Source organism: Arcticibacter pallidicorallinus, assembly GCF_003002875.1.
Taxonomy (GTDB): Bacteria; Bacteroidota; Bacteroidia; order Sphingobacteriales; family Sphingobacteriaceae; genus Arcticibacter; species Arcticibacter pallidicorallinus.
On record NZ_PVTH01000003.1, the window covers coordinates 115,344 to 173,014 of the forward strand.

Below are 57,671 nucleotides of genomic sequence, written 5' to 3' on the forward strand. Positions count from 1 at the left end.
ACCTACGTCCATTGCATTCGATAAAGTTGCTACGGATGGCTTTGGAGCGTAAACGCCGGTTTCCAGAAACTGAGGAACGGTATCGTTGATATTGGTCGCCGCAATGAATTGTTTTACAGGAAGTCCCAATTTCCATGCTAGCAGACCTGCACCTATGTTGCCGAAATTACCGCTTGGAACAGAGAATATAATATCGGTTTTACCTTGGCGCTTTAATTGCGCGTAGGCATTGAAGTAATAGAACGTCTGTGGGATGAGCCTCGCTATATTGATGGAATTTGCTGAAGTGAGGCGGAACTTCTCGTTCAGATCCTTGTCGGTAAAGGCCTGTTTAACCAGTGCCTGGCAATCATCAAAGGTGCCGTTTACTTCAACAGCGCGGATGTTCTGGCCGTTTGTGGTAAGTTGCAGCTCTTGTATAAGGCTTACTTTACCTTTCGGGTATAAGATGGTCACCTGTGTATTCTCAACGCCCAGGAAGCCTAAAGCAACTGCCCCGCCGGTATCACCGGAAGTTGCTACCAGCACATTAAGCATCTTCTCCCCCTCTTCCATAAAATAACCCATCACACGACTCATAAAGCGTGCTCCGAAGTCTTTGAACGCTAGGGAAGGACCGTGGAATAGTTCCAGAACATAAGTATCATCGTCGAGTTTTACCACCGGAGCCGGGAAGTTTATTGCATCTGCCACAATAGATTTCAGGTCATCTGCAGGTATAGCACCGTCGAGAATGTGGTTTGCTACAGTAAACGCAATCTGCTCGAGAGAACACATTTCGATATTCTCAAAAAACTCCGGATCTAAGGGCTTGATGGTATCGGGCATATAAAGACCCTTGTCCTGCGGCATACTGTTGAACACCGCCTCCTTGAAATCAACGGTAAGGTCAGGGTTATTTGTGCTATATAATTTCATTTCTCTTAATCTAAAATACGCGGGCCTTCACCATTGATGGGAGACACGTAGGTTTGACATCCTATTTGTAAGGCGTTTAAGTGCTTCTTTATTTCTGAGGTGATCTTATCGGCAGTTTCCTTGTCCCTGGCAAAAGAAAACACCGAAGGACCGGATCCGGAGATGCCAAAACTAACGGCACCAAGACCCATCGCTATTTCCCGTAACTTATAAAAATCAGGTATCAGAATAGAACGTACGGGCTCTACCAGCACATCGATCATACTCCGCCCAATCAGGTCGATATCTTTTGTGTACAATCCAGACACCAGACCCGCTACATTTCCCCATTGGATCACGGCGTCTTTAAGGAAGACCTTATCACGGATCATCCGCCTTGCGTCACGGGTAGGAACATCTACATCAGGAAAGACGATGGCGCAATACAAAGATTCGGGATAGGGCAGTTTGATCAGGTCCAGCGGCTCGTAGCTGCGGATCAGGATAAAACCTCCCAGGAGCGCAGGGGCCACGTTGTCGGCGTGTCCGGAGCCACAAGCCAGCTCTTCACCTTTCATAGCGAAGGGAACGAGATCCATGCGGCTCAAGGGTTCATCCAGCAGAGTGTTGATAGCATATAAACCGGCAACCGTACTTGCGGAACTTGATCCGAGTCCGCTTCCAATAGGCATTTTTTTATGAAGCTCTATCTCCACGCCTATGTCCGGCCGACCAATATGAGCGAGATAATCCTGTACGCTTGCACTAACCGTATTTTTCGAAGCCTCCATAGGAAGCCTTCCCTCGTCGCCTGTGATTTTGGTAATGACCACACCAGGTTCAGCTTTCCGGCGCATGATCACTTCATCACCAGGGGCATCGACAGCGAAGCCGAGCACATCAAAACCGCATACTACATTTGCTACGGTCGCAGGGGCAAAAACTTTGATAGAATCTTTCATTATGCTCCTACGTTAACGATGTCAGAAAATACTCCGGCGGCTGTTACCTCAGCACCTGCACCAGGGCCTTTTACAACCAGGGGACGGTCTTTGTAGCGGTCTGTGGTAAACGAAATGATATTGTCACTGCCCGAAAGCATATAGAAGGCGTGAGTGTCATCCACCATCTGTAAAGTAATAGCAACCTTGCCGTCTTCCAGCTTTCCGATATATCTGAGTACCTTCCCATTAGCTTCTGCCTCCTTCTTTATCTGCTCGAAGTAGTCATTATTCGCGAGAAGCTCTGCGTAGAATTCGTCAACTGACTGGGCGTCCAGACACGACTGCGGAAGGATATTCTGTATACGGATATCGCTTTGCTCGAGTTCATGTCCCGCGTCACGGGCGAGGATCAGCATTTTTCTCATGAAGTCCATGCCGCTGAGGTCATCACGCGGATCGGGCTCCGTGAAGCCTTTTTCCTGTGCTAGCTTCACGACGTCGTGGAAGCTGGTCTCACCCTTGAAATTGTTAAATATAAAGGATATAGTACCAGAGAGGATCGCTTCTATGCAGATTACCCTGTCTCCGCTCATCATTAGATCTTTCAAAGTCCGGATGATTGGCAGGCCAGCACCGACGTTCGTTTCATAGTAAAAGTCAACGCCGTGTTTATGCGCCAGATCCCTGAAATTACGGTACTGTGCATAATCAGAAGAGTTTCCGATCTTATTACAAGTCACGACGGAGATATTGGAGCTGAAAACTTCTGCATAGCGACTGATGGGAAGAGCGCTTGCCGTATTATCTACAAACACCGCATTGGGGAGGTTCATTTCCTTCATTCGGGATATAAACAGGTCAAGATCTGCATCTTCGCCAGACTCAAAAAGGATCTCCTGCAAATTCTCGAGGTTCAGGCCTTCTTCATTAAAAGCCATTTTGCGACTATTACTGATGCCGATCACTTTGATCAGTATGCCGTTTTGCTTCTGAAGAAAATCCCGGTGTTCACCTATTTGGCGGAACAAGGTTCTACCTATATTGCCGGTTCCCAGACAGAATACGTTAAGGGTCTTTTTAAGATCGGTATAGAACGCGTCATGAACAGCGTTTAAAGCTTTTGCCAGGTCATGACGTGATATGATCACGGATATGTTATACTCGGACGAACCCTGAGCAATAGCTCTCACGTTAACGCCGTTCCTTCCAAGAGCCTGGAAGAGCGTTCCGGAGATGCCGGGAGTTTCCTTCATGTTTTCACCGACGATCGCCAGTATGGAAAGTGATTCTTCGATTACCGGAAGGTCTATCTTTTTGGCTTCGAGTTCGAGTTCAAACTCACGCTCAATAAGCTTTCTGGCGTTCAGTGCATCTGAAGGCTTGACGGCAAATGTAATGCTATGCTCAGATGACGACTGAGTAATGAGGATAACGTTGATCTGCTCGCGTGCGAGCAAAGAAAACAATCTTCCGCTAAAACCTGCCTTGCCCACCATTCCGCTGCCCTGGAGGTTCAGCAGGCTGATTTCGTTGATGGAAGATATTCCTTTGATGTTGTGCTTCGCATCCCGGCAATCATGGCGGATAACTGTCCCGGGGAACTCCGGTTGAAAAGTATTACGAATAACGATAGGAATCTTCTTAAGAAAGGCTGGGATCATGGTTGGAGGGTAGATTACCTTCGCCCCAAAATAGGATAGCTCCATAGCCTCGGTATAAGATAACTCTTCCAGAGGGAAGGCTTTCTTTACCATACGCGGGTCTGCGGTCATCATGCCATTAACATCCGTCCAGATCTCGATAGCTTCGCAATGAAGTGCTGAACCGATCAATGCGGCTGTATAGTCACTTCCTCCACGTCCAAGAGTGGTTATCCTGCCTTCTTCGTTGCTGGCGATAAAGCCGGTAACGAAAATAAGTTTTGATGTGTGCTGTTGGTAAAAATCACGAATGAGCATTTCAGACAGCGACGTATTGACGTGTGCCTGTCCGAAGTTGCTATCTGTTCTGACCAGCTCAGTAGCATCAGCAAAAATTGCCTCTCCAAAGTGTTGCTCTGCAATTTTGCTTACCAGCAATGTGGAGCAGCGCTCACCGTAGCTTAAAACAAGGTCATTAATCCGTGGCGTGAGTTCGCGCAGGCTTGAAATACCTTGTAGGATGTCTTCCAGCTCATTGAAGTACAGCTTCAGTCTGGTGAACACCGGATTTTGACGCGGAACGTCAAGGAGCGCTTTAACGACATCAAAATGTCTGTTCTGAAGCTCGGCAAGGTATTGTGTAAAACTTTCGCCGGACGCGGCTTTACTGGCCATCGTAGAAAGAAGGTTTGTTACCCCTCCCATGGCAGAGAGTACAACGACGGGAGACCCGTTATCTGCTGTTTCCTGTTTAAGAATTTCGATTATGGCGCTTATACTTTTTTCTGAGCCTACGGAAGTACCGCCAAATTTAAGGACCTTCATTTATTCGTTTTTTTTATAAACAGAAGCGCCTTCCCCTTATCGGAGGAAGGCGCTTGTATGGTTTCTTTTATATGTTTAAGTTATACCATAACCGATCTTCCTCCAGGCCATATTAGCGTGATGGTAGTAGTCGTGATAAAAATGGTATAGATAAGTATATTCATTTTGTGTGTCTAAAATACGCAGTTAATATCAATAAAACCAAGAGACTGGCACTTTTTTTAACAAAAAATCAATTATAGACATAATTATGTTATAAGGAGCGACGGGTTTATATGCAATTCTTAAATTTACAGCTTTATGCAAGGATTAGTTATTAAGTCTACGGGAAGTTGGTATCAGGTTGCGACCGATATGGGAAGTATTGTAGACTGTCGTATCAAGGGAAAGTTCAGAACGAAGGATATACAGACTACCAACCCGATTGCGGTTGGCGACCGGGTAGATATTGAGATGGAACCGGAGCAGAACACCGGTATCATTAATAAGCTCCTTCCCCGAAAGAACTATATCATCCGAAAATCGGTGAATTTGTCAAAGCAGGCGCAAATTATTGCAGCAAACCTGGATCAGGCATTTCTGGTGGTTACGTTAGCCTCGCCGCGGACATCGCTCGGCTTCATCGATCGGTTCCTGGTGACGGCGGAGGCTTATGATATTCCGGCCAAGCTAATCTTCAATAAGCTCGACCTTTTCAGCGAAGAAGGTATGGAAATACTAGCTGAATACCAGCATATATACACCAGTATCGGGTATCCCTGCTATGAAGTCTCGGCTCTTGAAGGAACGAACCTTCACATTATAGAAGGACTGCTGAAAGATAAGGTCAGCCTTTTCTCAGGGCATTCGGGCGTTGGCAAATCGACACTAATCAATACATTGATACCTGGCATGAGCCTCAAAACAGGAGAGATATCAGATTGGAGTGACCAAGGTAAGCATACGACCACCTTTGCGGAGATGCATCCCATTCCGGGTGGTGGATATCTGATCGATTCTCCCGGAATACGAGAGCTGGGAGTTATTGACATTGACAAGGGAGAACTGGGACATTTCTTTCCGGAGATGCGCAACCGCATGAATGAATGCAGGTTTAACAATTGCCGGCATATCAATGAGCCCGGATGCTCGGTACTCGAAGCAGTCGAGAACAACGAGATAGAGCTTTCACGTTATGAAAGCTACCTGAGCATTTTTCACAACCACGACACCAGAAGCTAATGCGGGCAGTTATTCAACGTGTAACGGAAGCTTCATGTACAGTTGACGGAGCGATAACAGGTTCTGTTCAGCAAGGTCTGCTGGTATTATTGGGAGTGGAGGAAACTGATACTGCTGCAGACATCAGCTGGCTGGCTCAGAAGATAGTCAATATGCGTGTCTTCAGTGATGAAGAGGGCAAGATGAACCGATCACTGCTTGACATCAAAGGGTCTATATTGCTTATCTCGCAATTTACGTTGTTTGCGTCGACGAAGAAAGGAAATCGGCCGGGATTCACCCGTGCTGCAAAGCCTGAGATTGCAATCCCCTTATATGAAAAGATGAAGGCGGAACTTTCCGGACTGACCGGCACCCCAACAGCAGCAGGCATCTTTGGTGCCGATATGAAAATAAGTTTGGTGAATGATGGTCCGGTTACGATCGTAATGGATACACAAGATAGAGACAATCACTAAGAATATGAAGATTGAAGAAGCGCAGGCACTGGTCGACGACTGGATAAAGACGACCGGAATTCGTTATTTTAATGAGCTAACGAACACGGCGATCCTCATGGAAGAGGTCGGTGAAGTAGCGAGAATCATGTCGCGCCGCTATGGTGAGCAGTCATTCAAAGAATCGGATAAAGCGGTTGACCTGGGAGATGAGATGGCTGATGTTCTTTTTGTGCTGATCTGTCTGGCTAATCAAACGGGTATTAACCTTACGGAAGCATTGGAAAAGAACCTGCAAAAAAAAACGATCCGGGATGCGGATCGTCATAAAAACAATAGTAAGCTAATATAAGACTGAGCTTATTTGAGCTTTATCAGTTTATCTCCATCCAGCACCGGGATAGCAGTAGTGATATCGGTATTCAGGCAAAAGGAAATATCTGCTTCGATTCCAAGTTTCATTAAGCGCTCACTATGTGATGTCTTTTTCAGGTAGCCACGCAAGTCGTCCTTTGCCAGAAGGTACAGATCCTCGGCGGCAATGGATGAGTCGTCGGGAGTATATGCTGCGGGCCTTAGCTTGTTGACCATTGCACCAGCGAATATGGTATCTTCAAGATTGAACTTATTCTTCCATCCGGCACATACCAGAAGAACGTTCTGACTGGTGCTGGCCAGATAGTCGGCCAGAGCTGTAAGGTTGAAGAATGACCCTATAAGGATTTGCTTTGCACTACGGGAAAGCTGTATAGCATGCGTACCGTTTGTAGTGGTCAGCACTATCGTTTTGCCCTGTACTTTTTCAGCGACATACGAAAAGGGAGAGTTGCCAAAGTCAAAACCTTCCACTACCTTCCCATCGCGTTCAGCAGCGAGAAGACATCCACTGACCTGATAAGCAGCGCATTCCTCAACATGGGAAACCGGAATAATTGCATCAGCACCGTTTTCTATTCCATAACAGATGGATGAAGTTGCCCGGAAAATGTCTATTACCACAACGATACTGTTTTCAATATCGTATAAAGGGAGTAAAGCTGGAGTGAGGCAGACTTCTACATTCAATCTGCCTTGTTTATCGGATTCTTGAGTTTTCAATATTTTTATACAAAAGGGAATTTAATAACACGCGCCTTGACATTGGTATTACGGATGGCAATAAAAATTTCAGTCCCCGGTTCAGCAAAAGCGATGTCGACATAACCCATTCCTATCGCCTTTTGGAGTGTTGGCGACTGTGTACCTGAGGTAACCCGGCCAATTGCCTCCCCGCCTTCGTTGGTAATAGGATAATCGTGGCGCGGAATACCTCGCTCAATCATCTCAAAGCCTACAAGTTTTTTCTTAATGCCGGCTTTCTTCTGAGCTTCAAGCGCTTCGTAATTGATGAACTTGGTGGAGAACTTTGTGATCCAGCCAAGACCTGCTTCCAGAGGAGAGGTAGTGTCATCAATATCATTTCCATAGAGGCAGAAGCCCTTTTCAAGACGCAATGTATCGCGTGCACCCAGCCCGATAGGTTTGATATTGCTATCTTTTCCGGCTTCAAAAATAGCGTCCCAGATTTGAACTGCATGTTCATTGTCGAAATATAGCTCGAAGCCACCTGCTCCGGTGTAACCTGTTGCTGAGATCAGCACATTTTCCACACCGGCAAAGGTTCCCTTCTTAAAGGAATAATACTCCATGGAAGACAGGTCGACCTCGGTCAGCTGCTGCAAGACAGTAGTCGCCTTGGGACCCTGGACTGCAAGTAATGATGTACGGCCGGAAATATCCTTAATGTCTACATCAAACTCGTTGTGTTTCTGAATCCAACGAAGATCTTTGTCGATATTGGACGCATTTACAACAAGGAGGTATGTAATTTCGTCGATACGGTACACCAGAAGATCATCTACAATTCCCCCGTCCTCATTTGGAAGGTAACTGTATTGAACCTTTCCGTCGGTTAGTTTAGACGCATCGTTGGATGTAACACGCTGAATGAGGTCCAGGGCTCCCTTTCCTTTCAGGATAAACTCGCCCATGTGGCTGACATCAAACACGCCAACACCATTTCTTACAGCAGCATGTTCTGCATTGATCCCTTCATACTGAACGGGCATATTGAATCCGGCAAATGGAACTATTTTGGCTCCCAGAGCAATATGTTTTTCCAATAAGGCGATATCTTTCATAAAATTACAACTATATGAGGGGTTATTGAATGTGCAGAGACCTAGAATCAACTCGCATTTGACAAAAATAGAAATATGCTGACAACATTCAAGGACATTCCGCCTAAGAAAGGACTATACGAGCTCAACATCAGCATTCGAGGGCTGAAAAAGGTCCAATTGGGGGTCAGTTACGCGAAATGTTTTCCGATGGTAAGGTGAAAATCCATGCTTAAGCACGGCGTTCCGGTGCTTTATCGTTGGATAACCTTTATTAGAATGCCATTCGTACTCAGGATGGAGACCTGCGATCCGCTGCATAAATTCATCGCGATATGTTTTGGCCAGAATAGAGGCTGCTGCTATGGAGAAATATTTCCCGTCGCCCTTTACCACGCATGTATGAGGAAGTTCACAGTATTTTTTGAACCGGTTGCCGTCGACCAGCACATGTTCAGGGCGAATACTTAAGCTATCCAGTGCTTTGTGCATGGCGAGGAAAGATGCGTTGAGGATGTTGATACGGTCGATCTCTTCGTGATCGACTTCTGCCACCGCCCAGGCCAGCGCATTGTTTTCGATGAAGACTCTCAGTTCGTCTCTTTCTTCTGCCTTCAATTGCTTGGAGTCTGTGAGTATATTGTGCGAAAAATCCCTCGGCAAAATGACCGCGGCAGCAAATACCGGCCCTGCCAGGCATCCCCGCCCCGCCTCATCACATCCCGCTTCGACAAATACATCCTGATAATAAGGCAACAACATTTTCTAATGAATTTTTAATGTCAGCAAAGTTATATCATCTGAATTCATTTTTGCCATCTTAGACAACTGAATATCGATTAATACGCCCCGATTTATTATTTCTGGCCTTTCCTGACCATTTCTCAGCAGAATGGAGGACAATTCCTCTTCGGTGATAAAGATATCTTCTTCGAAGCTTTCGATCAAACCGTCGGTATAATTAAATATTAAGGTATTTTCAGAGATTTTCTGTTTCCCTATATTCACAAATGGCAGCTGATCAAAGACTCCTAATAAAGTTGTTCCGGACTTGAGGGACGACACCGTGCCATCGACAACAAGCAAAGGTGCATTATGCCCGGCATTAACATACTCCATATTCCTTGTCCGTATATTATACCGGCCCAGAAAAAGTGTAATGAATCGCTCTCCGTTGGTATTTTTAGTAACCACCTCGTTAAGCTTGCGAATAATAGTTGCCAAATCACGTTCAACAGAAGTCCAGGCACGGAGGCTAGCCTGCAGATTAGCCATAAGCAAAGCCGCAGAGATCCCTTTCCCTGAAACATCTGCTATACACCAGATGAATTCATCTTCGTCCAACCGGATAAAGTCGAAATAATCACCGCCAATACTCTGGTGAGGAAGATAGGTTGCGGAGATATCAAAGAATTCACTTTCGGGAAGAGTCAGAGGAACGAGCATATTCTGAACTTCGCCCGCCAGCTCGATATCTCTTTGAAGCCTTTCTCTGTGAACGCGTTCTCTAAAGAGCTTTTTATTCTCCAGACCGACGACTACGACGTTAATAAGCGTCTGAATAAAATTCAGCTCATGGCTGAGCAATTCAGGCACCGCGTTAAAATCGCCGATTAATACGAAGGCAAGCGTGCTGTTTTTATGTCTGACCGGTACGAAGTAGTTAAACCGTTGAAGAGAAGGATCGGTGAAGTCGTTGAGAGACGAAATGGTTTTAAGTGGGGCAAGGGTGGCACACATACTCTGGGTTTCAGCAAGGCTTTCTACTGGCACACCAAAGCGTGAAACACATGCGAACCGTTTGTCCTGCTTGACCATCATCATCATGCTTCCGACATTAAGATTAGTACGCAGAACCACTTCCAGCATTTCGTACAATACCGATGAGTCGCTATTCTTGTTGATGGCCAATGTAATTTCGAGCAACGAATTAAGCTCAGCCTGTCTTTTCAACAGCATTTGGACCAAATCTATGTCTGGCTGACGCTCGCTATGCCTTTCCTCTTTCACTGTGTAATCTGCAGATAATAACGTACTATCGTTTAACGAACTAATCTTCCTTTCCATATATACTTACCTGAGTTTCCTGCTATTCCAATATAAACGATGTAAACGATATGGATGACCGTAAGTAGTGGCAGATATATCATAAGCTCAGATCTTTTTGCGAAGGCTGTGACCGGATTAAGAAAAAACATTTCCGAAATATACTTCAGCGTTATTGCGACGAGAGCTAGAATCCAAAGATCTGCAAGGTACAATCCAGCCAGCACATTTGCAAAGATCGTGAGGTTAAAGAGCCATATAGCAACGCCCAGTGCCACAATTTTCTTATCCTTATACTTGGTACTTTTGGACGCCCATCTTTTTCGCTGACTGATAAATTCAGGCAGGTTTTCCTTGGCATCGGTATATACGATAGCATCGGTAGACTTACAAAACCCGATTCTATCCGGATAACGGGACGCGACTTTGTGAAGAAAAAGCTCGTCATCTCCCGATGCCAGCTCGTCAATACCTTTGAATCCACCCAGTTCCAGAAAAACGTCTTTACGATAGGCCAGATTAGCTCCGTTGCAGGTAGAGGGCATCTTGTTTCCGATAGAGGAAGCCCCTAAGCCGATAAGGTAAAGAAATTCCAGAGTTTGAAGCCTTTCGAAGAAACTTTTCTCCTGATGATATACCACTGGTGAGGAGATAAGCTTACTATCAGTTTCCTGATAGTAACTCACTACCGTTTTTATCCAATCTGCTTTCATCCGGCAATCTGCGTCTGTTGTAAAAATCAGCTCTCCGGATGCAAGATTGATGGCCTCGGCAATGGCCTTCTTTTTATACGAGTTTAACTTTTCTTTTTCGTTGAGACGGATGAGGCGGACACCTTTGTCTTTGTAGGAAAGAACGATATCAGATGTACGATCTGTAGAATGATCATCTACGATGATCAATTCGATAAGTTCCGGGGGATAGGATTGCGCCAGTATATCCTCGATCGTCAGTGCTATCTTGCTTTCTTCATTCCTTGCAGCAATCAGGATGCTCACCTTCGTTTTCAAAATACCTTCTACCGGCCGGAATACGGGAATAGAAGACCATCCTTTCCGAAGAAAAAATATCACTGATACATATATGCATGTCAGCGCCAGAGTCAGGGTTTTAATTACGAGCAGTACCAAAGAAATTAAGCTTAAATACGAAGACGGATCCCAGGATGGCCGGAATGATAAGGTTAACCAGCCAAATACAAGCGGTTGAGGCCATAATTGCGACTTCGTGATGAGTGATAAAACTAAAGAAATATGTTGCGGTCATTGCCCTGACACCAACGTCCAGAAGGTCGAGAGAAGGCAACGCTGATTGGATAAAGAACAAAATCAGAATCATCATGACCATGCTGAAAAATGGAATTTCAGGAATCAGCAATAGTATGACGACACAATATTGAGTGGTAAATACTGCAAATCTAGCCAGGGAATAATTGAAGACGACTATAAGGTCTCTCTTATTATAACGAGCTAATACCATTATAAACTTCTTAAATCGCTTTAGAAAGGATATGCTGGTTAACAAGCCTATCAGGAGACGAATGTTGAAATAGAACAATAAAAAGAACAGAGAAAATATCGTCGTCAGGAAGAAGAGCGCATACAACACCCACGTGCTGGCATCAGTAAAACGCCAGATAAACCAAAGAATAGCGAAAGAGCCCAGAACATTGGTAATCACCATTTGTCCGACTGCACCCACGCCCATAGCAATGGCACCAAAAACACGCTTCCGGGGCGAAAGAAAGAATATCCTTCCGCCGTATTCTCCAATCCGGTTAGGGGTGAAGATGGCCCATGTTAAACCGCAAAAAACTGACTCTATGGATTTCCACAGGCTTATCCGTTCGACCCTATCTACCAAATATTTCCATTTAAGCGATTCAAGGAACCAGTTTAACAACATGAGAATGAAAAGCACCGTCATAGCCGAGTAGACTTGCCAGCTTTGCAGTTTTGCAGTAAGCATCTGGAAATCGCGCAGGTTGCTGTTGTCGTTCAGCTTGTGGGTAATGAATACCGCCGCAAGGATCAGCACAGAAAACTTCAGGATGATGCTTATTGCTTTTTTGCCAGTTTGATTCAAAGCGATTTAATGTATGGTGCAATGTTACGGAAAAGTTGAGAACCATAGCCCAATTTGATCAATTGCGTCGGATAATTCCTTGATATTAGACGCCATTTCAAGATAGCGCCATAAAAGTTGTAATATTGCCGTTGTGATAATAAAGGAAAAGGCTAAGGAACGTCTGATCCTGGGAATTGACCCGGGAACGGCAATTATGGGATATGGCCTGGTGCAGGAAATAAAGGGAAATGTAGGGCTCGTCAGCCTGGGGGTTGTAAAAATGGATCATCTGGATGACCATCCCCTGAAGCTTAAGAGAATATTTGAGAAGACGGTTTCTTTGATAGACCAATATAAACCGGATTGTCTGGCTATTGAAGCACCGTTCTACGGTAAAAATGTTCAGGTTTTGCTTAAACTGGGGAGGGCGCAGGGGGTTGCAATCGCCGCCGCTCTATCGAGGGACATCCCTATCTTTGAGTACTCTCCACGTAAGATCAAACAGTCGATAACCGGTAACGGAAATGCGGGCAAGGAACAGGTTGCTTCCATGCTTCAACGCCTTTTAAAATTCACAGAAACTCCACAATATCTGGATGCAACAGATGGTCTTGCGGTAGCTGTATGCCATTCGTTCCAGCGCAATATGAGCGAACCGGGTAAAAAATCTTATTCAGGGTGGGAAGCGTTTGTCAAAGACAATCCGGCGAGAAAGAAATAACCCGCCGGAATATGTTAGCTAGTTTTGCAGCAGCGGCACTTATCCGGCGAATTCAGCCGCGATAGACTGAGCAGTATATTCCATTTCCTCTTTGGAAAAGCTAAGTTTGGCTGAAGCAAAGTTCATATCCCCCATGGAATTCATAGGTATGAGATGAACATGGGCGTGAGGTACCTCCAGCCCCATAACGGTGATACCGACACGCTCGCAGGGGATAACTTTCCTGATACTTAGTGCGACTTTCTTCGCGAATAGCATCAAGCCTGTATAAGCATCATCATCGAGGTCAAATATATAGTCTACCTCCTGCTTGGGGATAACCAACACATGCCCTCTTGTTAATGGGCTAATGTCGAGAAAAGCCAGACAATCCGCATCCTCGGCCACTTTATAAGCCGGGATTTCGCCTGATACTATTTTTGAGAATATCGATGACATAGCTATTTATCTGGAGATTTCGAGAACTTCAAATTCGATTTTTCCTGCCGGTACTGCGATCTCGACCGTATCTCCTACTGATTTTCCAAGAAGCCCTTTTGCGATAGGTGATTTGACAGATATTTTACCTGCTTTAAGATCCGCTTCGGTTTCAGATACCAACTGGTATTGCATTGTCGCACCGTTTTTTACATTCTTGATTTTCACGATCGAGAGAGCAAGTACTTTAGATGTGTCGAGCTTAGATTCGTCGATTAGGCGGGCATTCGCAAGTGCTTCCTGCAGCTTAGATATTTTTGCTTCGTGATGACCCTGGGCTTCTTTAGCCGCATCATATTCAGCATTTTCAGATAGATCACCCTTATCCCGTGCCTCTGCAATTGCTTTCGCAATTTGATTGCGTCCTTCAGTTTTCAAAAAGTGTAATTCTTCTTTCAACTTTTCTAATCCTTCTTTGGAATAATAAATTACCTCTGACATTATAAATTTTTGTTTAAAGACCTATAAAAAAGGACAAGACTACACCTGCATACGCTGATATAGTCTTGTCCGTGAATAGTACGAATATAATATTTACATTTCTATAAATGCAAATTTAGGCTCAAATGTTTCTTAACTGCTATTGAAAATTTACAAATCAGCTTGCTATGCTTCCAGCGATCATCTTGATCGACAGTTTTTTAACTTCAGCTACAACAGACGCTGCATCGTAACCACATTCTGCCCAAAGCTCATTCTGGTCGCCGTGATCAACGAAGCGATCAGGAATGCCCAGGCGTACGACAGTAGCGGAGTATCGATTGTCGGCCATGAACTCCAATACAGCAGTTCCCATACCTCCCTGAATACATCCGTCTTCAACAGTGATCACTTTTTTGAATTTGGAAAACACTTCATGCAGCATATCTTCATCGATCGGCTTTAGGAATCTCATGTCGTAATGAGCAGGATTAATACCCTCCGCTGACAGGAGATTAAGAGCCTTTGATACCTCATTTCCAATATGACCTATAGTAAGAATGGCTACGTCCACACCTTCTGCGACCTTTCTTCCTTTTCCTATTTTCAATGCTTTCATAGGAAGTTTCCAGTTTGGCATAACACCATTCCCTCTGGGGTAACGTATGGAGAATGGCCCCATACCATCCTGCTGAGCCGTGTACATCAGGTTCCTGAGTTCTTCCTCATCCATAGGAGCAGTAACGATCATGTTAGGAATACATCTCATGTATGCCAAATCGTAAGCGCCGTGGTGAGTCGCCCCGTCAGCACCGGCAAGCCCTGCCCTATCAAGGCAAAAAACCACATTGAGCTTTTGAATGGCAACGTCATGAATCACCTGATCATAGGCTCTTTGCATGAAGCTGGAATATATATTGCAAAAAGGAACCATCCCCTGCGAAGCAAGTCCTGCTGAGAAAGTCACAGCATGCTGTTCAGCGATGCCTACATCAAAAGCGCGGGCAGGCATAGCTTTCATCATGATGTTCATGGAACTGCCACTTGGCATTGCCGGAGTTACGCCCATAATCTTCGGATTTGCTTCAGCAAGCTCAACAATGGTGTGTCCGAATACGTCTTGATATTTTGGTGCCTGCGGCTTATCGCTGACCGACTTTTTGATTTCGCCGGTTATTTTATCGAATAAACCCGGGGCATGCCATTTGGTCTGATCCTTCTCCGCAAGGGCATAGCCTTTCCCTTTGACCGTTACGCAATGCAACAGTTTGGGACCGGGGATCTTGCTAAGATCCTTTATTACTTTTACAAGCTGCTTGACATCATGACCATCGACGGGGCCAAAATACCGGAAGTTAAGTGCTTCAAAAAAATTACTTTCTTTGAGAAGGGTGCCTTTTATACTCTTTTCAATCTTTTTGATAGCTTGATGAGCGTTAGGGCCGAGTTCTGAGATTTTCCCCAGAACATGGGAAATATCATCTCTAAACCTATTGTAAGGTCTGGATGTGGTTATGGTTGTAAGATATTCTTTTAATGCCCCCACATTGGGATCAATCGACATACAGTTGTCGTTCAGTATCACCAGCAGGTTGCTGTTCTCAATGCCTCCATGATTGAGCGCTTCGAAAGCAAGTCCGGCAGTCATTGCCCCGTCGCCTATCACGGCGACATGCTGGCGGTCTGTTTCGCCTTTTGCACGGGATGCAACTGCCATGCCGAGTGCAGCTGATATAGATGTAGAGGAATGGCCGACACCGAAAGTATCATATTCACTTTCACTTCTTTTGGGAAAGCCACTGATGCCATTATATAAGCGGTTGGTATGAAATCTCGATCTCCGTCCAGTTAATATCTTATGACCGTATGCCTGGTGCCCCACGTCCCAGACAAGCTGGTCGTACGGAGTATTCAAAGCATAATGAAGGGCTACAGTTAATTCAACGACGCCTAAGCTTGCTGCAAAGTGACCTCCATGGACGGAAACCACATCAATTATATACTGTCGTAATTCATGCGATAATTGCTCTAACTCAACTTCACTAAGTAGCTTTAAATCAGATGGATAGTTTATTTTATCTAATAATTCCCCAGCCTTTACTTTCATACAGTAGTAGCGTAAAAAAAAGTTTAAACGACAAAGTAACTCAATATTATTTATAAAATAATAGTTGGAACAGTTTTATTTATGATTTACAGACCGAATTAAATCTTTATTTTTGAAGCAGTTGTGATACATCAGGATACTTATGACATCAGGTTGCCGCAATTCGAGGGCCCCTTTGACCTCTTATTGTTTTTTATCGAGCGGGATGAGCTGGATATACATGAGATTGCTATAGCAAAAATCACTGACGACTTTCTGGCTTACATCCAGGAGATGACGGCACTGAACATCGAGCTTGCCAGCGAATTTATATTTATAGCTGCTACTTTGATGAGACTTAAGGCAAAAATGCTTTTACCCAGACCGGAGCAGGATGATGAGGGCAATGAGATTGATAACCGGGAAGACCTGGTGAGGAAGCTGATTGAATACAAGAAAATAAAGATGGCCTCAGAAGAGATGCGCCTTCTTGAAGATAAGCGCATGAGACTTCAAAAACGGGGAAACATAGGAGATGATCTTTTACGAATTGCCGGCGAGGCGGAACATGGTGAGGAGCTTTCTACTTTTAGTCTTTACACGCTTCTTCTAATGTATGAGAAAGTAAGAACGAGAAACAGTCAAAAAAGCGTTCAGGTCACACACACCGTTGTACAATATCCATATACTATTGAACAGCAGAAAACGGCCATCGCTGAACTGCTTCGACTAAATGCCCGGATGGACTTTTCAGACATGAAAAAACACTCCGAGAACCGGGTGCATTTCATATTTAACTTTCTGGCTGTATTGGAGATGTTGCAGCAGCAGCTCATTTCGATCCAGACAGGTATTGGGTTTAACAATTTCAGGCTGGAATCGAACAACCATCCTACACAATAGAATATACAAATCATCAAGTAAAATAATGAACAGAGACAACGTAGTTTTTAAACTCATTGAAGAAGAGCAAGAACGCCAGGAGAGTGGCATTGAACTTATTGCATCGGAGAACTTTGTCAGCAAACAGGTTATGGAAGCGGCTGGTTCTGTGCTTACAAACAAATATGCCGAAGGTTTGCCCGGAAAACGCTACTATGGTGGCTGTGAGATAGTAGATGAGATTGAAACTATTGCAATTGAGCGTGCCAAAAAGCTATTTAATGCAGAATGGGCGAACGTGCAGCCGCATTCAGGAGCTCAGGCTAACTCAGCTGTTTTCCTTGCCGTATTAAAGCCAGGAGATAAGATTTTGGGATTTGATCTTTCGCATGGAGGACACTTGACTCATGGATCGCCAGTAAATTCATCCGGAAAACTTTATACACCATTCTTTTACGGCGTAGATAAGGAGACGGGATTAATTGACTATAAGAAGCTTGAAGAAGTAGCTCTGGCAGAAAAACCAAAGCTAATCATCTGTGGTGCTTCCGCATATTCAAGGGAATGGGATTATAAGTTCATCCGCCAGGTTGCTGATAAAGTTGGAGCATTGGTACTCGCTGATATTTCCCATCCTGCAGGGCTGATCGCAAAAGGCTTGCTTGAGAATCCGCTTCCGCACTGTCACATCGTGACCACTACAACGCATAAGACCCTCAGAGGACCGCGTGGAGGTTTGATTTTACTTGGAAAAGATTTTGACAATCCTTTCGGTTTAAAGACCCCAAAGGGTGAGATCAGGAAAATGTCTTCCCTGTTGGATATGGCTGTTTTCCCCGGTACCCAGGGTGGTCCATTGGAGCATGTTATCGCAGCGAAGGCGATTGCCTTCGGGGAAGCACTTAGCGATGAGTATATGGAGTATATTAAACAGGTCAAGAAAAACGCAGAAGCAATGGCACAAGCCCTCGTATCTCGCGACTATCAGATCATCTCCGGTGGCACTGACAATCACCTGATGCTGATCGACCTGAGAAATAAGAACATTACCGGCAAAGTTGCGGAGGCCGCTTTACAGAAGGCTCATATCACCGTTAACAAAAACATGGTTCCTTTCGACGACAAGTCGCCCTTTGTCACCTCCGGTATACGGGTTGGTACAGCGGCTATTACAAGTCGCGGTGTCAAGGAAGAGCAAATGGAAGCAATCGTTGAATTGATCGATGCCGTACTGGCTGATCCTGAAAATGAGGAAAATCTAAAAAACATTAAGACTAAAGTCAAGGATATGATGGCGAATTTCCCATTATACAAATAATGCTTTGGGAAGGAGAATAATATTCTCCTTCCCTTTTACCTATAAACCTTTATCATGCTATCAACAAAAAAAGAAAAAAGCCCTTCTGCCGGACTTATCCTTGTCGTTGACGATAACGAGATAAACAGATACGTAACCAATAAAATATTAACACAGTGCGGATTTGAAGTCGATCTGGCTGAAGACGGACAGATTGCGGTCGACAAGGTTGCTACTAAGCAGTACGATCTGATTTTGATGGATCTCCATATGCCGATACTCGACGGCTTGAAAGCGACGGAAATAATCCGGTCATATAATCAAGGTGAATTTAGTGAACTTCCTATTGTAGCACTTACCTGTTCCATATCAAATAGGGATCTAGACCAGATCGGAAAAGCAGGATTGACTGACTATATACGAAAACCTTTTGTACCTGATCATTTAAAAGAAAAGGTGAGAAACCTCCTCGGCTTGCATTCAACATGTCCTGAATCTTAAAAAATTTTTCAAGAAGACATAAAAAAGAAAAAGCCGGAAACTATGGAAGTACCCGACTCTTTCATCTAAATTAACGCTCTCAGGTATTGTTACGGAAATGCGTATAGAAGGTTACAATTAATTTTAATATTTTTTATTCGGCGTAAGCAATCGCAAGAATACTGAGTTTTAAACCCGGCACCTCCAGAAGCGAAAGCGCGCAAGCTTCGAGAGTTGCTCCTGTTGTAATTACGTCATCTACCAGCAGGACGTGCTTATCTGTCAGATCCTCGAGGTTTGCCAGACGGAATACTTCGATCATATTTTCGAAGCGCTCAAACCTGCCCTTATGAGTTTGCGTAGCTGTAGACTTGAATCGATGCAAATATTTGTTGCCTAAAGGAATCTTCAGCGTCTTTGCCAGACCTTCAGCGATACACTGGCTCTGATTGTAGCCTCGCGATTTCAGCCTTGACGAATGAAGAGGCACGGGAATAACGAAATCAATCTCTGAAGCATAGTCGACTGCTTTAAGTTCCCGGCCATACATTTCGCCAAGCAGGTTACCGAGCAGCGGCCTGTTCTTATACTTGAGATGGTGAATAATATTCTGGACCTTACCCTGCTTATGGAAATACAGGTAAGCGCAAGCTTTCTGGACGGGAATGCGACCCCAGAACTGGCGTGCTACGGGGTTGTCAGCCTGAAGATGGAAGTTGCTATAAGGCAGATCATAAAGACAAGTGGTGCAGAGTTGATATTCCTGGGAAACGAGGTGATTACCACAAGCGCAGCAAAGATCAGGAAAGAACAACGATAAAAAATCCTCAGCGTACTTCTTAACCGTGCTCACCATCTCATCAACGCATTTACTTTTCTTTGATAGCTAGTTGACCACAAGCGGCATCTATGTCCTTTCCGCGACTTCTTCGTATATTGGTAATGACACCCTGCTTTCTAAGGTAATTGGCAAAAGCTTCTGTCTTGTCTTCTTCTGCGTTTTGGAAAGAGGCAAATGAAATCGGATTATATTCGATAATGTTAACTTTACAAGGCAGGTGTTTACAAAACTTGGCTAATTCTGCAGCATCTTCAAGGCCATCATTGAAGTTATCGAATAGGATATACTCGTAGGTAACAGGATTTTTTGTCTTTATGAAGTAGTATTTCAATGCCTCTGCAAGCGCTTTAAGCGTATTTTGCTCGTTAATCGGCATAATCTCGTTCCTCTTCACATCATTCGCAGCGTGAAGGGACAATGCCAGATTAAACTTTACCTGATCGTCCCCCAGTTTTTTGATCATTTTTGCGATACCCGCGGTAGAAACGGTAATCCGCTTTGGAGACATGTTAAGTCCGTCAGGCGCTGTTAACCTGTCGATCGAGCGCAAAACATTTGCATAGTTTAGCAAGGGCTCTCCCATACCCATGTACACGATATTTGAAAGGGGAATGCCATAGTTTAGCTTAGCCTGCTGATCGATTAAGACTACCTGATCATAGATTTCACCTGCATCCAGGTTTCTCTTACGTTCCATATAACCCGTTGCGCAGAATTTACACGTAAGACTGCAACCAACCTGAGAACTAACACAGGCCGTCATACGCTCAGGAGTCGGGATAAGGACACCCTCAATAATGTTATTGTCTGCTAACCTGAACGTATTTTTGATTGTTTTGTCGGAGCTATGTTGGGACTGATGAATATTAACCACATTGAGGCTAAACCTCTCGTTCAACTTTTCCCTCAAAGCTTTCGGAAGATTGGTCATTTCTTCAAAGCTTCTGGCTGACTTCATCCATAGCCATTCAGAAATCTGCTTGGCGCGGAACGCCGGCTCGCCCTCTGCAATAAGCACTTTCTTAAGATCCTCAACGGAAAGGTTCCGTATTTCTTTTTTTTCAACAATCGCGTTCACATCACAAAGTTACTTAATAATCTGAGGACCACTGTAATGATATGGTAAGGATTGCACACATTTGTGATGAAATTTTCTTAAAACGAGAACGTCCCCAATAAAATGCGTATAATTGTTTTCCAAATATTGCGATAGCTATGCCATTGATCAGCACGAAATTATACGTTTATACTGAAATATGAATACCTATTATTCCGCAGACTACATCCTACCCGCCTCCTCTTCTCCTATCAAAAATGGCTATATAGCGGTCGATGAATTTCAAGTAATTCAAGGAGTTTACACAGAATACGAGGCTGAGGTTAAGGGCATTCCGAAGGGAAAACGCCTCAAAGGCGTGATAGTACCGGGTTTTGTCAATACACATTGCCATTTGGAACTATCGTGGTTAAGAGGAAAAATTGAACGAAACAGAGGTCTGGTACCCTTTATTCAAGACGTGATCCGACTCAAACGATGTGAGCATGGAGATACTTCTGAAAGTATGTATGAGTCCGACCGGGAAATGCTTGAGAATGGAATTGTAGCAGTCGGGGACATATCCAATGCTATCGACTCAAAGCCAGTTAAGCTCAAGAGTGCAATAAAGTATCACACTTTTGTGGAAACTCTGGGATTTGATCCTAACCAGGCGAAAACGATTTTCGAGTCGGCTTGCACCTTGAAAAACGATTTCGCACCTCTTAAGGCTTCCATTGCACCTCATGCGCCATACTCAATATCTAAAGAATTGCTAAGATACATCAGTCGTGAGTGTGGTAACTCGGAGAGTCTTATGTCTATTCATAACCAGGAAAGTGAAGAGGAAAACACTCTCTTCAGATATAAGACAGGTCTTTTCCTGGACTTTTACCAAGGAATGAATATGGATACTGATTTTTTTAAGGCCCAGGCCAGAAGCTCAGTTCAGTCTATTTTTTCTCATCTCGGAAAAAAGCAAAAGATCCTGCTGGTGCATAATACTTATACGAGTTTGAAAGACATCTATTTCACGAAACGATCCGGCAGGGATATCTTTTGGTGTTTTTGTCCAAATGCAAACCTCTATATTGAAAACAGACTACCGAAAGTAGAGCTATTCCGGCAAAACGACCTGGTCATCACCCTCGGAACTGATAGCCTTGCCTCGAATGACGGGCTATGCATCTTATCCGAGCTAAAAACGCTCCACAAACATTTCCCCACTCTTCGACTGGATGAAACTATAAAATGGGCGACGCTAAACGGCGCGAAATTTTTGGACATGGACGAAGATTTTGGAAGTATCGAGGTTGGCAAAAAACCCGGCCTGAATCTAATCAGCAATGTCGAAGGATTGATGCTCACACCAGAGTCGACGGTAGAAAAACTGGTTTAGTTATTACTTTTCAATATATAAATCTTCTTTCATTTGCCTAAGTTTGCAAATGAAACATTTTACAATCACCGTATACGGTAAGGTTCAAGGTGTATCTTTCAGAGCGGCAACAAAGGCGATTGCAGATCAACTGTCCATTAAAGGGATAGTCAAAAATCAGCCAGATGGATCTGTTTATATAGAAGCAGAGGGCGATCAGTTCTCTGTCAATTACCTGCTTGACTGGTGTAAAGAGGGTCCCGATAATGCGGTCGTCGAGAAGGTGGACGTCTCTGAAGGAGAAATAAAGAACTATCTTAACTTTGAGATAGTTAAAAAACGTCGTATCTAAACCACAGGCAAGCTTGTCAAACATTAAAAAATTCGCAGGACAGACTGCTATCTATGGATTGAGTACCGTCATATCGCGGGTACTTGGTTTTCTTCTGACGCCCCTGTATGTAAAACTCTATCCGACCAAGTTATACGGTGTCTTCACCGTTATGTATGGTTGGGCCTCTATACTAAACGCCATGCTGGCCTTCGGTATGGAGACTACCTTCTTCCGGTATTTAAACAAATCAGGAAGCGACAAAGAGAAGGTTTACAGTAATACCTTTATAGTAATTTTATTTCTCGCATCAATCTTCGTGGGAATGGCGTTCCTGTTTTCAGGAAGCATCGCTCAATGGATGGTTACTGACTATACGACAAGCCTTACGGATTATGCTCAGTATATCAGGCTTTTTATTCTCATTCTCGCGGTTGATGCGCTAGCCGTCATTCCCTTTGCAAAATTGCGGGCTGAAGGAAGGCCTCTTAAATTTGGAATAATTAAAATAGCAAATATTCTCAGTTTCGTAGGACTTAACCTATTCCTTCTTTTGGCAGTACCTGCTATCATTAAGAACGACCTGATATTCGCAGACTTTTTTCAGGAGTGGTACAGACCTGGCTGGCTCGGCTATGTTTTCATTTCCAATCTCGTTGCCAGTGCTGTGACCCTGGTGCTCTTACTGCCCCAGATAATGGAGCTGAAGCTGAAAATTGACGGCCCTTTAATTTCGGATATGCTGAATTATAGCTTTCCGGTTCTGGTAGCAAATCTCTCGTTCATCATAAATGAGAACTCCGATAAGATTTTTTTAAAAGAACTGCTCCCCGAAAGCATAGCCGACCAGGAAGTGGGTATTTATGGTGCCTGTGCGAAGCTGGCAATTTTCCTCAGCATCTTTGTCCAAGCCTTCAGATTGGGAGCTGAGCCGTTCTTCTTTAGTCATGCAAAAAACAAAAATTCGGGAGATACCTATGCTACTATAATGAACTACTTCATTATAGCCATTTCGCTTATTTTTGTCGGCATAGCAGCGAATATCGAAATTCTGAAGCATTTCATCAGTGCGAAAGACCCCATTCAACGAGAACTCTACTGGTCAGGCCTCAAGATTATCCCTGTACTATTACTTGGCTATGTGAGCCTGGGCATATACATGAACCTATCCATCTGGTATAAGTTATCGGACCAGACAAGATACGGACTGTATATCTCGGGGATAGGGGCTTTAATGACCATTATTCTAAATATCATTTTCATTCCAAAGTACAGTTATGTAGCTTCTGCATGGATATCGTTTGCTGCGTATTCGACGATGATGGTTCTTTCTTATTTGCTTGGACAAAAACACTACCCAATTCCCTATAATGTAAAGAAAGCGACAGGTTACCTTCTGGCTTCCATTATCCTGGTGATCATATCCTACCATCTTTTTGACAGAAATCTCATTGCAGGTAATATCTTATTCACTTTATTTGCCCTTTCAATTCTTTATATAGAAAAAACGAACCTACGGAAGATATTATCCGGAAAATTTTAACTGATACTACACAATGAACATGAACGTTAAAGTAATAAATAAATCAAATAATGCACTTCCTGCATATGAAACGGCTCTTTCCGCAGGAATGGATATTCGGGCTTTCATTACAGAAGACATTATCCTGAAGCCTTTTCAGCGATTGCTTATTCCCAGCGGACTATTTATTGAACTTCCGAAGGGGTGCGAGGCTCAGATCCGCCCAAGAAGCGGGCTTGCACTCAAGCATGGCATTACTGTACTGAACTCTCCGGGAACTATCGATGCCGATTATCGAGGAGAGATTAAGATTCTATTGATCAATTTGTCCGACACGGATTTCCGTATTCAAAGCGGTGACCGTATAGCACAGATGATTATTGCTAAACATGAGCAGATATCATGGGAAGCTGCAGAAAGTTTAAACGAAACAAGCCGTGGCACAGGGGGCTACGGACATACAGGAATATAGTTACATGTTACGAAAAAGATTTCTTATTTCTCTCACACTTAGTTGCCTCGCCAATTCTGTCTTTGCCCAGAAGGAGAACATCAAAGACCGTAGTTTGTCAGGGGTTGACAGCATTGAAATAAGGAACACCTTTTTTTCTGGTCTTAGGGAAAAAACCTCAGGGAGAATTGACGAGGCGGAGCGTTCTTTTAAACGAACCGTAGAGCTTGACTCGCTAAACGGCGCTGCCCTTTATGAACTGAGCAATATATATAGGATCAAGCAGCAGATTGGACTGGCTGAGCAGTATGCAGTTAAAGCTGTTGCGGCAAATCCAGACAATAAGTGGTTCCTTTTACTCCTGACAGATATCTACAAGCAAACGCAAAAGCTGGACCAGCTTCCCGAAGTTTACGACCGACTTACCAAACTTGAGCCGGGTGCCGATGAGTATCTTCACGATAAGGCGAACGCATTAATACTTCTGGGTCGAACAAAAGAAGCAGAGCCGATTTATACTGAAATTGAATCAACTTTTGGACCTTCACCAAGACTGGAGACACTCAAGCAACGTCTGTTGATTAACGATCCCGATCCGGATAGAGGGATCTCAGTTCTTGAAGAGCTGATCAAGAAGAATCCGGCTGATATAAGAAACTATCTTGCGCTGACAGAATTATATCTTAAAACAGGTTTAAAGGAAAAAGCACTCAACAGACTGAAGGAAGCGAATAAGATAGAGCCGAAAAACCCTTATGTTATTCTCTTAATGGCCGATGTCTATCGCTCGGAGGGCAAAGATGCTGAAGCGTTCAAAGAGCTAAAGAAGGTTGTAGCAGATGATATGTTGGATTTTGACGTAAAAGCTCAGATCATCTTTTCCTACTTTCCGAAGATCAAAAATCCAGTCTCGTTATCTGAAGCTACCGAACTTGCGCTTCTTGCTACACGGAGACATCCGAAGGAGTCAAGGGCATTCGCTATTTATGGAGACCTGCTGGCTCAATCAAAAGATCTTAAAGGAGCGCGGGAAGCATATAAGCAGGCGTTATCAATTAGCGAAAAGGAGATCCGAATCTGGGAACAACTATTAGAGATCGAGATGTCAATGGGCGAATTCGAGAAGGTGCTGGAGGATGGTGAACAGGCATTAACACTATTCAAAGACCGCTCTTCGCTATATTTTTTCACCGGTATTGCCTACGCTCAGCTTGAAAACCACGAAAAGGCGATTGAGCGCTTTTCTCAGGCGACTAGCCTGGACACGGAAAATGCTGTCTATCAGTCGCAAGTTCAGGCCAGTCTGGGCAATTCATTAAATTCTTTAAAAAAGTATAAAGAGGCTGATGCTGCCTTTGATAAAGCGTTGACCCTTGACCCTGTAAATGCATACGCATTGAACAATTATGCCTATTATTTATCGTTAAGGAAAGAACACTTAGAAAAGGCAGCCAAGATGTCTTCGCAGGCTAATGAGTTGGACCCCGAAAATGCATCTTTCCAGGACACTTATGCATGGGTCTTATTTCAGCAAAAAAAATATGCGGACGCCCGGATATGGATTGAAAAAGCGATTAAAAACAATGCGGGCAGCGGAATTCAATTTGAGCATTTCGGAGATATTTTATTTCATCTGAAGGAAACTGACCTAGCGCTGGAAAACTGGACGAAAGCCAGAACATTAGGTGTTAAATCAGAAATATTAGATAAGAAGATAAATGAAAAAAAATACTTTGAATAAGATAGTACTTCTATGTTTAGCAGTACTATGCTTTTCTTGCAAAGCCAAAAAGGAAGCAGCAACAGTTGTAAATACAGTACCGGCTGAAGTAAGCAGTAAAGCAGAATCTATAAAAGCAATCACTGAAAATAATTTTGCATTTAAAACTCTTTCCGCGAAGGCGAAAATTGACTTCAAGCTTAATAATTCTTCCAATGGTGCAAATCTAAGCCTGAGAATACGGAAAGATGAGGTAATATGGATGTCAATTACTGCGATCGCAGGAATTGAGGTAGCCAGAGTTATGATTACCCCCGACAGCATTAAAATCTATAATCGTCTTCAAGGAGAATATCTGGCAAAGCCGTTTAACTTCATTTCTCAATATTCCAATCCAAAGATTGATTTTCAGACCCTACAAAATCTGATAATTGGTAATACTATAAAAGGTTCTGTATCGCCCGCGTCTGAAATCACCATAGGCAGCAACCAAACAGTTGTCAAGTCTTCTGAAGATGACATTGCTTACGAACTGCTTTTTAATGAATATTTTAAGCTGATTGAAAATCGCATGCAGGATATAAAAGGACAACAGCTCGTTGCAAACTATAGTGAATTTCAGGCCCTAAACGGCCGAAATCTCCCCTATTCTGTGAATCTGTTTTCGAAAGCAGGCAATAAAAACGTACGAATTAATATCAAGTACTCGAGCGTTTCTGCAAATGAACCGGTTGATTTTCCATTCAGTGTTCCCAAAAGGTTTACAGTAAAGGATTAATTAAATAGATTTGTGCACATGAGTCTTACCAAGATTTTTTTAGTCTTCGCTTTCGTTTTCGTTACTGGTTCTGTATTTGCGCAGAGCAGTGCTGAGCTCAAGCGCCGCAAGGAAGCACTTACCCGGGAAATTGAGATGCTGAGACGATCTCAGAATAAGGTGGTGAATAACAAGCGACTGTCGCTTAAGCAGATCAATGCACTGAATGCTCAGATAAGACTCAGGGAGGCTAAGATAAGTACTATTAATTCGGAAGTCAGACTGCTTGACAATCAGATTTCCGAGAATACTAACAATGTACGTTCGCTGCAAAGCCAATTGGTAAAATTAAAAAAAGAGTATGCAGCGATGATTTTGTTCGCGTTTAGAAATCAAAGTTCATATAGCAAGCTAATGTTCATATTTGCGTCCAGCGACTTTAATCAGGCTTACAAGAGACTCAAGTACCTCCAGCAGTTTGGGGATTACAGGCGTAAACAAGCAAGATATATACAGGAGACACAGAGGGAGTTGGGGCATAAAATTCAGCAACTGGATCACAACAAGAGAGAGAAAAGTTCATTGTTAGAAGACCAGGAAAAAGAGAAAATTACTCTCGGGAAAGAAAAGAGTAATCAATCGATACAGCTCAACAAACTAAGCAAAGAGGAAAAGCAGCTCCGCCAGGAGCTTACCCAAAAGCAGAGAGAATCAGCAAGATTGAACCGGGCGATACAAAATGCGATCAGTCGGGAAATTGAAGCCGAGCGTAAAAGAGCAGCGGCAGCAGCAGCAGCGGCAGCAAAAGCGGCAGCGGCGAAGGGAGACGATACCGAAGCAAAACCCGTTGCTAAGGGTTCGAAGGTCCTATCTGCTACTCCTGAGTCGGCAAAAATGACGTCTGACTTTACTGGAAATCGTGGAAGCTTGCCATGGCCAGTGGCGAACGGGACGATAGTGGAGCGATTTGGCAGACATTCAATTGGGAACGTTTCTACAGAAAATAACGGTGTAAATATTCAAACCAATGAGGGTGCCATCGTACGAGCAATCTTTGGCGGTACGGTAAGCAGTGTCATGAATATGGGCGCATCTACTGCAATTATCATCCGTCATGGAGAATATTTCACGGTCTATACTAACTTACGGTCGGTAAGCGTATCAAAAGGCCAGAAGGTGACAGTTAAACAACCGCTTGGTTCAGTCGCAACAGATCCGACAGATGGTAGCACCGAAGTACACCTCGAGATTTGGAAAGGAACTACCCCAATGAACCCGGAAGCTTGGTTAGCTAGATAACTCACAATAATTAATAAACAAATGGCGTTTATTTTTATTCTATATTTGTATAATTAATCAGGGGAAAATGTTGAATTCTATATTGTTATTCCTTAACATGGGTACGCCGGAGCTGATGTTGATTCTATTCGCAGTTTTGCTGTTATTTGGAGGCAAGAAGCTACCTGAATTAGCAAGAGGCCTTGGAAAGGGCATGAGAGAGTTCAAAGATGCCTCTGATGGTGTAAAGCGTGAGATACACCGAAATATTAACGCAGTCAATGACGACTTGAGCGTCGATCTAGATTCTAAGAAAACAACTGAATCAGAGCAGCAAACAGAAAAACCACATATAAATTCATAGTATGTTTAATACATTTTTATTAATCGGATTAGGTGCGCCAGAAATTATTCTAATTGTGGTTGCTATTCTGCTTCTTTTTGGCGGCAAAAAAATCCCGGAGCTTATGCGCGGTTTAGGGAAAGGCGTTAAAGAATTTAAAGACGCTAAAGACGGCGACGCTGATTCAGCCAGGGAAAATGAAAATAAGACTTACTAAGTTTTAGTACAGGATAACCTTTTTATTACTTAACCCCATATTCGGCATTATTTGCCTGATATGGGGTTTTTCGATTTAGGAGAATTATGTACCTTCACGGAATGGAACCGTATATTTCCTTAACTATCTTACATCAAAAGATTAAAGAGGGCAAATTCACTTTAACAACAGTAGTAGAACATTACCTGCAGCGAATTGACGCGGAATCTCACCTGAACGCATTTATCGAGGTATACAAAGACGAAGTACGGAATCTTGCTCCGGTCATAAATGCTAAGATTCTAAACGGCACAGCAGGTAGATTGGCAGGAATGGTTATCGGGATAAAAGATCTTATTTGCTATAAAGATCATGGTGTGTCAGCAGGATCCAGAATGCTTGAGAACTACGTTTCTATTTTTTCTGCTACTGTAGTAGAGCGTCTATTAGATGAAGATGCGATTATTATCGGTCGTCTGAACTGTGATGAGTTCGCCATGGGTGGTTCTAATGAAAACTCCTACTTTGGCCACGTAAAAAATTTCGCTGATAATACAAAGGTTTCCGGAGGTTCATCCGGAGGATCTGCGGTGGCTGTCCAGGCAGGATTATGTATGGCAGCACTAGGCACCGATACAGGAGGCTCTGTGAGGCAACCAGCTTCGTTCTGCGGTATTATCGGCCTTAAGCCGACATATGGACGAGTTTCCAGACACGGCATCGTAGCTTACGCCTCGTCATTCGACCAAGTAGGGCCTTTGACTAAATCGGTGGAGGACGCCGCCTTGATAATGGAGATTATTGCCGGGCATGATGATTTTGATAGTACTTCATCTACTTTTCCTGTACCTAAGTATAGCCAGGAGCTGTCATTCGAAGGAAAAAAGAGAATTGCTTATCTGCCTGAAACCTTGCTGTCGGAAGGCTTGGATCCCGAGGTTAAGTTATTAACTGAGACGATGATCAAAAGGCTGCAGGACGAAGGTCATTCAGTTGAGCCTATTTCTTTCCCATATCTGGATTATGTTGTGCCGACCTATTACATATTGACGACTGCAGAATCATCTTCTAATCTGGCACGTTATGATGGTGTCCATTATGGATTTAGAAGTCCGAATGCGGCCGATCTTGAATCGACATATAAAAAATCCCGGTCTGAGGGCTTTGGAGCCGAAGTTAAGCGCAGAATCATGTTGGGTACTTTCGTCCTGAGTGCAGGCCATTATGCGTCTTTTTATGGAAAAGCGCAAAAGGTAAGGCGTTTAATCAGAGAAAAAACTGAGGAGATTTTGAGGGATCATGATTTCATTCTTTTACCAACATCTCCCGGCCCTGCGTTCGGGCTGGGTGAGAAGACAGACGACCCTGTAGTGATGTATTTAGCTGATATTTTTACTGTGCAGGCATCCCTTGCAGGTATCCCCGCTATCTCGCTGCCTGTTAAGAATAACTCTAAGGGCCTTCCACTCGGCTTACAGCTGATAGGCAAGCGTTTTGGGGAAGCTGAGCTACTGTCGTTCTCCAAGTACGTTATGGATATGCATATGGCGGATCAAGAATAGCCGGCAGGCTATTGGGTCTTTAACAAAAGAATGATGAAGAGAAGAAAAGTGTTGACCGTATTGTTATTGATTTTCGGAACGTCTGGTGTATTTGGGAAACAGCGTAGCAATCCTTCACCTGACAGTTACCAGGTGGCTGCAGTTGCGGATTCCATAATCTTCAAACGTGCTCTCGAATCTATTCAAAACAGGGTTCCACTGACCTACAACGCGGAAGTTCAAAGATTTATAGATATTTATATTACCAGACAAAAAAGCCGAATATCACAGATGCTTGGCTTGTCGCAATACTATTTCCCGATTTACAAGAAAGTCTTCGAGAATCGGAATGTTCCTGAGGAATTGAAATACATATCTGTAATTGAATCTTCTTTGAATCCGCAGGCAGTATCCCATATGGGCGCTACCGGGCCTTGGCAGTTTCTTTATGAAGTAGGCAAACTCTATGGTTTGAAGATTTCAGACCTAGTAGACGAGCGTAAAGATCCATTCCTGGCGGCCAATGCTGCGGCTTCTCACCTACTTGAGTCTTACTATATGTATGATGACTGGCTCGTAGCAATTGCTTCCTACAACTGTGGAAGGAATAATATTAAATGGGCTATGGAGAAAGCCGGGGGGAAGGGTGACTATTGGTCAATCAGACAATATCTTCCGACGGAAACTCAGAATTACGTACCGGCTTATATAGCAACGGTCTATGTAATGAATCACTACTGGAAGCACAATATCGAACCGGGAACGACTGACTTGCCGTTTGAGACAGAAACTATTTCGGTAAGTTCTCCGGTCACCTTTAGTGCTATTGCTTCGGCAAGCAACTTAACGACAGAGGAAATCGCGAGATTGAATCCAGCATATTTACAAGGCGGAATCTACGGAAGTGAGGAATACCCTCAGAGGCTGGTGTTGCCTGCTAATCGAAAGCCCTATTTCGATTTGGTGAACGACGTTATGAATGGCCAAACAGTATCTGATGCCAGATTACAAGCTGCTAACAACATCTTTTATAAAACCAGAGGAGCCGGAGTGAAGGGTACCAGTCGTACCCGAAGCGGAGACCAGGTTATCATGTATCGGGTTCAGCGCGGCGACACGCTTTCTTCTATTGTTGCCCAGTTTAAAGGAGCAACAGAAGAAGAGATTATAGTAATTAACAAACTAAAAGACTCTTCTTCTGTAAAAACCGGAATGGTTCTCAAAATTATTGGTGGATAATCCGACCTACTTTCCCTGAGAAATCGTAATCTCTACACGTCTGTTTTTAGCCCGACCTTCAGGAGTGCTGTTCACAGCGACGGGCTTGGTATCACCTAACCCAGTAGTACTAACAGAAGCTTCAGAAAGCCCCATGCTGACGGCAAATGCCTTAACTGAAGCTGCTCTTTTTTCTGAAAGCCATTTATTATACTCCGGAGTTCCGGTTTTGTCTGTGTGACCCTCGATAAGAAGTTTTGCGGAGCCTTTTTCCTTTATAACCTTAACTAATTTCTGCAGCTTCTCTTTAGCGGGCTCAGTCAAGTACGACGAGTTTGTTGGGAAAAGAATTTCTGAAGCAAATGTTACCTTGACCCCACTCTGTACTCTGTCAACCTGTGTACCGGGCAGCTTATTCCGATAAGCGTCATATTCAGTATCATCTGTCACCTGTGCCTGGCTACTCGCCGGAGTCGATACAATAGCCTTTTTACTTTTACAAGAACCCAAGGCTCCTACAGCAGCCAGCGCCGCTATTACTAGAGTCTTTCTAACCATTTGTTTATATATTATTTATTTAAGAAGCTAAAACTAAAAGACGAGAACCATCTGTCGAAGTCAGCTGATTTTTCTGCGGGTAGTATATTCACTGCTTTAATAAGCCATTCGCCCGCACGGTTAAGCTTTACATACGCTTTACCTTCATCGTCGGTTACCTGAGACGATGCGAACAAGCTCCCGTTGAGCGTTCTGGTAGTAACCGAAACATAAGCTTTCTTCACTGGCGCCCCCTTGGATAATACCTGAACGGTAATATCCTCACCATATTTCATTTTATATGGGTTTTGCGATAAGACAATTTCAAAATCTCCATCTGCTTTAACTTCATAGGCACCTCCCGAAGGTTTGTCGGAAACAATAAGGGTCTTAAGCGAATAGTGATTATTTACAGAAAATAGCTGCTTCATACCGGCCTTGTCTGCTACATCAGCAAACCCTTCCTCTGCGAACTGGTTATTAAGAGAGGTTCTTGATTTTTGCTCGACACTATTGAAAAGCTCCGCCGAAATGAGGTTTAATCCTGAGCCTTTATACGGGATAATTAAGGTTGATCTGACGGCTCCTGCCGTGTCAATCAAACTCTCAGGCTTCGACCCCCGATAAATATTGGCGCTCTTTAATCTGGAGTTTTCAACCTTACGATCCTCACCGGTATCAAACTTATTGCCCCTATAAATTTCAACAACGAGATCTTCCTTTCCTTTTAAAGCAAACGTCTGAGGCCGAAGGTAGTACTCTTGAGCCAGGACTGTTCCAGACAAAAGAACAGTAAGAAACATAATATATAGTTGCTTCATATGGATTATTTAGAAAATCAAACTTACAAGTTTTTGAGGTGGTGTGAAACTTTCCTACATGCAAATGTACGATAACAACACAAATTGATTAGCGAAACCGTTTTCACACATAATTTTAAACGCTTTCCAGATAAGTTTGTTAGAGAGCTATGTTTAAGTCTCCCTATTTTAAGGTCAGGTATGTAACCTTCTTCTCATGTGTCGCTGTCATGAATATTGCCATTTCCTGCAATAACGGAGAAGTAAAAGATAAACATCCTCAGGCGAAGATGGGTATCGCCTCATCGGTGTTTCGGGATGATAGCAGCATTAACGGCTATGCTGATTCTATCAAGCTACATCTTTCCGAATTTGAGAAGAGAGAAAGCTTGGTTTTTAATAAAGATGAGTATTCTTTTTTTGTAACCAGATATTCAAGCAATGGCAACCCGGTTCTTTATGTTGAGCATGGTGAGGGAGAGATCGGATCGGTTAAGAAGTATTACTACGTTCATCGACGCCAACTGCTTTTGTTAACAGAAGACGTTTTCAACTCGTATGAGAGCCCTCGATACAGATCTCAGAGAGAATATTACAGAAACGATGTTCTCTTTCACGCAGAATCGAGGTCTGCTGATGATGCGGCGACATTCAACACGGCGAAATACGAAAAAGTCGAGAGTAAAAACGTAAACATTGGCGAAACTCTGGAACAGCTGGAAAGTGCAATAACGAACAAAGGTAACTTCGATCTAACATTCGAAGGAATAACAGAATACCCGAAAGCCAGGTACATTATACTTAGTAAGAGGGAGCTCAAATCCTATCGTGCCGTGATTCGGGTTGAAAACGAAGATGAGTTTATACAAGAACTTGTTACTAACGCCGATAAATATAAAGGTTCCACTTTAAGTATCAATTGGGAGATTATAGATGGAGAGGCAATTTACAAAGGTGCTGAGAGAAGATAATCAACCAGCTTCGAAGATCTCAGCCATAGGGTGAAACAGATAGAGGCGTCCGGTAGCGATTTCGATACATTTATACCGTTTACGCACTTTCTCCAGTTTTTTAAACCTCCTTCCGTTCCGAATGACAAATGTTGCATTGCACGGGATGTTCTCCATCAACATTGCACGAGCATTGCCAAGGCTGGGAGGATTATACGAATGTATTGCTCTAAATAAGCTAACGTCAGTACAGCTTGACGCAGATGGATTGATTAGATAGCTATAAATCTCTTTTTTTAGATCCTCAGGAAAAATATCCATTGTCAGAAATGGTTGCATCATCTTTCTGAAGTTGTTCTTCCATTCCTGCCCATGCGGCTTGACACTGCTTTTGTACTCATTCCATGTTTGCAAATGCGCAAACTCATGAACGGTAGTTATCAGAAATGCATATGGGTTGAGGTTATAGTTGACAGAGATGCGGTGATTAAGTCCTTTGTGAGGAGGTCTGTAGTCACCTAACTTCGTACTGCGTTTGCCTGCAACTTTAAAATCACAGCAGTATTCGTCAATCCATTGTGCAACTATTTTAGCAGCTGCTTCAGGGAGATAGTCAGATAATCTCTGCGCTTTGTTCACCGCTTTCTTCCCATTATTTTAGAACATTATAAACCACCAAACTTGAGATATAAGCAAGCAGCGTCATATAAGTGAACTGTATAAATGGCCATTTCCACGATTTTGTTTCCCTATAGACTATCGCAATTGTACTAATACACTGCATAGCAAATGCATAAAAAATCATTAAAGAAAAGGACGACGCAAGGGTAAACACCGGCAATCCTGTATCTGCATTTTTCGCATTTCGCATTTTCTCGGTAACAGAAGATATATGTGCTTCGTCGTCGCTTACACTATAAATAGTAGCCATTGTGCCGACAAAAACCTCCCTTGCTGCAAAAGAAGTAATTAGAGCAATACCGATTTTCCAGTCATAACCTAGAGGTATAATAGCAGGCTCAATGAACTTTCCAACCACCCCTGCATAAGAGGATTCTAATAACTCCGATGACTTATGCAATTCCAATTCCTCCGACGAGTATTCACTTATTATCTGAGGTGACTCGTATTTGTGTTCGACTTCTGCGCGTTTTCCCGGCGGACCATAATTAGACAAAGCCCAAAGTACGATGGATATAGCAATAATGACTTTACCAGCTTCAAACACAAAGGTCTTAACCTTCTCAAACATCGTTAGTAATACATTATCCCAGCGAGGCATTCTGTATACCGGCAACTCCATGATGAAATACCCTCTTTCCTTCGCCTTTAATATGTACTTAAAGGCCAAAGCAGCAAGAATGGCAGCAACAACACTTATAAGATACATTCCCATCAGCACAATTCCCTGCATATTTAGAAAGCCAGCTATCATTTTATCGGGAACTACTAAAGAAATCAATACGGTATAGACGGGAAGTCTTGCGGAGCAGCTTATCAGAGGAACGACCATGATCGTGATCATCCGGTCTTTCCAACTTTCTATATTTCGGGCGCTCATGATGGACGGAACGGCACAAGCAAGACTACCTATCATGGGTACGACCGACTTCCCATTCAACCCTACCTTTCGCATCACCTTATCCATCATGAAAGTGACCCTCGCCATATATCCCGTATCTTCAAGCACGGAGATAAAAGCAAACAAAATAGCTATTTGGGGAATAAACACCAGAACACCGCTTAGCCCGGCTATAATACCGTCGCTAAGTAAATCTGTGAGAACGCCTGCAGGCAAATTTTCATGTACAAGGGTAGTTAACCATACGAAAGCTGCTTCGATAAGCGACATTGGCACTTCAGACCAGGCAAATATGGCCTGGAATATTAAGAAGAGAATTAAAAAAAAGATTAAGAAACCCCATACTTTATGAGTGAGCACCGCGTCTATTCTACTAGTAACCGTCTTCTTGGTCTGCTTAGGACCTGCAATCACTGTATCTGCTAAAATCTCATTGATGAAATTATAACGTGCAATTGTTTCTCTAGCCTTCGATGTATCAGAATGAAACGAGAACTCGTTCTCCAGCTCTTCTACACGATCACTCTTATCTGTTGATAAAAACCGGAGGTCTTCATGTTGATGAGCGATTTGAAGAGCAGCATACGGTGACTCAATAAACAGCTCTTCTTTAATTTTGTCTATCAACCTCGGCGCGAGAGCAGAAACATCAATAGTATCTTTCTGCAACGGGTGATCTGAGGTGAACGCAATGGCTTGCTTTAATTTATCGACGTTAAAACTCTGTCGGGCACTTATTGGGATGATCTGAACACCTAGCTTCTCAGAAAGCCCATCTATATCTATGTTAATTCCTGACTTAGATGCCAAGTCCATCATATTAAGCGCAATGACGACTGGAATTTTGAGATCAGCAACTTGAGTATATAGCAACAAATTACGTTTCAAATTGGTTGCATCGACTACAACCACTACTACATCAGGAAAAGATGCATTCTGGCGATCGGCCAAAACTTCAAAAACAATGCTCTCGTCTTTACTTTTGGGATAAAGACTATATGTTCCGGGCAAGTCAATGATCTGTGCAACTCTTTTATCCGGAAGCTTGCATACACCGGTCTTTTTGTCTACAGTCACGCCCGGAAAATTACCGACCTTTTGGTTCAGGCCTGTAAGGACATTAAATAATGTAGATTTACCTGTATTTGGGTTACCAACTAGAGCTACCTTCAATTCGCTTATCACTTATATCTGATCCAATATTATTGTCGAAGCCTCTTGCATACGTAAGCTTAACTGATACCCGGAAACGGTTATAGCTATAGGATCTCCGAGAGGAGCAAAGCGATCCACCAAAATTAATTCACCGGGCAAACATCCCATTTCCATCAATTTTACAGACATTTCAAGATCTGTAAACTCTTTAACTACACCTGATTGGCCGGGTAACAACTGCGATAGCTTCATATCTATTTATAAGATGACCAAAAGTAGGGCTTATTTGAAATAAATCCAAATAACGCTTGTCACACAGGTCACCTTTTAATGTAAAAAAGCTATTTCGATTTGCTGAAGGTCGGGCAATTGCAGCTTTTTCTAAAGACTCCGCAGGAAGTGAATAGGAGGAACGACAAAGCAACCGTCACAAGTAGATTAAAAGACCTTAGCATATTTATCCCATCTTAAGCAGAAGTAGCTAAAAACAGCCATAGCTACTCCTAGAGCATCACAAAACAAATCCCACCAATCACCCGACCGGTAGGTGAAGACTTTCCATTGTAACAATTCTATAAGGGCTCCAAAGAACACTGAAAAAAGAACAATTTTCAGTATGGTTGTAAAACGGAGCGAGTGTTCAGCTCGTTGTTTGAGCTTTCCCCTTAGAATCAATAACGTCAAGACATAAAAAAGACCTGTATGTACCAGCTTGTCAAAACCTTCGAAGAACGTGGGTTGATCAGCCGTAATACTATCCATGTGCATATTGCAAAGGATTAATACCAGTATCAGCCACATAAGAGACAGATACTGATACCTGAGACTTCTAATCATTACAGACCTATCTGATCTTTGTACTCGTCGGCAGAAAGAAGGCTCTCTATTTCAATGGTTGATTTAATCTCTATCTTGACCATCCAGCCATCACCGTATGGGTCCTGATTTACCAACTCTGGTGCTGAATCCAGCTTTTCGTTTAGCTCGAGGATGGTACCTGTCAACGGCATAAACAGATCAGAGACTGTCTTAACAGCTTCAACGGTTCCAAATACTTCGTCTTTTGCGACTTCAGCACCAATAGTATTGATATCGATGTATACAATATCACCTAATTCGCGCTGAGCAAATTCCGTGATGCCGACTACCGCCTCATTACCATTTACCCTGATCCACTCGTGATCCTTGGTGTACTTTAATTCTGAAGGAAAATTCATGATGTTTTTTTTTCAAAAATAGCGATTGAAATGGCATTCTGACAATTACTGGACCGTAAACCTAAGATTTATTCCAAAATTACTGAAAGATGTATTAAAAGTCTGAGAAGTATAAGGTCTGGAAAGGCTTCCGTCGTAAAATATTCGGATATTCAACCTCTGATTTAAAAGATAGTCCATCGACGGCCTAAGCGCAACGTTTCTGGCGCCTGAATACACCTCTGCCCCATCAACATCGGCCCTGTAAATCACCGTTTTTCTGTCATTGACGGCAAAGTCCAGCTTGAAATTAACATCATTTTTAGTCTTTTTATTACTCATAAGACCGAAAGGAAACCGGAAATCGGCCGATCTGTAACCAAAGCCAAAGACGATTCCGTCATCCTGCTGCTGTGCCAATTGACTGTTAGCCAGGCTTAAACTTAAGCCTCGGGTCTTACGATACTCGAAGTTGGCCGACACATTATTTTTCAACCGGAAATCTATACCGATTAGTGGTACAAATTGCTCAAACAGCGTTACCTGTGAAAATTGGTAAATAGGCAAGTAATTCCCCTGGCCATCTTTAACGCTGACAAATCCATTCTGTTCCTGATACCGAATAAGCGATGAGAATCCGTTCACATTGTATGTGGAACGATAACTATGATTCAAGTTAAAGGACGCGAAACTTTCAAACAGATCATATTTAGTTAATCCGTTATAGGAGACCCGCCAGTTGGGAATAGGGATCTTAGGGAAGGTACGTAAGCTGACGGCTTCAGGAGACTTGCCTGTGTATGCAGCAATGAAGGAGGCAACTACTACGTCTTGTGAATTCTTACCGTAGCCTTCACTAAAACCATCTACTTTTGATCTTGAATTTGGATTTTCGGCACCTAATCTCTCCGATACTATCGCCCGATTTCTTTCAAACTTACGGAAGAGAGCAGCATTATCGATAGACGAGAAAGCAGTTCTTATCGAAGCGGATGAGATGCTGAAGTCTCCGGACGTGATCGGACTTTGGCTTTGAAAATCGTCAATTGCTAAGTTAAACCGAAAATTTGTTGAATAATTGAAGTTGGAACTTTTCGTTGCTGTGAGTTCAATCCTCAAATCCTTCAGGGGTTCGATGGTAGCTCTTATACTTATGTCTTCCTTCTTGCTTTTAACATATAATTGATTCAACAGTGTGTCTCTGCTGATCCAACCGTTTGTAACAGCTTTTGACCTGATGTCTTGCTGACTTCCAAACAAAAATCCCCAACCTGGTGCACTCTCGTCGAGATCATAACCGAAGACGTTTGTTCCCGGTGTGTAACCGGGTAAAAATGTGCCTTGGGTAAGTGTGTAAGCCCCTGTCATACTTTTGACTCCGGTAACCAGATTTTTAAGAAATGTCGAGAAGGACGCTTCATCTTTTGTGGATCTTCTGAAAGTACTGAACCTATTATAAAATCTTAGAAAATTCAGACTGGGGTTGAACTGGATGGTTCGCGAATTCTGAATACTGTTCCCAAGAGATATTTCAGGATCCCTCAGCGTATTAGTGGATTCTGTAGTCCAATTGAAACTTGTCCCATAACGTACAACTGCAGTAGTCCAATTCAGCGCGGAAATCTTACTTAATGGTAGATTATAGGTCAGGTTCAGATTGTGGTTGTAATCCGTGGTCCGTCCAAGTCGTTTCAAGTTTTCCCAAATAGTATCGCGAGCCATCCCATTTATGCGGCCCTGAGGTTCATCAATAATCGAATAATTTGTTGCGTTGATGTCGACCTGCATGGATCTCGTTAAATTCCAGCTGATGCCATATAACCTGCTCATCTGAAAGTTCTTGTTAAATGTAGAGAGAGGAATTACGTTTGCGGGATCATTGTTCCTTAAGCCATTTTCAGCATAAAGCCTGTCTACATCAATTCTGAAATTTAAGAGCGAGGGTAATAGATTAAAGTTGATATCTCTTAACAAAGAAAATTGGTTGGACTTTATAATCTTAGCAAATGGCATCACTGGCTGAGGTTTGCGGCTATAGTTGTAGGCCAGACTAGCGCGATAGGTTTTCTGTATCGTTCTTTCATTAATAAAGTCACGATGATTGTATTCATTGTAAGCATAAGACGCGCTCCAATTCTCAATATCCCATAACCTCAGCTTATCTGCCGGGTTCATCCTTATTTTCCTAACATTGCTGAAATTGATACCGCGTCGTCGGGTATAATCATCGACAATACGGTGCACAGAATCTCTTTGACTTTTCGACAGACCATTTAACGCTGTATTCAATTCGATATCCTGAGAACTTGGGTCATACTGTGGTATGCTAAGTTGAGACGACCAGTTCAAAAAGACGGGTATTTGCATCCCGGTTCGCTGAGGAAAAAGCTTCCCTAGTTCCAGTGAAGATGCGAGATCGAAGAAACTATCGTCTGATCTGTTACGTTCACTTGTACGCCTGTCAATCGAGCCAAAACCCACCGTGCTTTTGCTTCCAGAAATAGACACTTCAGCGAAGTCGGCGAGCCTGGCGTTCAGACGGGCCGTTGCTGCCCACCCACCCCGTTCATCGAATTCAGATAGTCGAAGTTCGTTAAACCACACCTGTGCTGATTTATCTAATCCATCATCTTGATTGCTATTACCCGAACGCCTCAAAGGATTTTTCACTCCCAGCATGTAGACCCTGACCTTGCTAAGATCCGGCTGGCCCACTACTCTGATGATTCGCAGCCCATCCGCATATTCGAAGGGAACATTAGCCGGCCATGGAACGTCGCCAAATTTTGCTCTATTTCGTGCAACCTTAGCGGCCTGCAATTTTTTAAATTCAAGATTAAGCTTATTATTTTCGGGCCAGATTGCATAAGCGTCATTCGTACCGGGCGCGGTTATATCCAACGGGATCTCGTACTCGTAATAGTTATCCTGGTTATCAGTTCCTATTCTGATAATGGCCGAGACTTCCTTATCGCGCAGCTGCTCGCCCTCCGCATGGATGAACATTTCGAGCTTTCCATAAGATCTGAAGTCGGTATAAGCTGTTTTAAATGCGGCCCTTGCATAGCCATCTCTGAGATCCTTTACTTGAATAGACAGCGATTGCTCATTTTGCTCTGCATCCCCCCGATAACTACTCAAATCCCTTTCCCGTATAATGCCAGGTGGTACGACGTAAGGAATGGGACTACGCTTTCCATTCTCTTCTATGTTGATAGTGCTGACTTCCATACTGGAATTATCCATTCCCGGACTTGCACCTAATGCAGGGTCTGCCAACACCTTCATCGAATTGTTTTCTGAGTTATACTTTCGCCATTCTCCGCGAACCAACTGTAATTTGGCCAGTCTGATAACGGCTGAATCTTGAAAATCAGTAAGGAACACCCGCATAAATCGAATCGACTTGAAGTCCTCAATGCCTCCTACACGCTGCTGATACTGGCTTATTGGAATTCTGAACTGATACCAGGAAGCCTGCTGTGTACTTCCGTTTGCCAGCTTGACGTTGGATGTCACCTTGTCGGCAATAAAATTCTGGCCGACTGCCATATCTCCCGGCCTTATTGACACTTTATACTGGTAGTATTCATCCGTCAGAGACATGTTGTTATCACGGTTTATATCTTCACCGTCGGGCAAAGAAGTGGATGCAGCGTTACTTAAGCCGGTCTCCGTTAGTGATTGATCTGCCGTCCTTGAATTTCCCTCGGTGTTATTATAACGTTCATAGCGTCTCAGAATTCCTGCATTGGAATTATCAAAAGCGGGATCTCTGTAAAACTGGAAGTTGTCCGATGAGGGGTCCCGTGCAAGTAACGTAGCTGCATCAACGCTTAGCCGCGAGCTAATCTGGTTGATAAAATCTGAAAAGTGACGACTTTCTCCCTCATCGGCCATGCCGTCTAAACCAACATCCTGCGCTTTTCTCGCTGCCGAGCTATTCTCAAATGCCTGGTTCACTGGCTGTAGCTTTGGTACTCTTCCCCATTTTGTTAGTTCCGTTTGATCGTCCGAACCGTTTGCCGGCAACCCGTTCTCTAGTGACTTTCTTCCATCTTTAAGTATGTCCTCAGATATATTCCCAAGATTAATGTACAAATCTCCGCCTTTAGAATTTGGCTTATTGATAAATGGATCTAGCATCCACAGTTCCAAATACTCCACATTTTGAGATTCGAAATCTGTAGACTCCAATTTTCTAAATACGCCACCCCATCTGCTCCTTGGACTTGTAAGCGTGCCATCTGCATTTACACCAGTCGTTGAATAATTATAAGAGCCACGTAACATGGGATAAAATGCGAGGTCTAGTGTTGGAAGAGCCTGCGGAATACCTGTTACAGACTGCTTTAAGGGAAAAACTTCCTGCTCAAATATCTGACGCACGTAGTGATCGGATAATTCATCCGCACTATTAGGAAGCCCCGCTGAGGCTAATGAGCTGCCTCTTCTGTAAAACACCGGATCGATGTTATAGAACGCCAATTGTGCCCTGTTAAATCCGTATGAGAGATCATTACTCAATTCTGCTTCGGGAAAGAGTTTTGGAGTACCGGATATCTGCCAGCCGATTGCGCTCTTGAGATCGATGACAGATCTTGTCCCTTCAAAATCGTCCAGATAACTAACGCCTCTGCTACCCGCAAAATCCAGCGCTCTAGAATGCCCCGGAATAAGTTTAGCATATTCCCCTGAAAAAGTAATAGTTGAAACCTCTCTCGTTTTAATAAATGGCAGTTTGTTAACCAGATGTGTAAGCCAGCGGGACTCTGAGGAGTAATTTGCATCGACTCCCCACATCGTGTTGGAGATAGGCTCCTCTCCAAAATTTACTTTGGCAGACAAGGGCTTTTCAGAAAGGCTCATAAAAGTTCCACCAACCTGGAGCTTGTCGTTAACCGTGTAGTCGAACCTGGAGCCAAAAAGAGACCGTTGCTGCAGCCCGAACAATTCGTTGCTCTCGAGCTTTATGCGAATAGGCTGGCCTGAATTCAACATTGCTTCGTTAAGAATGCGGACCCGGCCGATTGTATAATCAACCGTAAAATCGGTACCTTCAACAAGCGGCAATGTGCCCGCAACTACCTGCACAGAGCCCTCCGGCACATTCGTTGCGTTTAGCTGAAATTCAGAACTGACTTCAGATTGGTAAGTTCCTCTGATTATATACCGGTTGTATTTCTGGAAGAGCTGTTGTGCGTTAGTTCGCGTTGAATCATACAGAGCCTGAAACACGTACTTGTCTATCAGATTCTGCTCTGAAGGAGAAAATTTCGCTGCCAGATCCGAACCAAAAGGTTCAACTAAAGGGAACGTTATCCGCCCGTATTGCGGGTCGACAGTTAGCCCCTCCAAAAAATCAAATATCCCATCAAATCCTACGTCGTTGACTTGGTTTAATCGGTCAACATCGGTAAGCTGGAGCCAAAGCTTGCCATTGGTATTTTGTCCCTCTGTAATCTGAGGCTTCTCAACACCCGTATTCTCATCGAGACGATAGACATTTAGTTTAAAGTTTTCCTTACTGATCTGATAGGCACCAAGAGAGTATATGTTTTTCATCATGAGGTCCCAGGTGGGAAGGCTCGTCTTCAGATTCTCGTTTTTCAGCAACTTGGTCAATAAAGATTTGGGTTCATTAGGGTTTACCGGCACATCTGACGCGAATTGGCCAACTTGATACTCTACACCGTTCACTGTATATCGATAAGCAACTGCTAATACCTCGTCAGCATTGAGAGCGAAGTTAAGCGAGATGTAACCTAGGCGGGGATGTAGTACATATTCCTGGTCTGTCAGCTTACGTGCATAAGATAGTTTGGAATAATTATCCGTACCCCCACCTCCCTGAAAAAATGCGTAGGCAGCGTTTGAATTACTTAGAACAGCGTCTTGCGGGAATCTCTCTATTAGATTGTTGGATTGTTGAGGGAAGCCAGGATCGAATGTACCGGCGGGATACCTTGAATAACCCTGACCGCCTTGGAAAAGTTCAGAACGGTAGGGCCTATTTTCTCCGAGATCCATAAGAGCTAAGACATCCCGTGAATCTGACGAACTGTTTGTTCGGTTGGTTATCCACACCTCAATCTTTGTGATGTTCACATTACTTCTGATGAGTGGTATTCGATCGAGTGCCGCGTTATACTCATTTCGAAAGAACTGAGCTAAAAAGTAATGCCTGTTTGCTTCGTAATTATCTGCGCTTAAACGGAATTCGTTCTGCTGAGATCCATTTGCAACAGTTATTTCGCGATGCTGAGATTTTTGCTGAGAGAGTACACTTGTAACGTTTAATCGCCCAAACTGCATCTGGGTCTTCACCCCAAACAATGCTTGACTCCCTGTAATTAAAGTTGAGTTTAGAGGCAAACTAACGTTACCAACTTCTATTCGCTGTAAGATATCGTCGGGGTTTCCAGCCTTATCGATCTTAATCTGATTCTCAAAATCGAACTGCGCCTCTGAATTGTAGTTTGTTGCGATGCGAAGTCTGCTACCTACCTGGCCCACAACATTCATTTGGATGCGCTGATCGAGATCCAGGCTAAATTGCTTCCTCTGACGCTCGGTCAATAACGGATTGCCATTTTTATTAATCTTGCCGGCGATAGTCACATCAGCCGTACCCTGAGGTTTGATGGAGATCGTCGAACCACCAAAGATCCGTTCAAAAATTCGATTATCAACAGATATTACCGGTATCAGGCCACTCGAATTTCTAAGACTATCCCGAGAAGCTGATAAGGTACGCCTTAAGTCATTCGTAATCTCCCTATCCACGTATTTTTGGTACTCCTCAATGGTCAAATACCGCGGTGCTCTATATAATTGTTCTCCGATCTTTTCCTGGAGGATGTATCGACGTGTCAGCGGATCAAATTCAACAGTCTTTTCGATATTGCCCGGAGTGGGCAAAAATATTTGGGGCAATCTTCGAAAATTCGAAAAACGCGAATCATGAAAGCGATAAGGTAGCCGAATACTGTCTGATGTCTGGCCAGCTATATAGTGGGGAAAGGCAAGCAACAGCAGAAAAATGCCGCGCCACATAAACAAAACAAAGGCCGGTTTCAAACCATTAGTTATTACTTTATTATTACAAGCTCTTGAGCGCGAGCTTGATCAGCTGTTCCACTGAAAGACTATCCGTCTCTCGCTTCAGAACATTATCAACAGCCTTCTCAGCGACATTCTTCACGAATCCGAGCATGATCAATGCAGATAATGCTTCCTCCTTTACCGTATTATATTTCGGCATAGAAGTAAGTGTATCTGCTCCTTCTTTTTTAAGCTTATCCTGTAACTCCAGGATCATTCTTTGTGCGGACTTTGGCCCTATCCCCTTGATCCGTTGAATCAAAGGCACATCTCCTTTTACAATTGCCTGCTGAATCTCATCTGGGGTTATAGATGAAAGTATCATTCTTCCAGTGCCGGGACCAATTCCGGATACAGATATCAAATGCAAAAACAATCGCTTTTCGCTTTCATCTATGAACCCATAGAGCGTGTGAGCGTCCTCCTTAATATGCTGCCAGACGAAAAGCTTACAATGCTCTCCTCCTGGCAGCTTAGAATACGTGTTGATAGATATATTGATGTGGAAACCTACACCACTGGCTTCTATGATAACATAAGTGGCGCATTTGAATACCAGTTTGCCGTCAATATATGCGTACATAATACGAGTTAATTATTTGTAGCTTCTTCCTGCTTCTCCTGAACATCCACAACTGCAATAGTCACCATATTTACAATCTCCCTGACGGAACTGCCCATCTGCAACACATGAACCGGCTTATTCAGCCCCAGTAAGATAGGTCCAACAGCCTCGGCTTCACCCAATTCCTGCAATAACTTATATGCAATATTACCAGATTCAAGATTTGGAAAAACCAGTGTATTAGCGGGCGAATCAACTAGCTTACTAAATGGGAAATTTTCCCGTAACATGGCGTTGTTAACCGCAAAGTTGCCCTGCATTTCGCCGTCCACTGTAACCTCCGGATGATTTTCGTGCAGAATACGAACGGCTTCCCGTGTTTTGCCGGGAATCTCTCCCTCATTAGATCCGAAATTTGAATACGATAGAACTGCCAATCGAGGATTTACATTGAATTTTCTAACGGATTTGTCGAGAAGAAGTGAAATACTTACTAGCTCTTCAGCAGTAGGATCCTTGTTCACTGTTGTATCACCGAAGAAAATCGGGCCTTTTTTGGTTAGCATCATATACATACCAGCCACCCTGTTTATCTTAGGGTCAGCGCCGATGACCTGTAAAGCAGGCTTAAGGGTTGAGCCATAATCCTTGGTTAATCCCGAGATCAGCGCATCGGCCTCTCCAAATTCCACCATGCATGCTCCGAAATAGTTGCGGTCGCGCATAAGCTTCCGTGCCTGAAAAAGACTGATTCCTCTTCGTTGCCTCTTTGAATAAAGGTACTGGGCATACTCCTGAATGCGTGCATCATCTTCGAGCGGATCTATAATGGACACACCATTAAGATCCAGATCATGTTCCTTCATCGTCTTCAGAATAGCGTCGCGGTTACCCAATAAAATCGGTGTGGCTATACCTTCTTCTTTTACTATCTGAGCTGCCTTTAATATTCTATAATGGTCGGCTTCTGCAAAGACCACGCGCTTAGGGTCAGACTTGGCCCTGCTGCTAAGCGCTCGTAAAATAGCATCATCACCGCCAAGCCTTCTGCTCAACTCCTCTTTGTAAGCATCCCAATCAGTAATGACTGCACGGGCTACCCCCGATTCTATTGCTGCCTGAGCAACAGCAGATGATACGGCTGTGATCAGGCGTGGGTCAGTTGGTTTAGGAATGATATAATCTTTTCCAAACCGAATATTATGAAGATTATAGGCGAGCATTACAGCCTCAGGGACTTGCTTCTTTGCCATATCAGCAATTGCTTTTACGGCAGCGATCTTCATCTCCTCGTTGATTGTGGTCGCTCTCACATCCATGGCTCCCCTGAAAATATAAGGAAAACCGAGAACATTGTTTACCTGATTAGGATAGTCAGATCTCCCCGTTGCCATGATAATATCCTTTCTGGTTTCAGTCGCCAGTTCATACGATATTTCCGGATTCGGATTCGCCATTGCAAATACTATCGGATTCTCAGCCATGGTCAATAACGCTTCGGCAGAAAGTGAGTCTGCGGCCGATAGGCCAATGAAAACGTCTGCTTCTACCATAGCTTCTTCAAGCGTATGGAAGTCTTTGTCAGTAGCAAACTCAGCCTTTAATGGATCAATCTTTTCCCGGTCAGAACGAATCACGCCTGAGCGGTCTACCATAATGATATTCTCCTTTTTTGCCCCAAGGCTAACATAAAGGCGCGAACAGGATATTGCCGCAGCTCCGGCGCCATTTACGACGATTCGGATGGTCTCCAGACTTTTATTTTGTAGCTCACAGGCATTCAGTAAAGCGGCGGCGGAAATGATCGCCGTACCATGCTGATCGTCATGCATCACGGGTATGTTCATCTCCTCCTTGAGCCTACGCTCAATTTCGAAGCATTCCGGAGCTTTAATATCTTCAAGGTTTATCCCGCCAAAGGTAGGTTCCAGAGCCTTTACTATATTGACAAACTGATCGATATCCGTGGTATTCAACTCAAGATCGAACACATCTATATCGGCAAATATCTTAAATAGCAGTCCCTTGCCTTCCATAACAGGCTTGCCTGCTTCAGGACCGATATTACCAAGTCCCAGAACTGCGGTTCCATTACTTATCACAGCAACCAGGTTGCCCTTAGCTGTATACTTATAAACATCTTCGGTATTTTCAGCGATTTTTAAACACGGTTCTGCAACACCCGGAGAGTATGCTAATGTTAAATCACGTTGGGAATTGGTTGGCTTCGTTGGTACCACCTGGATCTTACCAGGTCTGCCTTGCGAATGATAATCTAATGCGTCCTTCTGTTTATTTAATTTATCCATTTGGCCCCTTTATGCGGCAAAACTACAACTCTTTACAGATAAGATTGTGAAAATGTGTTAATTTATTAATCAAGATTCCGCTTTCCCTGTTTCCACTGCTTGCTGAAAGATTTTGGAGCAACTGTCGGAAGATCCCGATGCTTTCCCCATGTCTTCTTAAAGAACGTTTTGAGCATGAGATTTTTGATTTTCCCACCTACTGCATCCACCCAACTCCTTTTAAGCATGGCTTTCTGCCAACCTTTCCATCCTATCTCTTCCACCTTCGGCGCCATTCCCTGCGCAACAGAATCCCTCCTGTTCAAAAGCAGCATCTTGTGGATATCGATCTTTACCGGGCATACCTCGGTGCACTTTCCGCACAAACTGGAAGCATAGCTCAAATGCTTAAAATCCTCCATCCCATCAAGGTGTGGTGTAATCACGGAACCTATGGGCCCGCTGTAGGTTGTTTCATAGGCATGACCTCCAACGTTTTTGTAAATCGGACAGGCATTCAAACATGCGCCACAACGAATGCAATACAAGCCCTGCCGCTGTTCTTTTTGAGCCAGAAGATCGGTTCGACCGTTGTCCAGCAACACAACGTACATTTCCTCTGGACCGTCCGTTTCGCCCTGCTGACGCGGACCGCTGAAGATGCTATTGTAAACCGTGAGGTTTTGCCCCGTCCCATGCGTTGAAAGCAGGGGCCAGTAAAGATCCAGATCATTCAAAGAAGGGATCAACTTCTCAATACCTACTATGGCAATATGAATCTTGGGGAAAGTAGTGGTTAGTCGTGCATTACCTTCATTCTCCGTCAGTGCAATACTTCCTGTATCGGCAATAAGGAAGTTCGCACCCGTTATTCCTACATCTGCGGTGGTATACTTTTCTCTCAAAAGCTCCCTGGCCTTAGCCGTTAGCTGCTCCGGAGTAGCATCCGCTGGAGTGCCAAAGCGCTCATGAAAAAGCTTCGCAATATCCTCTTTGCTCAAATGCATGGCAGGGGTGACAATATGGTAGGGCTTCTGCCCAAGCAGCTGCACTATATATTCACCAAGGTCACTTTCAAGCGACTCAATATTGTTCTTTTCAAGAAAATCATTAAGATGGATCTCCTCAGTCGTCATCGACTTCGACTTAATTACCGACCGGGCATTTGCTTTTTTAATGATCTGGAGTATTTCGGATTGAGCCTCTTCTATATCGTTTGCCCATATCACCTTACCGCCTCTTTTAAGAAAATTCGCCTCAAACTCAGGAAGAAGCTTATCAAGGTTCTCCATCACCTTCCACTTGATGACATGAGCCTTTTTCTTGGACTGCTCTAAATTTGCCAACCTCGAAAGACCTCTGTTAACCGCCGTATTATACCTGCCGATATTAAAATTGATAACCCGGCGATGGTCCAGGTCAAATGCCTTTTCCCCGGAGGTCTCTTGAAACTGCTCAGCAAATTTTGTCATAAGTGATATTTGTGTTACAAATTAAGCCATTTTTTTCTTACCGCAAATTGTTGGGTAGATGCGTCTTTAGCTGCCTCGATGCGGAATTTTCCTTTAATTTCCTTTTTCAACGTTACAGACAATGTTCTTACGAGTCCATCTCTCGATAACAAGACATCAACCCTATCTCCCACCTTCTTGTTTGCAATCAGTCGGTCAATACCCGCCTGATCATTTATACGATTCCCATTAATCGCAATTATTTCATCGTTTACACTGATCCCATCAGTCCAGGCCGTACCGGCACGGGTTACGCTGACAACAGATAGCTTTCCATCTTTGCTCGATGCAGTCAGTCCCAGTGATGGTGTGTTCAAACCCGCATACTCGTCAACAAGCACCAAGCCGGCGTGATCCAAATGTACCTGAAAGTCAATCGGCGCAGCTTTATGCACATATTTACTATAGAAGTTATCCAGAGAAATCCCTCCGACCTTCTCCGCCATTCGCTTAAATTCTTCGCTGGTAAAGCCGCGATTCTGTTTCAGGAAATACTCATCGTACATTGCCTTGAGTACATCATCCAATCCTTTTGCACCCTTAGTCGCGTTTATTATCTCCAGATCGAGGATCATACCTAAAACCGCACCCTTATTATAATACGATATTCCTGTGTTTTTGGAGTTTTCATTCGGACGATAATACTTTATCCAAGCATCAAAACTAGATTCCGCTACAGGCTGTACTCCCGCTCCAGGCTGATTAGACACCGTTTCAATATCACTGGATAAAACATTGAGATAAGCTTCCGGACTATATACGTTGGTGCGTCGCAAGATCAGATTGTCGTAATAGGCAGTAAATCCTTCCGAAATCCAAAGATCGGTAGTATAATTCTCGGTGCTATAGTCAAACGGCCCTAATGCCGCAGGACGTAGACGTTTGACGTTCCACAAATGAAAGTACTCATGCGCAACAAGCCCCAGGAAGCCTTTATAGCCCTTATCCGTATTGTAGGCATCACGCGATGCACCTAATACTGTAGAGTTAAGATGTTCCAGACCTCCCCCGCCTGATTGAAAATTATGAACAATAAAGACATAACGCTTGTTAGGCATGTGCTGAAATATGGACATCTGTGACTCAACAATTTTAGCCATATCCGCAGATAATTTAGCCTTATCATAATTGCCGCCTCCGTACATAGCAACCTCATGTTTAACTCCAGCAGCGGTAAACTCAAAAATATCCTGGTTACCCACTTCAATTGGAGAATCGAACAAGACATCAAAGTCAGATGCATAGTAAGTAAATGCTTTGCCTTTAACCGGCTCCAATCCCGTCGACACCTTCGTCCAGGCATGGTGAGGATGCACCGTTACAACTGATGGCAGCTGCAACATACCGTCGACATACATAAACACTCCCGTGGGGGATAAAAATGCATGAGAAGCATCAACAAAGCTGGTCCGCACTGATATTTCAAAAGCATAGACTTTATAAAATACTTCGATCGCCTTGGCGCCTGCTGTCGCAACTCTCCATGTATTTTTGTTTACCTTTCTAAAAGAAACGGAACTCTGCCCCGCACCCTTAACAGAAAACTGCTCCACGTTCTTTGCGAACTCCCGTACCAGGTAAGATCCAGGAGCCCAAACAGGCATCTTCACATCGACAGAATCCGAGGAGATTCCGGATATATTCATTTTAACATCGACATAGTGAGCATTAGGCTCAGAAAATGACACTTCGAAGGAGATTTCCATCTTCGCTTCAGCATTTTTTACAGAAAGCAGCATACAAAAAAGTAGAAATGTGGCGAAAAAAAATAGCTTATTCATATTCGAGGACAAAAGTAGTCATTTACATAATACACTTATCGGTAGATAAAATAGTAAAATCCTTGATACACCTCAACGATAGCGGTTTTTTTCCATCAAATTTCTGTAATTTGTATCAAAACTAAATTTCGCTTCGCTCCTTCTCTCCAGTACTGCTTAATAATATTATGAAATTAAAATACCTGTTCTACGCGTTACTCATAGGGGGACTTGCTGCCCTCGTCATCTATCGAATCACCACCAATAAAGAAAGTCAAAACCAAGGTCCCGGAAAAGGAGGTGCTGCCACTCAAAGACCGGCAGCTGTGAATGGTATTGAAGTAAGGCCTTCTGAATTCTCTAACTCCTTGTCTGTAACAGGCTCAATCGATGCAAATGAGAAAGTAGATATCCGAAGCGAAGTTTCAGGGGTGGTAAGATCGATCTCCTTTAAGGAAGGCGGCAGAGTACAGAAGGGTCAGGCTCTCCTGAAGATTGACGACTCCGAACTACGCGCACAGTTATCCCAGGCTCTCACCAGAGAGAATCTTGCTGCAGGCACTGAAAATCGCGCCAGACAATTATTGGAAAAAGAAGCGATCAGCCAGGAAGAATTCGATATTGCACTTGCAGACCTTAGATCCTTAAAAGCACAAACACAGTTGATAAGAGCGCAACTCGGAAAGACTACCGTAAACGCTCCCTTTAGCGGCACCATAGGTTTGCGATCCATTTCGCAGGGTGAGTATGTTACCCCCACCACAATTGTTGCTACCCTTGTAAATACGAATCCGGTGAAGATAACCTTCTCCATCCCCGAGAAATATTCCAACCAGGTAAAAAACAATTCAAAAATCGTTTTTACGCTTTCCGGCAGCAATAAAAAGTACAGTGCTACAGTTTATGCTATCGAGCCTCAGGTAGAGGCAGCAACGCGCACACTGCAATTGAGAGCCAGGGCAGCAAATGATGACGGAATGCTTATTCCTGGATCATTTGCAAACATTAATCTGCCTCTGAATACCATAGATGATGCTTTACTTGTACCAAGCGAAGCAATCATCCCCGTTCAAAACGGAAAGAAAGTATTCGTTTCTGCCAACGGCAAGGCAAAAGAAGTGATGGTGGAAACATCCTCCAGAACAGAAAAGGAGGTGCTGATAACCTCCGGATTAAAGGCCGGTGATACCGTTTTAACCACTGGCATCATGACATTGAAAGAAGGAAGTCCTGTAAAAGTGAGAATAGCAAAGAAGTAACAAAGGATTAGGATGAGTTTATCAACGACCAGTATTAAAAGACCAGTATTTACCATTGTAATCAATCTGGTACTGATCCTGTTCGGGATCATCGGGTACACCTTTCTGGGGATCCGGGAGTTTCCGTCGATCGACCCTGCAATTATATCAGTCAGAACGAGCTATTCAGGTGCCAACCCCGATATTATAGAATCGCAGATTACCGAACCAATCGAAAAGGCAATCAACTCAATCGATGGTATCCGTACAATTACCTCTTCGAGTAATCAAGGGTCAAGTAATATATCGATTGAATTCAATCTCGACAAGAATCTTGAAGAAGCGGCTAACGATGTAAGAGATAAAGTTTCCCAGGCTTCCAGAAGTTTGCCTCAGGATATAGACGCTCCTCCTGTAGTATCAAAAGCCGACGCCGACTCGGAGCCGATCATCACCATGACGGCGCAGAGCAGCAAGCGCGATCAGCTTGCGTTAAGTGATTATGCAGAGAATGTCATTTCCCAGCGCATACAAACCATTCCGGGAGTAAGTAGTGTCCAGATCTGGGGACAGAAGCGCTATGCGATGCGATTGTGGATAGACCCGATGAAACTTGCTTCATTCGGACTAACTGTTGCTGATGTAAGGACAGCTTTGACCCGGGAAAACGTGGAGCTTCCTTCAGGTAAGCTCACCGGAGATAATACGGAAATAGGTGTCAAAACCTTGGGCAACCTGTCCAGTCCCGAGCAATTCAATAACCTGATCATCAAAACAAACGGCGATAAGATCATTCGCCTGAGCGATATCGGAAGCGCCGTTCTCGGTCCCGAAAATCCCGAAACCGAGATGACGCAATCGGGAGAACCCATGGTTGGCCTGGCAGTAGTTCCTCAGCCTGGAACCAACTATCTTGAGATCGCCAATGCTTTTTATGAAAGGTTTGAACAGCTTAAAAACGAACTTCCAGAAGATATCAAGCTGGATATTGCCGTAGATAATACACTGTTTATCAAAAAGTCGGTTATCGAGGTAGCTGAAACCATTCTCATAGCCCTGGTCCTGGTAATTCTGATCATTTACCTGTTCTTCAGAGACTGGAGTATAGCCATCCGGCCGCTGATCGATATTCCGGTATCCCTCATCGCCACATTCTTCATCATGTATCTGATGGGCTTCTCAGTGAATGTCCTTACTCTTTTGGCAATTGTTTTAGCCACGGGACTAGTAGTCGATGACGGGATTGTAGTGACCGAAAATATCTTCAAGAAAGTAGAAGAAGGAATGTCCCCGATAGAAGCGGCGATTAAGGGCTCTAACGAAATCTTCATGGCGGTCGTTTCCATTTCCGTCACCCTGGCTGCAGTGTTCCTGCCTGTTATTTTCATGGAAGGGTTCGTCGGACGACTGTTCCGCGAGTTCGGCGTGGTCATCGGGGCAGCGGTATTGATCTCAGCCTTTGTATCCTTAACGCTTACGCCTATGCTTAATGCTTACCTCATGAAAGGAGGCAAGCAGAAAAAGTCGCGTTTCTATAACCTGACTGAACCATACTTCGTCAAGATGAACACCGGATATGCAAACGCCCTATCCTCCTTTATGAAGAGGAAATGGTTAAGTTTCCCCATTCTCCTTGTGTGCGTAGGACTGATCGCGTTATTCTATACCATCATTCAGAAAGAAACCGCTCCTTATGACGATAGAAGCTATTTAAGAACAGTAGTAAGTGCTCCTGAGGGCGCGTCCTTTGACTATATGGACCGCTACATGAAAGAACTTACCCAGCTGGTCAATGATTCCATACCAGAAAAGAAAGTGAATCTGGTGATGACCTCTCCCGGCTTCGGATCGTCATCAATCAACAGCGGCCGGATGATCATAAACCTGGTGCAGCCCGACGAAAGAGAACGAAGCCAGCAAGAAATAGCACAAAAGCTTACCCAGCTCACAAGGAACTTCAGCGAGGGTAAGACCATGGTTACTGAGCAGCCAACTATTTCTGTAAACAAGCGAGGCGGTCTTCCCATTCAGTATATCATCCAGGCCCCTAACTTTGATCAGCTGGAAGAAAAGGTTCCGCAGTTTCTGGACATGGCATCCCAGGATCCCACATTCACGACAACAGACGTCAATCTCAAATTTAATAAGCCCGAAATCAGTATTACTATAGACCGCGAAAAGGCGCAAAGCTTAGGCGTATCTGTCCTTGACGTTGCTCAAACCTTGCAATTATCCTTAAGCGGACAGCGTTTTGCATATTTCTTAATGAACGGCAGACAATATCAGGTAATCGGACAGTTCGAAAAAGCGGACCGCGAGGCACCGATAGATCTCACCTCCATATACGTAAAGAGCAATACCGGACAACTTATTCAGATGGATAACCTGGTAACATTAAAGGAATTGAGCAGTCCGCCTCAGCTATATCACCATAACCGCTATTTATCCGCAACAATCTCTGCAGGCTTGGCTCCTGGCAAGAGTATTGGAGATGGAATAGAAGCGATGGACAGAATTAAGGAAAAGATCCTGGATGATAGCTTCTCGACTGACCTTGGAGGCGAATCACGGGACTTTGTAGAAAGCGGATCCAACACCGTATTTGCCTTCGGACTGGCACTACTACTAATTTATCTGATCCTCGCTGCGCAGTTTGAGAGCTTCGTCGACCCACTCATTATCATCTTAACTGTTCCGATGGCTGTTGCCGGAGCCTTGCTATCACTATGGCTATGTGGTCAAACCTGGAATATCTTCAGTCAGATAGGCACCATCATGTTGATTGGGCTCGTCACCAAGAACGGAATCCTGATTGTCGAGTTCGCCAACCATCTCCGGCAGGAGGGCAGGACGAAAATTGAAGCCATTCTTGAAGCATCAGAGGCAAGGCTCAGACCTATTTTGATGACAAGTCTCGCTATCGCACTCGGTGCTTTACCAATTGCAATGGCGATGGGTGCAGCAGCAAAGAGCCGTATGGGGATGGGAATCGTAATCGTCGGAGGTACCATATTCTCATTGGCCTTAACACTATTCGTCATCCCGGCAATCTATGCCATGTGGTCACGAGACAGAAGATCCAACAAACAACTGGAAGAGATCGATGCACTCGAAAAGAAAGAAGCAGTCGAGCTTAATTACGAGCACTAATGAAATCTAAACTTATATGTATTCTTAGCCTGATCTTTAGTATCGCAAATATTCAGGCTCAGGAGGTTCTAACCCTCGAAAGCGCAATCCGTATATCACTGGAAAATAATTACAATATCAGGATCACCAGGAACCAGACAGAAATTGATCGCAACAACGTGAGCCTCGCTAACGCCGGGATACTACCGGTCGTTGGTGCAGATTTAGTTAATAACAGATCCATACAAGAAACGCGTCAAACGCAGGCGGACGGCTCGGTCAGAGAAGTAAAAGACGCCAGGAACTCCAACCTCAATTACGGTATAGGCCTGGACTGGACAATCTTCGACGGCTTTGCCATGTTTGCCAACTACGACAGGTTGAAAGAACTTCAAAAACTTGGAGAGACGAATATGAAGGCGACTATCCTGAACACCGTATCGGACGTGGTCAATAACTACTATTACCTTATCCGCCTTCAGAAAGAAACAGACGCGACGGATACGGCAGTAGCCATATCCAGGCTCCGCTTGAACACCGCTGAAAACCGATACAAGATTGGAAAAGCGGCTAAGCTTGAGGTACTTAATGCTACAGTAGACCTAAATACCGACACCACTAACCTTCTGAGACTAAGGGACATGGTAAGAGCACGGAAAATAATTTTGAATGAACTTCTTGCCCGTGATGTCAACACTGACTTTGCTATTCGTGATTCAATTGTAACAGACCCATCACTTAAGTTCGATCAGCTGCTCAACCTAAGCTCACAACAGAATCCGGTCATTCAAACCGCTTTTATCAATGAACGCATCGCCCGCTTAAACCTCAAGCAGGTCAAAGCCACCCGTTATCCAACCTTAGGCGTAAACACAGGCTATAATTTCACAAGATCACACTCAGAGCTCGGCTTTGCGCGTGACGCGAAGGGACAGGGCTTCACTTACGGACTTACCGCATCGGTCAACATCTTCAATGGCTTTCTTCAGAAGAGAAACGAAAAAAACGCCGAGATTCAGATTGAAAACGCCCAATTGGACTATAACAGACTGAAGCAAAACATAACCGCACAATTGTCCTCCGCATATCAAACTTACCTCACCAATCTACAGCTTGTCGACCTGGAAAGGAGCAATCAGAACGTGGCGAAGCAAAACATGGACATCACGCTGGCAAAGTTCCGTTTAGGAAGCGTCACTCCAGTGGAATTCAGGGAGGCCCAAAGAAACTATCTTGAAGCATCCGTAAGGTTCACAGACTCTGAGTATCAGGCGAAACAGGCCGAGATAGCACTAAAAGAGCTGGCCGGAAATCTAACATTTTGATAAAATAATTGAAACTTTTTCCTTTATATTTCGTAAATACGTCATATCTCTCACAGCAATACGGTTATGGATAACTTCAAGTATAAATCGGTATTATTAATCGACGACAGCTATGTCGACAATTTAATTAACTCGAAGATTATAGAAAGCCTCCACTTTGCCGACGAAGTTAAGATCATTAACAGTCCATTCGAAGCAATCAACTATCTTAAAGACGCTGCCCGAACCGGAGAACTACCAGACATCATTTTCCTCGATATCCGCATGCCTGCCATGAATGGCTTCGAATTCATGAACAAGCTGGAGCCAATCAAGCACTTGCTGCCTTCCAACTTAAAGATATATATGTTATCTTCGTCTCTTGACCCAAGCGACCTAAGAAAAGTAAAAGAAAACAATCTTGTCACTAATTTCATAGGTAAACCACTTACAGCTCGGGCATTGGAAGAGATATAAGATATGATTTTAGTTGCTGATAGCGGATCTTCAAAAACAGATTGGATACTTTCAATGGATGCTCAAAACACCATTGAATTCAGTACAAAAGGCATAAATCCCTACTTCAATAACGACAAAGAAATCAGCAGACTCGTAGCGCACGAACCTGAAGTGAAGAAGTATGCTGATCAAATCACCGAAGTCTACTTTTTCGGCGAAGGCTGCTCAAACCCGGACAAGCGGGAAATGGTATCCAACGGCCTTTCCAACGTATTCAAGAATGCCTTTATCAATGTCGAAAACGATGCCATTGGCTCTGCCTACGCAACCTGTGGTAGCAGCAAAGGCTTTACTTGTGTCCTGGGTTCAGGTTCCAATATCGCTTTCTTTGACGGAGAACAAGTTCACTACGGTGTGCATAGTCTGGGGTTCGTTCTTGGAAATGAGGGTTCAGGAGCATATTTCGGAAAGCAGCTGATTACGTCATTCCTTTACGAAACAATGCCTAAGGGCTTGCGCAGAGCGTTCAAAGAGGAATTTAAGGTCGACAAGGAAGTTGTGATAAAGAACGTCTACCAGAAACCTCTGCCCAATATCTACCTTTCCTCTTTTGTCCCTTTTATGGATAAGTATCGCTCAGATGAGTTTATAGAAGAACTACTCCTAAAAGGACTGGAACAGTTCATTGTTACTCACATTGTCCCCTATCCCGATTACCGAAAGTATCCCTGCCATTTTGTTGGCTCCGTAGCATGGCATTTCCGGGACGTACTGCAGATTGTTTGTGATAAACACCATGTGAAGGTCGGGAAAGTTCTCCAGAGACCAATAGGAGAGCTTTTGAAGTATATCCAGCAAGAAGGAGTGAAAGCCTAAATGAGG

Annotated in this window: 50 protein-coding genes (1 of these 50 only partly in view); 24 read left to right on the top strand and 26 right to left on the bottom strand. The window is 43.7% G+C overall.

The features are described from left to right. The 3 genes in view from thrC to thrA are tightly spaced (at most 5 nt apart) and all read right to left on the bottom strand, a layout consistent with a single transcriptional unit that may run on beyond the window. Positions 1–918, bottom strand: the 5' portion of a protein-coding gene (gene thrC / locus B0I27_RS05430) for a threonine synthase (protein WP_106292217.1). 390 nt of this gene lie to the left of the window's left edge; the window shows 918 of its 1,308 coding nt (coding positions 1–918); its start codon is at positions 916–918; its stop codon lies off the left edge, out of view. A gap of 5 nt (positions 919–923) precedes the next feature. Further along, on the bottom strand, positions 924–1,859 hold the full coding sequence (locus B0I27_RS05435) for a homoserine kinase (protein WP_106292218.1): 936 nt from the start codon (positions 1,857–1,859) through the stop codon (positions 924–926). Next, complete coding sequence (gene thrA / locus B0I27_RS05440; RefSeq protein WP_106292219.1) at positions 1,859–4,306, bottom strand: bifunctional aspartate kinase/homoserine dehydrogenase I; 2,448 nt, start codon at positions 4,304–4,306, stop codon at positions 1,859–1,861. Before thrA ends, B0I27_RS05435 begins: the two co-directional genes overlap by 1 nt. A 300-nt stretch (positions 4,307–4,606) precedes the next feature. Here thrA and rsgA point away from each other — a divergent pair, with 300 nt between their 5' ends. The 3 genes from rsgA to B0I27_RS05455 are packed head-to-tail and all read left to right on the top strand — an operon-like array spanning position 4,607 to position 6,316. Continuing rightward, complete coding sequence (gene rsgA / locus B0I27_RS05445) at positions 4,607–5,527, top strand: ribosome small subunit-dependent GTPase A (RefSeq protein WP_106292220.1); 921 nt, start codon at positions 4,607–4,609, stop codon at positions 5,525–5,527. Beyond that, positions 5,527–5,985 (top strand): D-aminoacyl-tRNA deacylase, encoded by a 459-nt coding sequence (gene dtd / locus B0I27_RS05450; RefSeq protein ID WP_106292221.1) that lies wholly within the window; start codon positions 5,527–5,529, stop codon positions 5,983–5,985. Before rsgA ends, dtd begins: the two co-directional genes overlap by 1 nt. Before the next feature lie 4 nt (positions 5,986–5,989). After that, positions 5,990–6,316: a nucleotide pyrophosphohydrolase gene (locus B0I27_RS05455; protein WP_106292222.1), complete on the top strand. Its 327-nt coding sequence runs from the start codon at positions 5,990–5,992 to the stop codon at positions 6,314–6,316. A gap of 8 nt (positions 6,317–6,324) precedes the next feature. On the opposite strand, the gene B0I27_RS05460 is transcribed toward B0I27_RS05455, so the two are convergent. The 6 genes from B0I27_RS05460 to B0I27_RS05485 form a co-directional block, all read right to left on the bottom strand. Continuing rightward, positions 6,325–7,062, bottom strand: a complete 738-nt coding sequence (locus tag B0I27_RS05460; RefSeq protein ID WP_106292223.1) for a 2-phosphosulfolactate phosphatase — start codon at positions 7,060–7,062, stop codon at positions 6,325–6,327. Between the two features lie 5 nt (positions 7,063–7,067). Then, the gene (gene gcvT / locus B0I27_RS05465; RefSeq protein ID WP_106292224.1) at positions 7,068–8,144 is read right to left on the bottom strand and encodes a glycine cleavage system aminomethyltransferase GcvT; all 1,077 of its coding nucleotides are present in this window, start codon (positions 8,142–8,144) and stop codon (positions 7,068–7,070) included. A gap of 114 nt (positions 8,145–8,258) precedes the next feature. Beyond that, complete coding sequence (locus B0I27_RS05470) at positions 8,259–8,885, bottom strand: ribonuclease HII (RefSeq protein WP_106292225.1); 627 nt, start codon at positions 8,883–8,885, stop codon at positions 8,259–8,261. 3 nt (positions 8,886–8,888) lie between these two features. After that, the gene (locus B0I27_RS05475) at positions 8,889–10,190 is read right to left on the bottom strand and encodes a PP2C family protein-serine/threonine phosphatase (RefSeq protein ID WP_106292226.1); all 1,302 of its coding nucleotides are present in this window, start codon (positions 10,188–10,190) and stop codon (positions 8,889–8,891) included. After that, positions 10,166–11,242 carry a glycosyltransferase family 2 protein gene (locus tag B0I27_RS05480; protein WP_106292563.1) on the bottom strand — a complete coding sequence of 359 codons (1,077 nt, stop codon included), beginning with the start codon at positions 11,240–11,242 and terminating at the stop codon, positions 10,166–10,168. Before B0I27_RS05480 ends, B0I27_RS05475 begins: the two co-directional genes overlap by 25 nt. 37 nt (positions 11,243–11,279) lie before the next feature. Further along, positions 11,280–12,254, bottom strand: a complete 975-nt coding sequence (locus B0I27_RS05485; RefSeq protein WP_181276689.1) for a lysylphosphatidylglycerol synthase domain-containing protein — start codon at positions 12,252–12,254, stop codon at positions 11,280–11,282. A 136-nt stretch (positions 12,255–12,390) separates the two neighbouring features. Between B0I27_RS05485 and ruvC the strand changes: the two genes are divergently transcribed. Continuing rightward, a complete protein-coding gene (ruvC, locus tag B0I27_RS05490; RefSeq protein WP_106292565.1) occupies positions 12,391–12,957 on the top strand; it encodes a crossover junction endodeoxyribonuclease RuvC in 567 nt (188 codons plus the stop codon). 39 nt (positions 12,958–12,996) lie between these two features. On the opposite strand, the gene B0I27_RS05495 is transcribed toward ruvC, so the two are convergent. The 3 genes from B0I27_RS05495 to dxs all read right to left on the bottom strand — a co-directional run bounded on the left by B0I27_RS05495 (position 12,997) and on the right by dxs (position 15,961). Beyond that, complete coding sequence (locus B0I27_RS05495; RefSeq protein ID WP_106292227.1) at positions 12,997–13,395, bottom strand: HIT family protein; 399 nt, start codon at positions 13,393–13,395, stop codon at positions 12,997–12,999. Positions 13,396–13,401: 6 nt separating this feature from the next. Continuing rightward, entirely contained in the window at positions 13,402–13,875 is a 474-nt protein-coding gene (gene greA / locus B0I27_RS05500; protein ID WP_106292228.1) for a transcription elongation factor GreA, read from the bottom strand. Between the two features lie 157 nt (positions 13,876–14,032). After that, positions 14,033–15,961, bottom strand: a complete 1,929-nt coding sequence (gene dxs, locus B0I27_RS05505; protein ID WP_106292229.1) for a 1-deoxy-D-xylulose-5-phosphate synthase — start codon at positions 15,959–15,961, stop codon at positions 14,033–14,035. A 123-nt stretch (positions 15,962–16,084) separates the two neighbouring features. Here dxs and B0I27_RS05510 point away from each other — a divergent pair, with 123 nt between their 5' ends. The 3 genes from B0I27_RS05510 to B0I27_RS05520 are packed head-to-tail and all read left to right on the top strand — an operon-like array spanning position 16,085 to position 18,620. Next, entirely contained in the window at positions 16,085–16,843 is a 759-nt protein-coding gene (locus B0I27_RS05510) for a segregation and condensation protein A (protein ID WP_106292230.1), read from the top strand. Positions 16,844–16,868: 25 nt separating this feature from the next. Further along, complete coding sequence (gene glyA / locus B0I27_RS05515) at positions 16,869–18,140, top strand: serine hydroxymethyltransferase (protein WP_106292231.1); 1,272 nt, start codon at positions 16,869–16,871, stop codon at positions 18,138–18,140. A 54-nt stretch (positions 18,141–18,194) separates the two neighbouring features. Further along, complete coding sequence (locus B0I27_RS05520) at positions 18,195–18,620, top strand: response regulator (protein WP_106292232.1); 426 nt, start codon at positions 18,195–18,197, stop codon at positions 18,618–18,620. Positions 18,621–18,753: 133 nt separating this feature from the next. Here B0I27_RS05520 and B0I27_RS05525 read toward each other — a convergent pair whose 3' ends face one another. Together B0I27_RS05525 and rlmN are read right to left on the bottom strand one after the other, a co-directional pair. Continuing rightward, positions 18,754–19,455, bottom strand: coding sequence for a ComF family protein (locus B0I27_RS05525; protein WP_106292233.1), 702 nt, complete (start codon positions 19,453–19,455; stop codon positions 18,754–18,756). Between the two features lie 13 nt (positions 19,456–19,468). Continuing rightward, the gene (rlmN, locus tag B0I27_RS05530; RefSeq protein ID WP_106292234.1) at positions 19,469–20,518 is read right to left on the bottom strand and encodes a dual-specificity RNA methyltransferase RlmN; all 1,050 of its coding nucleotides are present in this window, start codon (positions 20,516–20,518) and stop codon (positions 19,469–19,471) included. Between the two features lie 178 nt (positions 20,519–20,696). Between rlmN and B0I27_RS05535 the strand changes: the two genes are divergently transcribed. The 11 genes from B0I27_RS05535 to B0I27_RS05585 all read left to right on the top strand — a co-directional run bounded on the left by B0I27_RS05535 (position 20,697) and on the right by B0I27_RS05585 (position 31,232). Further along, positions 20,697–21,875, top strand: coding sequence for an amidohydrolase family protein (locus B0I27_RS05535; protein WP_106292235.1), 1,179 nt, complete (start codon positions 20,697–20,699; stop codon positions 21,873–21,875). Between the two features lie 49 nt (positions 21,876–21,924). Then, the gene (locus tag B0I27_RS05540; RefSeq protein ID WP_106292236.1) at positions 21,925–22,206 is read left to right on the top strand and encodes an acylphosphatase; all 282 of its coding nucleotides are present in this window, start codon (positions 21,925–21,927) and stop codon (positions 22,204–22,206) included. 13 nt (positions 22,207–22,219) lie between these two features. Then, on the top strand, positions 22,220–23,728 hold the full coding sequence (locus tag B0I27_RS05545) for an oligosaccharide flippase family protein (protein WP_106292237.1): 1,509 nt from the start codon (positions 22,220–22,222) through the stop codon (positions 23,726–23,728). 19 nt (positions 23,729–23,747) lie between these two features. Next, a complete protein-coding gene (gene dut / locus B0I27_RS05550; RefSeq protein WP_106292566.1) occupies positions 23,748–24,179 on the top strand; it encodes a dUTP diphosphatase in 432 nt (143 codons plus the stop codon). Between the two features lie 4 nt (positions 24,180–24,183). Then, positions 24,184–25,899, top strand: a complete 1,716-nt coding sequence (locus B0I27_RS05555; RefSeq protein ID WP_106292238.1) for a tetratricopeptide repeat protein — start codon at positions 24,184–24,186, stop codon at positions 25,897–25,899. Beyond that, complete coding sequence (gene lolB1, locus B0I27_RS05560; protein WP_106292239.1) at positions 25,877–26,656, top strand: lipoprotein insertase outer membrane protein LolB1; 780 nt, start codon at positions 25,877–25,879, stop codon at positions 26,654–26,656. The genes B0I27_RS05555 and lolB1 overlap by 23 nt, the downstream gene beginning before the upstream one ends. Before the next feature lie 18 nt (positions 26,657–26,674). Next, a complete protein-coding gene (locus tag B0I27_RS05565; protein ID WP_106292240.1) occupies positions 26,675–27,934 on the top strand; it encodes a murein hydrolase activator EnvC family protein in 1,260 nt (419 codons plus the stop codon). 67 nt (positions 27,935–28,001) lie between these two features. Further along, the gene (locus B0I27_RS05570) at positions 28,002–28,277 is read left to right on the top strand and encodes a Sec-independent protein translocase subunit TatA/TatB (protein WP_106292241.1); all 276 of its coding nucleotides are present in this window, start codon (positions 28,002–28,004) and stop codon (positions 28,275–28,277) included. A gap of 1 nt (position 28,278) precedes the next feature. Then, the gene (locus B0I27_RS05575; protein WP_106292242.1) at positions 28,279–28,473 is read left to right on the top strand and encodes a Sec-independent protein translocase subunit TatA/TatB; all 195 of its coding nucleotides are present in this window, start codon (positions 28,279–28,281) and stop codon (positions 28,471–28,473) included. A gap of 101 nt (positions 28,474–28,574) precedes the next feature. Continuing rightward, positions 28,575–30,014 carry an Asp-tRNA(Asn)/Glu-tRNA(Gln) amidotransferase subunit GatA gene (gene gatA, locus B0I27_RS05580; RefSeq protein ID WP_106292567.1) on the top strand — a complete coding sequence of 480 codons (1,440 nt, stop codon included), beginning with the start codon at positions 28,575–28,577 and terminating at the stop codon, positions 30,012–30,014. A gap of 30 nt (positions 30,015–30,044) precedes the next feature. Then, on the top strand, positions 30,045–31,232 hold the full coding sequence (locus B0I27_RS05585) for a lytic transglycosylase domain-containing protein (protein WP_106292243.1): 1,188 nt from the start codon (positions 30,045–30,047) through the stop codon (positions 31,230–31,232). A gap of 6 nt (positions 31,233–31,238) precedes the next feature. Here the strand turns inward: B0I27_RS05585 and B0I27_RS05590 are convergent, their stop codons facing one another. Both B0I27_RS05590 and B0I27_RS05595 read right to left on the bottom strand, forming a co-directional pair. Next, positions 31,239–31,769: an OmpA family protein gene (locus B0I27_RS05590; RefSeq protein WP_106292244.1), complete on the bottom strand. Its 531-nt coding sequence runs from the start codon at positions 31,767–31,769 to the stop codon at positions 31,239–31,241. An 11-nt stretch (positions 31,770–31,780) separates the two neighbouring features. Further along, a complete protein-coding gene (locus B0I27_RS05595; protein ID WP_106292245.1) occupies positions 31,781–32,569 on the bottom strand; it encodes a DUF4198 domain-containing protein in 789 nt (262 codons plus the stop codon). A 209-nt stretch (positions 32,570–32,778) separates the two neighbouring features. Between B0I27_RS05595 and B0I27_RS05600 the strand changes: the two genes are divergently transcribed. Beyond that, positions 32,779–33,519 carry a hypothetical protein gene (locus B0I27_RS05600; protein ID WP_181276690.1) on the top strand — a complete coding sequence of 247 codons (741 nt, stop codon included), beginning with the start codon at positions 32,779–32,781 and terminating at the stop codon, positions 33,517–33,519. Here B0I27_RS05600 and B0I27_RS05605 read toward each other — a convergent pair whose 3' ends face one another. From B0I27_RS05605 to B0I27_RS05650, 10 genes are all read right to left on the bottom strand, one after another. Then, positions 33,520–34,137 carry a SprT-like domain-containing protein gene (locus tag B0I27_RS05605; RefSeq protein ID WP_106292247.1) on the bottom strand — a complete coding sequence of 206 codons (618 nt, stop codon included), beginning with the start codon at positions 34,135–34,137 and terminating at the stop codon, positions 33,520–33,522. 13 nt (positions 34,138–34,150) lie between these two features. Beyond that, positions 34,151–36,253, bottom strand: a complete 2,103-nt coding sequence (gene feoB / locus B0I27_RS05610) for a ferrous iron transport protein B (RefSeq protein ID WP_106292568.1) — start codon at positions 36,251–36,253, stop codon at positions 34,151–34,153. 12 nt (positions 36,254–36,265) lie between these two features. Next, positions 36,266–36,487 carry a FeoA family protein gene (locus B0I27_RS05615; protein ID WP_106292248.1) on the bottom strand — a complete coding sequence of 74 codons (222 nt, stop codon included), beginning with the start codon at positions 36,485–36,487 and terminating at the stop codon, positions 36,266–36,268. 186 nt (positions 36,488–36,673) lie between these two features. After that, positions 36,674–37,072 carry a VanZ family protein gene (locus tag B0I27_RS05620; RefSeq protein ID WP_106292249.1) on the bottom strand — a complete coding sequence of 133 codons (399 nt, stop codon included), beginning with the start codon at positions 37,070–37,072 and terminating at the stop codon, positions 36,674–36,676. Then, positions 37,072–37,452, bottom strand: coding sequence for a glycine cleavage system protein GcvH (gcvH, locus tag B0I27_RS05625; protein WP_106292250.1), 381 nt, complete (start codon positions 37,450–37,452; stop codon positions 37,072–37,074). The genes B0I27_RS05620 and gcvH overlap by 1 nt, the downstream gene beginning before the upstream one ends. A 45-nt stretch (positions 37,453–37,497) precedes the next feature. After that, positions 37,498–44,367, bottom strand: coding sequence for a T9SS outer membrane translocon Sov/SprA (gene sov / locus B0I27_RS05630; RefSeq protein ID WP_245925440.1), 6,870 nt, complete (start codon positions 44,365–44,367; stop codon positions 37,498–37,500). 166 nt (positions 44,368–44,533) lie between these two features. Continuing rightward, positions 44,534–45,118, bottom strand: coding sequence for a Holliday junction branch migration protein RuvA (gene ruvA, locus B0I27_RS05635; protein ID WP_106292252.1), 585 nt, complete (start codon positions 45,116–45,118; stop codon positions 44,534–44,536). A gap of 8 nt (positions 45,119–45,126) precedes the next feature. After that, positions 45,127–47,409 (bottom strand): NADP-dependent malic enzyme, encoded by a 2,283-nt coding sequence (locus B0I27_RS05640; protein ID WP_106292253.1) that lies wholly within the window; start codon positions 47,407–47,409, stop codon positions 45,127–45,129. A gap of 65 nt (positions 47,410–47,474) precedes the next feature. Next, the gene (locus tag B0I27_RS05645; RefSeq protein ID WP_106292254.1) at positions 47,475–48,860 is read right to left on the bottom strand and encodes a LutB/LldF family L-lactate oxidation iron-sulfur protein; all 1,386 of its coding nucleotides are present in this window, start codon (positions 48,858–48,860) and stop codon (positions 47,475–47,477) included. Between the two features lie 14 nt (positions 48,861–48,874). Next, positions 48,875–50,680, bottom strand: a complete 1,806-nt coding sequence (locus B0I27_RS05650; RefSeq protein ID WP_106292255.1) for a M61 family metallopeptidase — start codon at positions 50,678–50,680, stop codon at positions 48,875–48,877. A 167-nt stretch (positions 50,681–50,847) separates the two neighbouring features. Between B0I27_RS05650 and B0I27_RS05655 the strand changes: the two genes are divergently transcribed. The 5 genes from B0I27_RS05655 (at position 50,848) to B0I27_RS05675 (ending at position 57,665) form a co-directional block, all read left to right on the top strand. Then, positions 50,848–51,918, top strand: coding sequence for an efflux RND transporter periplasmic adaptor subunit (locus B0I27_RS05655; RefSeq protein WP_106292256.1), 1,071 nt, complete (start codon positions 50,848–50,850; stop codon positions 51,916–51,918). 12 nt (positions 51,919–51,930) lie between these two features. Then, positions 51,931–55,047 (top strand): efflux RND transporter permease subunit, encoded by a 3,117-nt coding sequence (locus B0I27_RS05660; protein WP_106292257.1) that lies wholly within the window; start codon positions 51,931–51,933, stop codon positions 55,045–55,047. Further along, the gene (locus B0I27_RS05665; protein WP_106292258.1) at positions 55,047–56,351 is read left to right on the top strand and encodes a TolC family protein; all 1,305 of its coding nucleotides are present in this window, start codon (positions 55,047–55,049) and stop codon (positions 56,349–56,351) included. Before B0I27_RS05660 ends, B0I27_RS05665 begins: the two co-directional genes overlap by 1 nt. 66 nt (positions 56,352–56,417) lie before the next feature. Then, positions 56,418–56,807 (top strand): response regulator, encoded by a 390-nt coding sequence (locus B0I27_RS05670; RefSeq protein WP_106292259.1) that lies wholly within the window; start codon positions 56,418–56,420, stop codon positions 56,805–56,807. A 3-nt stretch (positions 56,808–56,810) separates the two neighbouring features. Continuing rightward, the gene (locus tag B0I27_RS05675; RefSeq protein ID WP_106292260.1) at positions 56,811–57,665 is read left to right on the top strand and encodes an N-acetylglucosamine kinase; all 855 of its coding nucleotides are present in this window, start codon (positions 56,811–56,813) and stop codon (positions 57,663–57,665) included. The last annotated feature ends 6 nt before the right edge of the window (positions 57,666–57,671 follow it).

What these genes read in the sequence shown, in the direction of transcription:
- B0I27_RS05435 (WP_106292218.1), bottom strand. Translation starts at nt 1,859, where the DNA reads ATGAAAGATTCTATCAAAGTTTTTGCCCCTGCGACCGTAGCAAATGTA.
- thrA (WP_106292219.1), bottom strand. Translation starts at nt 4,306, where the DNA reads ATGAAGGTCCTTAAATTTGGCGGTACTTCCGTAGGCTCAGAAAAAAGT.
- rsgA (WP_106292220.1), top strand. Translation starts at nt 4,607, where the DNA reads ATGCAAGGATTAGTTATTAAGTCTACGGGAAGTTGGTATCAGGTTGCG.
- dtd (WP_106292221.1), top strand. Translation starts at nt 5,527, where the DNA reads ATGCGGGCAGTTATTCAACGTGTAACGGAAGCTTCATGTACAGTTGAC.
- B0I27_RS05455 (WP_106292222.1), top strand. Translation starts at nt 5,990, where the DNA reads ATGAAGATTGAAGAAGCGCAGGCACTGGTCGACGACTGGATAAAGACG.
- gcvT (WP_106292224.1), bottom strand. Translation starts at nt 8,144, where the DNA reads ATGAAAGATATCGCCTTATTGGAAAAACATATTGCTCTGGGAGCCAAA.
- B0I27_RS05470 (WP_106292225.1), bottom strand. Translation starts at nt 8,885, where the DNA reads ATGTTGTTGCCTTATTATCAGGATGTATTTGTCGAAGCGGGATGTGAT.
- B0I27_RS05475 (WP_106292226.1), bottom strand. Translation starts at nt 10,190, where the DNA reads ATGGAAAGGAAGATTAGTTCGTTAAACGATAGTACGTTATTATCTGCA.
- B0I27_RS05495 (WP_106292227.1), bottom strand. Translation starts at nt 13,395, where the DNA reads ATGTCATCGATATTCTCAAAAATAGTATCAGGCGAAATCCCGGCTTAT.
- greA (WP_106292228.1), bottom strand. Translation starts at nt 13,875, where the DNA reads ATGTCAGAGGTAATTTATTATTCCAAAGAAGGATTAGAAAAGTTGAAA.
- dxs (WP_106292229.1), bottom strand. Translation starts at nt 15,961, where the DNA reads ATGAAAGTAAAGGCTGGGGAATTATTAGATAAAATAAACTATCCATCT.
- glyA (WP_106292231.1), top strand. Translation starts at nt 16,869, where the DNA reads ATGAACAGAGACAACGTAGTTTTTAAACTCATTGAAGAAGAGCAAGAA.
- B0I27_RS05520 (WP_106292232.1), top strand. Translation starts at nt 18,195, where the DNA reads ATGCTATCAACAAAAAAAGAAAAAAGCCCTTCTGCCGGACTTATCCTT.
- B0I27_RS05525 (WP_106292233.1), bottom strand. Translation starts at nt 19,455, where the DNA reads ATGGTGAGCACGGTTAAGAAGTACGCTGAGGATTTTTTATCGTTGTTC.
- B0I27_RS05535 (WP_106292235.1), top strand. Translation starts at nt 20,697, where the DNA reads ATGAATACCTATTATTCCGCAGACTACATCCTACCCGCCTCCTCTTCT.
- B0I27_RS05540 (WP_106292236.1), top strand. Translation starts at nt 21,925, where the DNA reads ATGAAACATTTTACAATCACCGTATACGGTAAGGTTCAAGGTGTATCT.
- dut (WP_106292566.1), top strand. Translation starts at nt 23,748, where the DNA reads ATGAACGTTAAAGTAATAAATAAATCAAATAATGCACTTCCTGCATAT.
- B0I27_RS05555 (WP_106292238.1), top strand. Translation starts at nt 24,184, where the DNA reads ATGTTACGAAAAAGATTTCTTATTTCTCTCACACTTAGTTGCCTCGCC.
- lolB1 (WP_106292239.1), top strand. Translation starts at nt 25,877, where the DNA reads ATGAAAAAAAATACTTTGAATAAGATAGTACTTCTATGTTTAGCAGTA.
- B0I27_RS05565 (WP_106292240.1), top strand. Translation starts at nt 26,675, where the DNA reads ATGAGTCTTACCAAGATTTTTTTAGTCTTCGCTTTCGTTTTCGTTACT.
- B0I27_RS05570 (WP_106292241.1), top strand. Translation starts at nt 28,002, where the DNA reads ATGTTGAATTCTATATTGTTATTCCTTAACATGGGTACGCCGGAGCTG.
- B0I27_RS05575 (WP_106292242.1), top strand. Translation starts at nt 28,279, where the DNA reads ATGTTTAATACATTTTTATTAATCGGATTAGGTGCGCCAGAAATTATT.
- gatA (WP_106292567.1), top strand. Translation starts at nt 28,575, where the DNA reads ATGGAACCGTATATTTCCTTAACTATCTTACATCAAAAGATTAAAGAG.
- B0I27_RS05585 (WP_106292243.1), top strand. Translation starts at nt 30,045, where the DNA reads ATGATGAAGAGAAGAAAAGTGTTGACCGTATTGTTATTGATTTTCGGA.
- B0I27_RS05590 (WP_106292244.1), bottom strand. Translation starts at nt 31,769, where the DNA reads ATGGTTAGAAAGACTCTAGTAATAGCGGCGCTGGCTGCTGTAGGAGCC.
- B0I27_RS05595 (WP_106292245.1), bottom strand. Translation starts at nt 32,569, where the DNA reads ATGAAGCAACTATATATTATGTTTCTTACTGTTCTTTTGTCTGGAACA.
- B0I27_RS05600 (WP_181276690.1), top strand. Translation starts at nt 32,779, where the DNA reads ATGAATATTGCCATTTCCTGCAATAACGGAGAAGTAAAAGATAAACAT.
- B0I27_RS05615 (WP_106292248.1), bottom strand. Translation starts at nt 36,487, where the DNA reads ATGAAGCTATCGCAGTTGTTACCCGGCCAATCAGGTGTAGTTAAAGAG.
- B0I27_RS05620 (WP_106292249.1), bottom strand. Translation starts at nt 37,072, where the DNA reads ATGATTAGAAGTCTCAGGTATCAGTATCTGTCTCTTATGTGGCTGATA.
- gcvH (WP_106292250.1), bottom strand. Translation starts at nt 37,452, where the DNA reads ATGAATTTTCCTTCAGAATTAAAGTACACCAAGGATCACGAGTGGATC.
- ruvA (WP_106292252.1), bottom strand. Translation starts at nt 45,118, where the DNA reads ATGTACGCATATATTGACGGCAAACTGGTATTCAAATGCGCCACTTAT.
- B0I27_RS05640 (WP_106292253.1), bottom strand. Translation starts at nt 47,409, where the DNA reads ATGGATAAATTAAATAAACAGAAGGACGCATTAGATTATCATTCGCAA.
- B0I27_RS05645 (WP_106292254.1), bottom strand. Translation starts at nt 48,860, where the DNA reads ATGACAAAATTTGCTGAGCAGTTTCAAGAGACCTCCGGGGAAAAGGCA.
- B0I27_RS05650 (WP_106292255.1), bottom strand. Translation starts at nt 50,680, where the DNA reads ATGAATAAGCTATTTTTTTTCGCCACATTTCTACTTTTTTGTATGCTG.
- B0I27_RS05655 (WP_106292256.1), top strand. Translation starts at nt 50,848, where the DNA reads ATGAAATTAAAATACCTGTTCTACGCGTTACTCATAGGGGGACTTGCT.
- B0I27_RS05660 (WP_106292257.1), top strand. Translation starts at nt 51,931, where the DNA reads ATGAGTTTATCAACGACCAGTATTAAAAGACCAGTATTTACCATTGTA.
- B0I27_RS05665 (WP_106292258.1), top strand. Translation starts at nt 55,047, where the DNA reads ATGAAATCTAAACTTATATGTATTCTTAGCCTGATCTTTAGTATCGCA.
- B0I27_RS05670 (WP_106292259.1), top strand. Translation starts at nt 56,418, where the DNA reads ATGGATAACTTCAAGTATAAATCGGTATTATTAATCGACGACAGCTAT.
- B0I27_RS05675 (WP_106292260.1), top strand. Translation starts at nt 56,811, where the DNA reads ATGATTTTAGTTGCTGATAGCGGATCTTCAAAAACAGATTGGATACTT.